This window comes from Vibrio crassostreae 9ZC13 (assembly GCF_000272045.2).
In the GTDB taxonomy this organism is placed as follows: domain Bacteria; phylum Pseudomonadota; class Gammaproteobacteria; order Enterobacterales; family Vibrionaceae; genus Vibrio; species Vibrio crassostreae_C.
On record NZ_AJYZ02000042.1, the window covers coordinates 39,368 to 79,902 of the forward strand.

The 40,535-nt window shown below is 44.4% G+C and carries 33 protein-coding genes; 20 read left to right on the forward strand and 13 right to left on the reverse strand.

Translation table 11 applies throughout. From position 1 onward, the window contains the following. From A136_RS18885 to A136_RS18895, 3 genes are all read right to left on the reverse strand, one after another. A partial coding sequence (locus A136_RS18885) for an HlyD family secretion protein (RefSeq protein ID WP_017063804.1) occupies positions 1-523 on the reverse strand: 523 nt, incomplete at its 3' end. 3 nt (positions 524-526) lie between these two features. Further along, positions 527-1,966 carry a TolC family protein gene (locus tag A136_RS18890; RefSeq protein ID WP_017063805.1) on the reverse strand — a complete coding sequence of 480 codons (1,440 nt, stop codon included), beginning with the start codon at positions 1,964-1,966 and terminating at the stop codon, positions 527-529. Between the two features lie 215 nt (positions 1,967-2,181). Next, complete coding sequence (locus A136_RS18895) at positions 2,182-2,409, reverse strand: hypothetical protein (protein WP_009846577.1); 228 nt, start codon at positions 2,407-2,409, stop codon at positions 2,182-2,184. Positions 2,410-3,027: 618 nt separating this feature from the next. Between A136_RS18895 and A136_RS18900 the strand changes: the two genes are divergently transcribed. The 6 genes from A136_RS18900 (at position 3,028) to A136_RS18925 (ending at position 10,319) form a co-directional block, all read left to right on the forward strand. Beyond that, positions 3,028-4,680 (forward strand): ATP-binding protein, encoded by a 1,653-nt coding sequence (locus tag A136_RS18900; protein WP_032546809.1) that lies wholly within the window; start codon positions 3,028-3,030, stop codon positions 4,678-4,680. 66 nt (positions 4,681-4,746) lie between these two features. Next, a complete protein-coding gene (locus A136_RS18905) occupies positions 4,747-5,442 on the forward strand; it encodes a response regulator (RefSeq protein ID WP_017063807.1) in 696 nt (231 codons plus the stop codon). Positions 5,443-5,852: 410 nt separating this feature from the next. Next, complete coding sequence (gene zwf, locus A136_RS18910; protein ID WP_017055239.1) at positions 5,853-7,355, forward strand: glucose-6-phosphate dehydrogenase; 1,503 nt, start codon at positions 5,853-5,855, stop codon at positions 7,353-7,355. After that, a complete protein-coding gene (pgl, locus tag A136_RS18915; protein WP_017063808.1) occupies positions 7,352-8,068 on the forward strand; it encodes a 6-phosphogluconolactonase in 717 nt (238 codons plus the stop codon). The genes zwf and pgl overlap by 4 nt, the downstream gene beginning before the upstream one ends. Before the next feature lie 28 nt (positions 8,069-8,096). After that, a complete protein-coding gene (gene gnd / locus A136_RS18920; RefSeq protein WP_017055241.1) occupies positions 8,097-9,545 on the forward strand; it encodes a decarboxylating NADP(+)-dependent phosphogluconate dehydrogenase in 1,449 nt (482 codons plus the stop codon). A gap of 360 nt (positions 9,546-9,905) precedes the next feature. After that, positions 9,906-10,319, forward strand: coding sequence for a VF530 family DNA-binding protein (locus A136_RS18925; RefSeq protein WP_017055242.1), 414 nt, complete (start codon positions 9,906-9,908; stop codon positions 10,317-10,319). A 94-nt stretch (positions 10,320-10,413) separates the two neighbouring features. Here the strand turns inward: A136_RS18925 and A136_RS18930 are convergent, their stop codons facing one another. The 5 genes from A136_RS18930 to A136_RS18950 form a co-directional block, all read right to left on the reverse strand. Then, positions 10,414-10,605 (reverse strand): hypothetical protein, encoded by a 192-nt coding sequence (locus A136_RS18930; RefSeq protein ID WP_017055243.1) that lies wholly within the window; start codon positions 10,603-10,605, stop codon positions 10,414-10,416. A 221-nt stretch (positions 10,606-10,826) separates the two neighbouring features. After that, entirely contained in the window at positions 10,827-11,585 is a 759-nt protein-coding gene (locus tag A136_RS18935) for a sulfite exporter TauE/SafE family protein (protein ID WP_017063809.1), read from the reverse strand. Between the two features lie 191 nt (positions 11,586-11,776). Continuing rightward, positions 11,777-13,297 (reverse strand): tripartite tricarboxylate transporter permease, encoded by a 1,521-nt coding sequence (locus A136_RS18940; RefSeq protein ID WP_017055245.1) that lies wholly within the window; start codon positions 13,295-13,297, stop codon positions 11,777-11,779. A 10-nt stretch (positions 13,298-13,307) separates the two neighbouring features. Further along, positions 13,308-13,808, reverse strand: a complete 501-nt coding sequence (locus A136_RS18945) for a tripartite tricarboxylate transporter TctB family protein (RefSeq protein WP_017055246.1) — start codon at positions 13,806-13,808, stop codon at positions 13,308-13,310. A 245-nt stretch (positions 13,809-14,053) separates the two neighbouring features. Further along, the gene (locus A136_RS18950; protein WP_017055247.1) at positions 14,054-15,025 is read right to left on the reverse strand and encodes a tripartite tricarboxylate transporter substrate binding protein; all 972 of its coding nucleotides are present in this window, start codon (positions 15,023-15,025) and stop codon (positions 14,054-14,056) included. A 497-nt stretch (positions 15,026-15,522) separates the two neighbouring features. On the opposite strand from A136_RS18950, the gene A136_RS18955 reads away from it, so the two are divergent. From A136_RS18955 to A136_RS19005, 11 genes are all read left to right on the forward strand, one after another. After that, complete coding sequence (locus A136_RS18955; protein ID WP_017063810.1) at positions 15,523-18,696, forward strand: HD domain-containing phosphohydrolase; 3,174 nt, start codon at positions 15,523-15,525, stop codon at positions 18,694-18,696. Positions 18,697-19,086: 390 nt separating this feature from the next. After that, positions 19,087-19,806 (forward strand): GntR family transcriptional regulator, encoded by a 720-nt coding sequence (locus tag A136_RS18960; RefSeq protein WP_017063811.1) that lies wholly within the window; start codon positions 19,087-19,089, stop codon positions 19,804-19,806. 96 nt (positions 19,807-19,902) lie between these two features. Beyond that, a complete protein-coding gene (gene prpB / locus A136_RS18965; protein WP_017063812.1) occupies positions 19,903-20,799 on the forward strand; it encodes a methylisocitrate lyase in 897 nt (298 codons plus the stop codon). A 146-nt stretch (positions 20,800-20,945) separates the two neighbouring features. After that, positions 20,946-22,157: a bifunctional 2-methylcitrate synthase/citrate synthase gene (gene prpC, locus A136_RS18970; RefSeq protein WP_017063813.1), complete on the forward strand. Its 1,212-nt coding sequence runs from the start codon at positions 20,946-20,948 to the stop codon at positions 22,155-22,157. A 101-nt stretch (positions 22,158-22,258) separates the two neighbouring features. Continuing rightward, positions 22,259-24,877 (forward strand): Fe/S-dependent 2-methylisocitrate dehydratase AcnD, encoded by a 2,619-nt coding sequence (gene acnD / locus A136_RS18975; protein ID WP_017063814.1) that lies wholly within the window; start codon positions 22,259-22,261, stop codon positions 24,875-24,877. Between the two features lie 9 nt (positions 24,878-24,886). Beyond that, positions 24,887-26,059, forward strand: a complete 1,173-nt coding sequence (gene prpF, locus A136_RS18980) for a 2-methylaconitate cis-trans isomerase PrpF (protein ID WP_017063815.1) — start codon at positions 24,887-24,889, stop codon at positions 26,057-26,059. 118 nt (positions 26,060-26,177) lie between these two features. Continuing rightward, positions 26,178-28,082 (forward strand): propionyl-CoA synthetase, encoded by a 1,905-nt coding sequence (locus A136_RS18985; protein WP_017063816.1) that lies wholly within the window; start codon positions 26,178-26,180, stop codon positions 28,080-28,082. A 147-nt stretch (positions 28,083-28,229) separates the two neighbouring features. After that, entirely contained in the window at positions 28,230-28,676 is a 447-nt protein-coding gene (locus tag A136_RS18990; RefSeq protein ID WP_017063817.1) for a hypothetical protein, read from the forward strand. A gap of 236 nt (positions 28,677-28,912) precedes the next feature. Then, the gene (locus tag A136_RS18995; RefSeq protein WP_017063819.1) at positions 28,913-29,314 is read left to right on the forward strand and encodes a glycine zipper domain-containing protein; all 402 of its coding nucleotides are present in this window, start codon (positions 28,913-28,915) and stop codon (positions 29,312-29,314) included. Positions 29,315-29,529: 215 nt separating this feature from the next. Further along, on the forward strand, positions 29,530-30,009 hold the full coding sequence (locus A136_RS19000) for a GNAT family N-acetyltransferase (RefSeq protein ID WP_009846623.1): 480 nt from the start codon (positions 29,530-29,532) through the stop codon (positions 30,007-30,009). An 86-nt stretch (positions 30,010-30,095) separates the two neighbouring features. After that, positions 30,096-31,508, forward strand: a complete 1,413-nt coding sequence (locus A136_RS19005) for a bifunctional NUDIX hydrolase/phosphatase PAP2 family protein (protein WP_029235162.1) — start codon at positions 30,096-30,098, stop codon at positions 31,506-31,508. A 100-nt stretch (positions 31,509-31,608) separates the two neighbouring features. On the opposite strand, the gene A136_RS19010 is transcribed toward A136_RS19005, so the two are convergent. Further along, a complete protein-coding gene (locus tag A136_RS19010) occupies positions 31,609-32,418 on the reverse strand; it encodes a Cof-type HAD-IIB family hydrolase (RefSeq protein ID WP_017063821.1) in 810 nt (269 codons plus the stop codon). Positions 32,419-32,602: 184 nt separating this feature from the next. Between A136_RS19010 and queE the strand changes: the two genes are divergently transcribed. Both queE and queC read left to right on the forward strand, forming a co-directional pair. Beyond that, positions 32,603-33,271, forward strand: coding sequence for a 7-carboxy-7-deazaguanine synthase QueE (gene queE, locus A136_RS19015; RefSeq protein WP_346762947.1), 669 nt, complete (start codon positions 32,603-32,605; stop codon positions 33,269-33,271). Between the two features lie 58 nt (positions 33,272-33,329). Next, positions 33,330-34,025 carry a 7-cyano-7-deazaguanine synthase QueC gene (gene queC, locus A136_RS19020; RefSeq protein WP_017063822.1) on the forward strand — a complete coding sequence of 232 codons (696 nt, stop codon included), beginning with the start codon at positions 33,330-33,332 and terminating at the stop codon, positions 34,023-34,025. On the opposite strand, the gene A136_RS19025 is transcribed toward queC, so the two are convergent. From A136_RS19025 to A136_RS19040, 4 genes are all read right to left on the reverse strand, one after another. Further along, the gene (locus tag A136_RS19025) at positions 33,985-36,012 is read right to left on the reverse strand and encodes a diguanylate cyclase (RefSeq protein ID WP_017063823.1); all 2,028 of its coding nucleotides are present in this window, start codon (positions 36,010-36,012) and stop codon (positions 33,985-33,987) included. The genes queC and A136_RS19025 overlap by 41 nt on opposite strands. A gap of 162 nt (positions 36,013-36,174) precedes the next feature. Next, entirely contained in the window at positions 36,175-36,525 is a 351-nt protein-coding gene (locus A136_RS19030) for a DUF2750 domain-containing protein (protein WP_017062305.1), read from the reverse strand. A 135-nt stretch (positions 36,526-36,660) separates the two neighbouring features. Next, positions 36,661-37,278, reverse strand: coding sequence for an OmpA family protein (locus tag A136_RS19035; RefSeq protein ID WP_017062306.1), 618 nt, complete (start codon positions 37,276-37,278; stop codon positions 36,661-36,663). Next, positions 37,278-38,585 carry a TolC family outer membrane protein gene (locus tag A136_RS19040; protein ID WP_017063824.1) on the reverse strand — a complete coding sequence of 436 codons (1,308 nt, stop codon included), beginning with the start codon at positions 38,583-38,585 and terminating at the stop codon, positions 37,278-37,280. The genes A136_RS19035 and A136_RS19040 overlap by 1 nt, the downstream gene beginning before the upstream one ends. A 402-nt stretch (positions 38,586-38,987) precedes the next feature. Between A136_RS19040 and A136_RS19045 the strand changes: the two genes are divergently transcribed. Further along, positions 38,988-40,535: Ig-like domain-containing protein (locus A136_RS19045; RefSeq protein WP_017063825.1), on the forward strand; the 1,548-nt coding region annotated here is incomplete at its 3' end.

Below are 40,535 nucleotides of genomic sequence, written 5' to 3' on the forward strand. Positions count from 1 at the left end.
CACCTTCTTGCGCTAATTGATACATTTGGAATGCAGCGCTTTCGGTGTACTTCGCCGCTTGCCACTGTGTTTTGGCTTCATCACGCTTCTGCTCGGCAACCACACCATCGTTGTAAAGGTTGTTTACACGTTGGTAGGTTTTGTCCATCAGATCGGCAGCTGCTTTGGCTTTCAACCATTGGTCTTTAGCCGCTTGGATCTGTTGAGTACGCGCGCCATTCTCTGCTTCTTGTGCTAATGCACCAGCGGCTTTCTGACCAGCTTTTGCTTGCTCTAGCTTCGCATCAATCTCAGGGCTTAGTAGAGAGAAGATCAATTCGCCTTTTTCAACCGAATCGCCTTTGCGCACGAATATTTCATCAATTCTGCCAGGTACTTTCGATGAGATGCTGTATTGCTGCGCATCGATTTGACCTTGAAGCTTAACCGGCTGAGGTTGATAAGCTTGATAGAAACTGTATCCGACCCAGCCAATAACGCCGATACCAACTAAAGATAGAAGAAGGGGCTTAATAGGTTTCATGAATTATCCTTTTGACTGGCTAACGGTGTCTGTTTTTGAGTCGAAATCAGACGGAACAGAGGAGGTTAAGTAACTGGAGTAAGCATTCATTTCGCTGGTTAGCGCTAACAGCTTGTTGAGAGAGATTAGGTATTTGAAGCGAGCAGCAGATTGCTGGGTTTTAATGCTCGCAAGATAAAGCTCGGCATCAACCACTTCTAATGAGTTAGATAACCCTTGTGTGAAGGCTTTTTTACGAAGTAATAGGTTTTCCTGAGCTAAAGACAAGCTCGAGTTTAGGCCTTGAACCTCTTCAATCGCTTGGTTTGCTTCAAGGTAAGTCTTTTGTACCAACACGGTTAAGTCTTGCTTAGCTTGTGACTTAAGGAATTGAACCTGTGATACGGCACTGTGAGCCGCAGCGACTTTGTCGGAACGGCCAGAGGTATCAAGCAGTGGCACATTCACACCAATGCCAACCAACCAATCGGGTTTCATTTCACTGGCTAGAGAGTCATCTTCATACAGGCTGTAATCACCATAAAGGTAAACCTCTGGGTAGTATTTACCTTTCTCGGCTTTAATTAAGCTGCTTGCTTGTTTCTCTTTTGCATCAAGAATCTTAAGGCCGGGGTAGGTCATGAGTGTCTGGTCAATGAACACGTCCATATGAGGCAGGTTCTTATTGATAAACAGTTGTTCAGAGGGTTCTACACTTTCATTTTGACCAAGGATTTGGGTCAACGCCAATTGCGCAATTTTAAGATCGTTCTGAGCTTTCGTGCGCTCTACAATCGCTTTATCTAAAGAAGCATCGGCTTGTAGGCGTTCTACTCGGGCGATTTGTCCTTGCTGTTCAAGCTTGATGGCGAAATCACGATGCTGAGTTAAGCCTGCTTCAACGGCTTGACGCGTTCTCACCACGTCTTCCGCTAAGATCACCGAGAAGTAATACTTACTTAAGTCTTCGTAGCGAGCTTGTTTCTCCATCAACAGTTGGCTTTGCGCTTCTTCGCTTTTACCTTCAGCCGCATTTTGCGCAGCGGTTATTCGACCACCAGTGAAGATAGGCCACACAGCACGAATGGAAGAGCTAAAGATGTCTTGTTCGGTAATCGTTGAGGTAACGCCACCAACTAGAGGGCGCAAAATCGCGGATATAGCAGGGTTTACTCCACTCAAGCTATCTGAAAACTGTTCACCATTAATCGTCACATCACTATCAAGGTGCGTGTAGTTAGCCCCTAAGGTAATAGAAGGAAGATTGAGGCTACTTGTTGAGTTCTGAAGGTGTTGATAACGTTCAACGTTGGCTTGTTGAGCCGCAAGAGAGTTGTTGTTCTCTTGGAGAATTTGCCACGCTTCAGAAAAAGTGAGCGGAGCTGCATAGCCTGGCGAAGCCATAGTGCCGAGAAGCATACTGGCGATCGCAAGGTATCGGAATTTTGGTTTGGTCATCTGCATTAAATACCAATTAGAGTATTAACTCTAATGTTAACAGGGCGATAGTCATTTGTCTTGAATAGATTGTCTCATATGAATAGAAATTTTCATAACTCGTTAATCAAGTGTAAATAAGATTGAGTGACGTGAATATCAAAGATAAATGAAACTTAAAAAGCACGCATAAGCGTGCTCTTTAAGTTCAGTATAGAAGTGTTTTTACAAAATGAAGTGGCTTATTTAAAGCTAGGACAATGGTGATCGGCGCGCCATACCAATTGTCTTGAACCTTGCATTGTTTGTAATAAATCTCTCCCTGACATTTGCGGGAATGCTAACAATACCTTGAGATCGAGTGGGGAGGTGCCATCTTTCTCATAGGCTCTTACGTGAGTAAAAGTCGATTGTAAGTGTTTGAACAGCATAGTCTTAGTAAGACAAATTCCAAAGTTATCGCGTTTCATTGCCTTGTTTCCTTTTCAACAATGTTTATACGTTATGTTTGTTATCCTGTTTCTATTGGACGTTGCCACTGATCGATACTTCCTGCTCATCAATGTTTTATTATTGGGCGCTGATTTGATCAGGCGCCTCTTGATTGTCATGCTGGCCAGTAGTGTAAATAAGGATGTGTGAATGAGGTTAGATAGATAACCTGTTTGTTCAGCAACCGTAGCGGCGAGCGTGCAATTTTTAGTTATAGATACGTCCAGCGAGCGAAGGGTTGTTGCTATTTTGTTAATCGAAGTTTCGATTCAAAGCGCGGTCTGAAAATCATGACCTATGGCTTAGCAACAATAAACTTCTTCATATGCAACCATTATAATTGTATTTATTTTAAACAACCTAAAAAACACCTAAAAGCTTAGTGATCTAGCTCAATATTTATTCGTTTATTTTGGTTTTTAAGCTAATCAGTCCTAAAAATGAACGATTAATCGAGATGAACAACGTAAAGGATTATCAATTAACAATCTGCTCAATTATTTAGTTGAGTAGCAGTCACAAATTCACGTCCCTAGAAAGGTCATGCGATTAACTTGGTGTTAACATTGATCGTCTAACACTAGGGACGGTGGAATATGAAATGGAGCAGTATCAGTTTCCGTAAAAGGTTACTGATTATCATGACGGTCACTGGCCTCGTTGAACTTTTGATTCTTGCAGCGGCTGGTTTTTACTACATCAAACAATCTCAAGAACAAGAGATGGGTTTGAAAGCGTTAGGTGTTGCTGAATTTCTATCTGAATCGCCACTTGTCACCAGCATTATTCAAGAAAATGGAACGTTGGACCCTAATGGCGCTCCCTACGTTTTGTCTGAAAAAACCCAAGTTAAATTTCGTAACCTTACTCAGCTCATTGGCGCGGCGTTTATCGTTGTTGGAGATGATAAAGGTATCCGCCTGATTCACCCTTACGATGACAGGCTCGGCAAACCCATGCGTGGTGGCGATAACCAAAAAGCATTGGTATTGGGCGAGTCTTATGTGTCGACAGCCAAAGGATCGCTGGGTTTTTCAGTTCGTGGTAAATCCGCGGTAAAAGACACCCAAGGTACCGTTATTGGTGTGGTGTCAGTTGGTTACTTATTGGATTCGTTGCAAGATCGAATCGAACCTTACTTAGCCTTTTTGATTGTGATGGCGTTGCTGGTGGTTGCGGTCAACGCTTTGATTTCGAGTTATGTATCTCGCCGTTTTCAACGCGCTATTTTGGGCTTTGAGCCTGAAGAGATAGGCCGGTTGTATGTTGAGCTAGATGTAACCATGAGTACCGTGAAAGAGGGCATTCTGAGCATCGATAAGCACGGCATTTTACGTTCAATTAATAAGAGTGCCTGCGATATTTTATCGATAGACAGGGATAAAGCACTCAATCAACAGCGCCTTTCTGATGTATTGCCAGGCAGTGATTTAGAACAACTGCTATCAACCGGCGACACCGACCACGATGTTGAGTTGTATTTAAACAATAAGCGAATCATTGCTAACCGAAGCCCGATTATAGTGGCAGGTGAGGTGGTCGGGGCGGTATCGAGTTTCCGATTACGAGATGAAATCAACGATTTAACAGACCAGCTCTCACAAACCAAAGAATATGCTGATCTACTGCGTTCACAAACCCACGAGCATCAAAACAAGCTTAACACTATTAGTGGCTTGATTCAGATGGGCGAGTTGGATTCTGTTCAACAATTGATTGGTCAAGAAACCGCTCATTACCAGAGCTTAATTGAGTTCTTAAGAGAGACGGTGAAAGACCCTCTTATTGCAGGCATGCTTTTAGGCAAAACAGAGCGAGCTCGAGAGATTGGGTTAGAGCTTAAAGTGGAAGAGGGATCAAGGCTTGAAGCTCTGCCTAGCTGGTTAAACGCGGGTGACGTTGTCACAATTCTTGGCAACCTGATTGATAACGCCTTTGACGCCACCATGACGGCGATTAAGCAAGAGGGTCAAATTGCGCCAGCGCGTCGGGTTATTGAAGTTTCAATCAGTGATTTTGGTAATGAAATTATCGTAGAAGTAGAAGACAAAGGGTGCGGTTTGCCGAAAGAGTTGGCGACCAAAGCACTCACCGAAAAAGGCGTATCGAGCAAAGCGAAGCAAAATCGTGGTGTGGGTTTGTATCTGATAAAGCAGCTGGCAGACCGATATCAAGGGCAGCTTGAAATGGTCGACAACCACGATTTTGGCACGCGAATGACGGTTTATCTGCCAAAAGAAGAACAATAATTAAGCACGAAACGATCTTGCGAAGATCATCGTGACGGAAAAAGCATGGTTAAAGGAAGAACATAAATGAACGCAATCACGAGAGTCATGGTCATTGAAGATGATATTGCGATTGCAGAGCTACACCATCGTTATTTAGAACAGATGGGTGGCTTTGACGTGGTCGGCATTGCCACCACACAGTCTGAAGCGCTCATGCAACTGGACATCTTAAAACCTGATTTGGTGTTATTGGATGTGTATCTGCCGGACGGGTGTGGGCTCGATATTCTTAATCACGTAAGAGGGAGCAATCAAGGCTGCGACGTTATCTTGATTACTGCTGCTCGGGATGTCGATACGCTGCAGCAAGCAATGCGTGGTGGGGTGGTCGATTATCTATTGAAACCAGTAATGTTCCCTCGTTTGGAAGCGGCACTGAAAAAGTATCAATCTCAACAACAAGAGTTTGAAAGTGTGTCGGATTTGAATCAAGGTTTGGTTGATAAGATGCTGCAAGCCAATGCCAAAGCGGACTCTGGAAAAGTATCCACCTTACCCAAAGGCATTGATGGCGTAACGTTGGATAAGATCAGAGCCATTTTTCAGCAAGCTGATGCCGTTAATATTACCGCCGATGAAGCCGGAGAACGAATTGGTGCTAGCCGAACCACCGCCAGACGCTATTTAGAATTTTTGATTACCACTGGTGAGTTAGTCGCAGACTTAAATTACGGTACCGTAGGTCGCCCGGAGCGCTGCTACAACAAAGCGCAAAGATAAACACGACACCATCAAAATAAATATAAAGCCAGTTGAATAAGCTGGTTTTACCTTTTTCTCCCTTTCCTATTGCTCACTCCACCGACCAGATACCGTTCTTTCTTGACTACACTGTTTGAGAATGCCGATTTGCTTCTCCCTCGGGTCAAATGAACGGAACTATCGATTAGAATTTGTTCGAAATGAGTCAATATTTAATCGATTGCTTTCACAGTGGTTGATGTAAATCAAATAGTCATAGACAATACTGTCCCGAATAGAGGTGATAGCTTTCACCCTCGTTTACCAAACGCATTCTCAAATTTAATAGGCGCTTACTATTGATGTAATAGTTAAGACCTATTATCTATTTTTGTATGTCGCTGATACCTTTGGCGAATACTAAAAACCTTGTTTTTATAGGAAAGATGATGGTAATACCTGAAAACAGCAGCATCGTTATTTTTGGTGCGTCGGGAGATCTAACTTATCGTAAGTTAATTCCTGCTTTATACCACCTGTATGCTAGCAATCAACTTCCTGAATCCTTTGCGATTCTTGGAGTGAGCCGTACTGAGTACAGCGACGAGTCTTACCGTGAGAAGCTGAAGAAGTCTCTTCAGGAAATGGAAAAAACTGAACCAGAGACGCTAAATGCATTCATTGAGCATTTGCATTACCAGGCGATCAACACTTCAGATGTAGACGACTACGCTCGTTTAGCACAACGTCTAGATAATCTTGAGCAAGACTACCAATTCGAAAACCATAACACACTGTTCTATTTGGCAACGCCGCCAAGTTTATATGGTGTGATCCCAGCAAACCTTGCTGCGCATGGCCTGAACGATGAGAAGAACGGCTGGCGTCGTCTTATCATTGAGAAGCCATTTGGTTACGACCTAGCATCTGCTCAGGCGTTGGATGAAGAGATCCATCATCACTTCCAAGAACACCAGATCTACCGTATCGACCATTACCTTGGTAAAGAAACGGTACAAAACCTTCTAGTGCTTCGTTTCTCAAACGCGATGTTTGAACCACTGTGGAATCGTAATTTCATTGATTACGTTGAAATCACGGGTGCTGAGTTCCTAGGCGTTGAAGAACGTGGCGGATACTACGACAGCTCTGGGGCTGTGCGCGACATGTTCCAAAACCATCTGCTACAAGTACTAGCAATGGTAGGCATGGAGCCGCCAGCTCAAATCAATGCGGATTCTATTCGTGACGAAGTGGTTAAAGTCCTTCAGTGTCTAAAACCACTAGAAGAAGATGATCTGCGTAAAGACTTGGTCCTAGGTCAATACACAGCATCAGACGTTCGCGGCCAGCAATTGTTAGGTTATCGTGAAGAACCAGGTGTTGCGGATGACTCTCGTACTGAAACTTACATCGGCTTGAAAGCTCACATCAATAACTGGCGTTGGAATGGTGTTCCTTTCTACGTACGTACTGGTAAACGTTTACCTACACGTGTAACTGAAATCGTGATTCACTTTAAGAACACACCACATCCAGTATTTGGCCAAGATGCACCAGAGAACAAACTGATTATCCGTATCCAACCGGATGAAGGTATCCAGATGAGCTTTGGTTTGAAAGAACCTGGTGCAGGCTTTAAGGCAAAAGAAGTCAAGATGAACTTCTCTTACTCTGACTTGCCTGAAACTCAAATGCTAACGGCTTATGAGCGTCTGCTTCTTGATGCGTTAAACGGTGACGCAACTCTGTTTGCACGTACTGATGCGGTAGAAGCATGTTGGAAATACGTTCAACCAATCTTAGACTTCAAACAAGATCCTCAAGCACTGTTTGGCTATGCTTGTGGTACTTGGGGCCCACAGGAGGCGGATGAGCTTCTGCAACGTGATGGCCGAGCATGGCGTTTCCCATGCAAAAACTTAACAGACACGGATTACTGCGAATTATGATCAATCACAAGATCTTTGCAACGCCAGAATTGGTCGTTGAAAACCTAGCAAACGAAATGAAAGCTTACAGTGAACAGGGCAGACCTGTTCATATTTCATTGTCGGGCGGCAGCACGCCAAAAATGCTCTTTAAGCTGTTAGCTCAAGCACCATACGCAGAAGGTATTCAATGGAATAACCTTCATTTTTGGTGGGGCGATGAACGTTGCGTGGCACCAGATGACGCTGAAAGCAACTTCGGTGAAGCGAATGCGTTACTGTTTTCGAACGTGAACCTTCCGGCAGAGAATATCCACCGCATCCGTGGTGAAGATGAGCCTAACGCTGAAGCCGAGCGCTTTGCTAAAGAAATGGCTGATGTGATTCCTTGTGAAAACGGCACGCCTATTTTCGATTGGATTCTGTTAGGTGTTGGTGCCGATGGCCACACAGCTTCGCTATTTCCGGGTGTAACTGATTACCAAGACGAGAGACTCTCTCTATTAGCTTCTCATCCTGAGTCCGGTCAAACCCGAGTTTCTAAAACGGCAAAAGTTTTAGAAGCAGCAAAACGAATCAGTTTCCTAGTACTGGGTGCAGGTAAAGTTGAGATCGTTAAAGAAATTCATACAACTCCTGCTTCAGAATTGCCTTATCCGGCAGCGAAAATCCAGTCTAAAGCTGGCGAAACAGAGTGGTTCCTAGATTCAAGTGCAGCAAGTGCTATCGCATAAGTGCGAATAGCCGCAAGGAGATAAAATAATGAAAGGTGATATCGGTGTAATTGGCCTAGCAGTAATGGGTCAGAACCTTATCCTAAACATGAACGACCACGGCTTCAAAGTTGTGGCTCATAACCGTACTGCTGCTAAAGTAGACGAGTTCCTAGAAGGCCCAGCAAAAGGTACTAACATTGTTGGTGCTTACTCTCTAGAAGAGCTAGTTGAGAAGCTAGAAGCGCCACGTAAAGTGATGCTTATGGTTCGTGCTGGTGACGTTGTAGATACGTTCATCGACAAGCTTGTACCACTTCTAGACAAAGGCGACATCATCATTGATGGCGGTAACACTAACTTCCCAGACACTAACCGTCGTGTTGCTGCTCTTCGTGAGAAAGGCATCCACTTCATCGGTACTGGCGTTTCTGGTGGTGAAGAAGGTGCTCGTTTCGGTCCTTCAATTATGCCAGGCGGCTCTCCTGAAGCTTGGGAAGCGGTTAAGCCTATCTTCCAAGGTATTTCCGCGAAAACTGACGCGGGTGAGCCTTGTTGTGATTGGGTTGGTAACGACGGTGCTGGTCACTTCGTTAAGATGGTTCACAATGGCATCGAATACGGTGACATGCAGCTTATCACTGAAGCATACCAGTTCATGAAAGACGGCCTAGGTATGAACCACGACGAAATGCAGGCTGTATTTGCTGACTGGAACAAAACTGAGCTAGACAGCTACCTAGTAGAAATCACTGCTGACATCCTTGGCTATAAAGATGAAGACGGTGAAGCGCTAGTTGAGAAGATCCTAGACACTGCTGGCCAAAAAGGCACAGGTAAATGGACAGGTATCAATGCACTAGACATGGGTATCCCACTGACTCTAATCACTGAGTCTGTATTCTCTCGTTGCCTGTCTGCACTTAAAGACCAACGTGTTGAAGCTGAGAAACTGTTCGGCAAGACGGTTGCTCCAGTTGAAGGTGACAAGCAAGAGTGGGTTGATGCAATTCGTCAGGCTCTACTGGCTTCTAAGATCATCTCTTACGCTCAAGGTTTCATGCTAATGCGTGAGGCGTCGAACGAAAACGGCTGGGATTTAAACTACGGTAACGTTGCACTTATGTGGCGTGGCGGTTGTATCATCCGTTCTGCATTCCTAGGCAACATTCGTGATGCTTACGAAGCGAACCCAGAGATCGCTTTCCTAGGTTCAGATGCCTACTTCAAAGGTATCCTAGACAACTGCATGAGCGCTTGGCGTAAAGTTGCAGCTAAGTCTATGGAATCTGGCATCCCAATGCCATGTATGACTTCTGCACTAACGTTCCTAGATGGCTACACTACAGCCCGTCTTCCTGCGAACCTTCTACAAGCTCAACGTGACTACTTCGGTGCTCACACTTACGAGCGTACTGACCGTCCACGTGGTGAATTCTTCCACACAAACTGGACTGGTACAGGCGGCGATACTGCTTCTACAACTTACGACGTATAATCGTTAGTTAGATTCAGTTAAGAACAATATTGTTCTTATCAGCGATACAGAGAAAACAAAAGGATGCTAATCGGCATCCTTTTTTGTTGCTTGAGCATTTTTGTTAATTTGAATGGTGAGGTTTCGGAACCGAAGAAGACACCCGAGATGCAGGGCCGTTGATGATACCCCGAATGTTAAATGACCAATTCGAAATTAATTTTAAAGATAAATAGGATAACGAGCATGCTTTATGCCATCATAAAGGCATAAATAAGGGCAATGGATGTAATGCCCAAGTGATTGAGCTAGAAATGGTCAGTGATGACGGTGTTCTAGAGTAAATTCAAGGCCTTTAGTTGCCTTGAAAAAGGTAATGTTATGACTGAAGAAGAAAGAATCGAACTGCAACAAAATAACCCATTGCACGGCTTAAAGCTTGAAACCATGATCACTGAATTAGTCGATCATTATGGTTGGGAAATTTTAGATGCGGCAATGCGCATGAACTGCTTTAACACTAAACCAACGGTAGCAAGTGCTGTTAAATATTTAAAGAAGACAGAATGGGCTCGTGAGAAGGTAGAAAACTTTTACCTGTACCGTTTTAAGCGTATGCCTAAAGCGTCTGATATCGAATATCAGATGCCACCACGTTCACGTACGTTCCGTCACGGTTTAGAACCTCGTGAACCAATGGAGTTGACGGTTGAGTCTATTCAAGCGTCACAAGCTAAAGCCGCGTCTGCTTTCAAAGAGCGCCGAGGTGGCAACGGTCGTAACTTTCGCCGTTAGAGCGGACGTCGCTAGTTCGACGACGTGATGAGCACAGAATATATTAGGAGCCTAAGTGCTCCTTTTTTATGAGTTAAATTTGAAACCGTGAAGATTACCGATCGCGTCTCTTCTTTTTATTCTTGCAAAGATCGGCGATATAAACGATCGCACTGATAATCAAAAATAGTGCTGACACGGAAAACAGAGCTGGCATATTTAAGATCCATGCGAATGTTGCTGTGAGAAAAGCGACAAAGCAGATGAGGCGACTTGATGACATGACATGACCGAGTTTAATGTTCATAACGTCTCCTATGAAGTATCACGTACCACATAAGAATTATCCCATTCTCAGTAAAATAAAGGCTAAAAAGAGTCTAAATTATTCTCAAATTTGCTAATTGGCAGACTCTCTTCACATATTATTGCGTGGTTGTTTTATGAGCTATAAAGTAGTGAAAGATAAACTCAGATGTCATTTTTACCGGTGACCTCTGTTTAGTCTATGTAATGTTTGAACCCCAATTAACTTGAATAAAAGAAATATGCGGTGATTAAGAAACTCGCGATGATCACTGTGTTACGAACATATTGTTGTGGGATGCGGCGAGAGATTTTTGCTGAGTAATAGCCACCAACCAAGGTCCCCATCAAAACGGCCATGCCTGACGGCCAATCAATAGAGCCATTCACGATAAAAAATACGATCGCTGCGAGGGAAGCACACGCGGACACGAGCAGTTTGATGCCATTCATGACGTTGATATTGGTGTAACCAGCCAGCGCCAAGTAGCTCAATGTCACAATGCCCAAACCTGCATTAAAATAACCACCGTAGATACAAACAATCAAAAGCAATAAAGCGGAAAAGAATGCACCTGCGCTGGTGGCATGCTTATGTTTTGCTGTGGCTTGCTTTAACCATTTATTGAGCGTGCCGCCAAACGTGAATAGCAAAGCTGCAAACAGCAACAGCCAAGGAACGGATTGAGTGAACAGAGCTTCTGGTGTGTGAAGTAGCAAGAAAGCCCCGATACCACCGCCAATGACACATAAAGCAATGGTCAGTTTTAGCTGCTTGGTACCAGATTGAATTTCGTGGCGCAGAGCGTAGGCTCCGCTAATGTATCCGGCACACGAAGCAAAGGTATTGGTCGCGTTGGCTGCTATTGGTGGAACGCCAGCAAACAATAGAGCAGGGAAGGTGATAAAGCTGCCGCCACCCGCAATGGAGTTAAGCACACCGCCAATCACGCCTGACAAGAATAGAATCAACCAATCCATAGTTTAGAATCCAATACGTTAACTAATTGGTTACCTTACTTGAATTTGTTATGAATATCAGCGCCATGTGTGTTGTAAAGATAGGTTTGTGAGTTTGCTACCATCTTTAACCGTTGGTTCGAATTGAGGCTCTAAATGAAAAAAGGAGCCAATGGCTCCTTTCGTTGAGGTTTAGTTGATTCGGTAAAGCTTTACACTTCTACTGGTTTTGTTCTAAAGCTCTTGAACAGCTTAACCAGAATCGGACTAGCAAGAACCAATACAGCCAAGATAGTGAATGTCATGGTGATAGGACGCTCCCAAAGGAAGCTTAGCTCACCATCGCTGATCATCAGTGCGCGTCTTAAGTTTTCTTCCATCAAACCACCTAAGATAAAGCCAAGTAGTAATGGCGCCAGTGGGAAGTTGGCTAGCCTCAACGCTATCGCTGCCATCGCCACAATTAGCATCACAAACACATCCATCGTGTTGAATGACACCAAGTACACACCAGTGATTGAAAAGAAGATAATCATTGGCAGTAGAACCGTTCTAGGTACCGCTAGCAGTTTAGAAATATAAGGGATTAAAGGCAGGTTCAGAATAACCAATACAATGTTGCCAAAGTACATAGAGATAATCACCGACCAGAATACGTCTGGGTGTTCAACGAACAGGCGAGGGCCCGGTTGGATGCCGTAAGCGATCAATGCACCTAGCATGATTGCAGTGGTACCAGATCCCGGAATACCTAGCGTCAGTAGCGGAACGAATGAGCCACTTGAAGCTGCGTTGTTTGCTGATTCAGGAGCAACAAGACCACGGATACTGCCTTTACCGAACTCTTTCTGCTTGTCTTTTGGCGCTAGACTACGCTCCATGCCGTAGCTTAAGAAAGCTGCGATAGTCGCGCCTGCGCCCGGTAGAACACCGGTAAAGAAACCGAGAATAGAAGAGCGGATCGAAACTGGCGCTACTTCTTTGAACTCTTCTTTGGTGACCTTCATGCTACCAATATCGGCCATCTTTTGGCTTTCTTCTGCGCTGGTGTCTTGTTCTGGTTTTAGAATACCCATCAAGGTTTCACCCAGTGCGAATGTTGCCATCGCTAATAATAGGAAGCTGAAGCCATCCATCAGATCCGTTAGGCCAAAAGTGAAACGTTCAACGCCAACGCCTTTGTCGATACCAACAGTTGATAGCATTAAACCAAGAATGGTCATCATCCACGCTTTGATTACCTGACCTGGGCCTGCAAACGCCGCTACAGCGGATAAGCCTAATAGCATCAATGCAAAGTAGTCTGAAGATTGGAAGCTCAATGACACGCTTGCTAGAGCCGGTGCGGCAATCAAAAGCATGATTGCTGAAAGCGTACCGCCTGTGAAAGAAGAGTAAGCCGCGAGTGCAAGAGCTTTACCCGCTTGGCCTTTTTGAGCCATCGGGTAGCCGTCAAACGCGGTTACTACCGTTGAAGAACAACCCGGAGCATTAATTAAGATTGATGATGTTGAACCACCAAATACCGCACCGTAGTAAACACCGGCCATCAAAATAAGACCAGAAGATGGGTCTAGGCCGTAAGTGATAGGGATCATCAGAGCAATGGCTGAGATTGGACCTAACCCCGGAAGCATCCCGATGAAGGTACCTACGAAACAGCCCACGATTACCATCATGATGTTCATTGGCATCACAGCGGTAGAAAGTCCTTGTAAAATTCCGTCTAACATAATGCTATCCCTACCAAAGAGTGAAGATTAAACCAGGCTCTAGGTAGATATCTAAGCCTTGAGTTAAAAGAAGAAAGAACGCGATAACGAAAGGAAACGACGCGCCAAACAAGATAGATTTACGACGCTCACCCAATAGGTAGAAGCCCGCTAATAAGAAGAAGCTTGTAGCTAAAACAAAGCCAAGATACGTTAATCCAACACCGTACAGTGCCATTAACACCAAGAAGCCAATCAGCAGTTTCCAGTTCAGCGGCGTTGTTTCACATTTGACTTTCTTGTTTGGTTCTCCAGTGACAAGCAAAATCAACGATAACCCGATACCGATGAAAGCCAGCAGGGTAGGCAGTGTTCTCGCGGTAAAGGGTTCATATTCATCACCGGGAAACAGCGGAATGAGGGTGGTTTGATAGCCGTAGCACAAGCACGCCAGCATAAAGATCAAAGCTCCGAGACGATCGCCTGAAAGCAAAGATTCCTTACTGAAAAATTTGGTTGGTAAGTCCGACATATCCAACTCCATTTGGGTGGTGTAGAAAAGTAAAAAAGCCGTACATGAGCGAGTCAATGAAATGTCTGGGATCACTAACCAAAGGTAAGCGAATTACGGTACTGGTTTATCAGCCACTTGCGTTTACAACGAATCGGCAAGCGTTAGTAATACGTCTACGAATAAACAAAGGAGTTTGAAGTTAACTCATGTACGGCGAAACAAGGAAAGAGTAAGAGGGCACATAGACCCTCTCTGGTTGTTGGTTACTTCAAGAAACCAAGCTCACGCATTAGATCGCCCATCTGTTTTTCTTGGTCTTCTAGGAAGGCGTAGAAATCTTTATCTGCTTTGTAGTTGTCGATCCAACCGTTACGGTCACGAACCACTTGCCACTCATCGGTTTTGTACATTTTGCCAAGAGCTTCGTTCCACTCGTCGATTTTCGCTTGGCTTGTACCCGGTGCCGCAAAGAAACCACGCCAGTTAGCAAATACTGTCTCGTTGCCGTACTCAGTCAGTGTTGGGATGTTAGGCGCAGCGTCAAGACGCTTTGGCGCCGTCACAGCAAGCACTTTTACTTGGCCAGATTTAGACATCTCTAGCACTTCACCAAGGCCCGTTGAAAGAAGCTGTGTTTCGCCAGAAAGCAGTGCCGCCATCGCTTTACCACCAGCATCGTAGGCAATATAACGCACTTTCTTCGCATCAAAACCTTCGCCTTTGAACGCTGCAGCAACCACAAGGTGGTCCATGCTGCCACGAGCTGAACCGCCAGCAATTTTTACTTTACGAGGGTTTGTTTCGAATTCTTTTACTACGTCTTCCCACGTGTTGTACTTAGAATCTGCAGACGCAACGATTGCGCCGTAATCGGCAATGGTTGCAGCTACAGGAGTTAGGTCACGGAAAGATTGTGGGAAGATCCCCGTTAGTGAACGAACAACGATAGGCGTTGAGTTCACCATTAGCGTGTCTTCTTGGCGTTGAGCCGTTTCGATTAGGTGAGCAATCGCTTTACCGCCACCACCACCAGAAAGGTTTTGGAAAGAGACATTTTCTACGATGTCTGATTTCACCAATACATCACCCGTACCACGAGCTGTCATATCCCAACCGCCACCAGCGCCGCCAGGGATTAGGAAGTGGATTTTTTCTACGTCAGCAGCAAAAGTGTTGAAAGAAAAGGTTGCTGCGATGATAGAAGCCGCAAGAGTAGGTTTCAGTGCCTTGAACATGGTTCACGTTCCTTATGTAGGGGATCTCTTCAATGGAGAGAAACTTATGTTTTATTTCCAGCTACTAAACAGATGAGTAGGATATTGCTTAGCAGATGAAGCTAAAGTTAACGGTGTGTTAATGAAATGTCTGTAATGCGGCGATATTGAGAATAAGGAACATTGGATTAATATTGTTCATAAAGTTCACGGTAACGTGTTTTTGTCCATTTACTGTTGAATGATATCTGGATTCTAAAATCGTAGTTATTGTCTCAGAATGATTGAATTCATTGACAAAGGTTGGATTTAACTAGCGTTTTCTACTCGAGTGCATTGGTTGTTGGTCTATATTGTTAGATGTGACTACGATAACTATTTCTGCAAAAGAGTCAGGTGTATAGAGGTGTTAGATTTTAGATGTGGAATAGAGTTACTATAGTTGATATGCAACTTAAGCGGTATTGATTGCGCTAGGCTGTTAACTTTGGAGTTGGCGATTATTCAAGGATGAAATAATGGCATTAAAAAAAATTTCGTTACGATTTACTGTTGGAGGAATGTTTTTACTCGCGACATTTCTTACCGCTGTTGTTGCGGTTTCACTGCAATATTACTTCAGTAAAAAAATGGCGACTGAGAATACCCTATCAAAGTTGACGATGGTGTCCCAAGAGCTGAGTAACTATATCGGCGCGGTTGATTCTGACGCAGCCAATACGGCGCGTTTACTTTCTTCAGTGAAACGTTCTATAAGTAACAAAATATCGAAAGAAGAGTCGCGTAGTATTCTTTCAGAAGCAATTAAAGATAACCCTCTCTTTTATAGTATTTACATTGGCTCATCTAATGAAAACTTCTTCCAAATTATTAATCTAGAATCTGCCCCTGTCGTTAGAGAAAAAATCGGTGCACAACAAAAAGACCGTTGGGTTGTGGTTGAGATTCATAATATAGGGGAGGAGCGCGTCCGTACGACGAAATATTTTGACCAAGAGTTTACGCTAAGAAACTCAACTACGGAGCAGAGCAACTACCTTCCAACAACCAGGCCTTGGTATGTTTCTGCCAATGTTCAGTCGGTCGAAAAAACTCAGCCATATCTTTTCCAGCATTTACAAATTACCGGGCAAACTTATTCTTTAGCGTTTGATTCGAAAATCGAATCTGAAGTTCAACATGTGATTGGTATTGATATTGTGTTGTCTTCTTTAGCTAGCAAACTATCAGGTACGGCGCTTGGCTTAGCAGAAGACAGTAAGGTTGAGTCTTTCTTATATTCGAAATCGGGTAATATTATTGCGTCTAACCTCAAGGTTAACAATCAGGAATCGGAGTTTGATGTATCAACATTGATGCTATCGTCTGAGCAGCAAGCCTTGATTAACGATACCCCTCCGCTGTTAGTGTCTAATCAAAATGATTGGGGGCCGATGGACTTTTCAGTGGCGGGAAAACCAAACGGCTATGCGATAGACCTTCTTAAAATGATTGGTGAGATGACAGGGATCAGGTTTGAATTTGTTAATGGTTTCTCTTGGGGCGAACTTGTCAGTAAGTTTCAAGAAGGAAGTATTGATGGCCTGCAATCGGTTCAACATTATAAAAATAATGGCATAGATGGCCTATACACGACTCCAATTTATGAATTGCCATTTTCTATCGTGACAAGGGTCGGCGCGAAGGTTGTCACTAATTATGCCGAGCTTGAGGGTAAAAAAGTTGCCATTTTATCTGGGTGGTCAATTATTCCTAAGTTGAGAGAGGATTTTCCGAACATTGATTTAGTTGAATTTGAAAACCTAGAGTCTGCATTTAATTCAATTGAAAGCGAAGAGAACTTTGCTTTCTTAGAAGCAGAACCCGTACTCTCGTTTGCATTAGATAGGTTTTTCCAGCCAGGCCTTGTTGTCAATGGGACTCTAGAAGATCTAAAACAGAACTACTCAAACCAATTCCATTTGGTGCTGCAGAGCAAGCATAAACAATTGCTCCCAATCATTGATCAAGCTATCAGTAAGTTAAGTGGTGAACAACTTGATGCCTTAGCGAAAAAGTGGCTGCATGATACCGGCTTTAATACGAATACGACGGTTCCTTATACTGAACTTTATGATTTGACTAAGGAAGCAACGGTTGAAGGCAGTATGGTAAGGGTAGAGTTGAATGGCGAGATCAAGCATCTCTATTTAAAGAAAATAGACACGGGCGAACACTACTCTGAGTATTTTGCGGTATTGATTCCCGAATCTGAAGTCTTCAGTACAGTCAATAAGCGTCTAGCAACCTCTGTTGGTGTAACGATTTTACTGATGAGTTTAACCTTGCCTGTGGCTTGGGTCTTTGGTACACCGATAGTACGTCCTATTCGCCAATTAGAGAAAGAGACTCACAAGGTTAAGTTGCGTGACTATGACAACGTAGCTGTGCTTAATACTCGTATTAAAGAAGTGTGGGAGTTATCTGTTGCTGTAAAAGAAATGGCAATGGAGCTTAAACGACATGAACAGAGGCAAGAGGCGTTTGTAGAGTCGTTTATCAAGCTTATCGCCCAAGCTATCGATGACAAGTCCCCTTATACGGCTGGGCACTGTAACCGTGTACCAGAGCTAGGTTTGATGCTAGCTGACGTGGCTGAGAAATCACAATCTGATCATTTTAAAAATTTTGAGTTTAAAAATGATGATGAGCGCCGTGAGTTTAGAATTGCGGCTTGGTTGCATGACTGCGGAAAAATAACAACGCCGGAACACATCGTCGATAAAGGTACGAAGCTTGAGGCCAACTACAACCGAATTCACGAGGTGAGAACTCGATTTGAGGTATTGTGGCGTGATGCTGAAATAATAGCATTAACGAAACAGCTTGAAGGCAAGCTAGCGAGCGAACAAATCCAAACAGAGTTGGCTGAAGCGCAACAGAAGCTACAAGATGATTTTGAGTTTATCGCGACGTCTAATGTTGGTGGTGAATTCATGAGTGATGACAAAGTTGCTCGTATTCGCTTGATAGCTGAAACGACTTGGACGCGTAACTTTGATGATCAACTTGGTCTATCACCGATAGAGGCAATGAATCGAGAGCCGAGTTCAAGTTTACCAGCCACAGAACCACTTTTGAGTGATAAGCCAGAGCACATAGTGAAAAGAGATAGGCCGTTAGAATTTGACCCGAAACATCAAATTAAAATGGATGTGCCTGAGCACTTATACAACCTAGGCGAAGTCTACAATCTGAGTATTGCACGCGGTACATTGACTGCTGAAGATAGATTTAAGATAAACGAGCACATGCTTGGCACGATTAAGATGCTTGAGAACCTGCCATTCCCGAAAGAGCTAAGTCGTGTTCCTCGCTACGCTTCAACTCACCATGAAACACTTAAAGGTACAGGGTATCCAAGGAAGCTGACTGGTGATGACCTCTCAATCCCAGAACGTATTCTGGTGATCTCTGATATTTTTGAGGCATTAACCGCTGCAGATAGGCCTTATAAGAAGGCTAAGCCAATCAGTGTTGCTGTCGACATCATGTATAAAATGGCATTGGACGAGCATCTCGATATCGAACTGTTTAGATTGTTCTTAACCAGCGGCACTCACCTGCGTTATGCAGAAGAGTATCTGAAGCCGGAACAAATTGATTTCGTTGATATCGGCAAATACCTAGATGTTACTCGTCAGATTGCTTGAGTAAAGGTGGCTTGTTAGAACGGGGTCTATGAATGAAAGGCGCACATGAGTGCGCCTTTTTTATATCTGTTTATCGGTGAACAGGTAGATCGACACAAAGTGCTCTGCGTTTGTCAAGTCTGTCTATAAGTTGTCGACACATTGGTTTCGAGTGATTTCAGGGGAGGGAAGGGTTTAGCGGCTCTTTCTTTGCTTAAATCGATAAATAACAGATGGTTGAGTTGTTTGTAGTGTCCTTTTGGATTAGTTTTAATCGTCTATGAAAAATACTACCTTAGTCTAAATTGTCGACAATTGGCTTGATTGTCGACAATTCAATCGTGTATTTTATGTTCATGTTATGAAATTGTTGACAGTTAGGGTCGGCAATCAGAAGTGAGCAGCGTGAATATGAATACTGTGATAAAAGATCTCAGCTTAAATGCAAACACGAAAACACGTGTTAGCGATAAAGAGAACACTAAATCAGAAAATCTCACTGAGTATCTCGTTGAGGCGATTGTTAGCGGTGAATTACTACCGGGCAGTAAGATTTCGGAACCTGAATTGGCTAAACGCTTCGAAGTAAGCCGAGGCCCATTACGTGAAGCGATAATGCGAGTTGAAGGGCTTGGCCTAATAGAACGCATTCCACATGTTGGCGCGCGAGTGATTACTTTTTCGGCAGACAAACTACTCGAGTTGTACGCGGTGCGAGAGGCATTGGAAGGCATGGCGGCTCGCTTAGCAGCAAGACATATCACACAAGAAGAGCTTGTCGGGCTTGAAGGATTATTGTCGACACACTCAAAATACATCGATGAAGTCGAAGGTTCTTCTTACTTTCATCAACATGGGGATTTCGATTTCCATTACCGCATTATTAAAGCGAGTCGTAACAGCAAACTCATTTCGTTGTTGTGTGATGAGCTTTATCACCTATTACGCATGTACCGCTATCAATCGCCTAGGGCTCAGTCTCGGCCCAAAGAGGCGCTCGATGAACACAAATACATCCTACAAGCGATTCGCAACCGTGATGAAGAGCTAGCAGAAATGCTAATGCGAAGACACATCTCGGGAAGCCGATTACTTATAGAGCAACAAATTCAATCCAAAGATCTTGATTAATTGGCGACTGGTATTTGCTAGCGGTTCTTCGCTGGCGAGAGCTAAACATCAGTAGTCATAAAGATTAGAAATTAACAATTAACAGGGAGCGTCATTATGAAGTTATCAGCAGGAGCTAAGTTCCGACAAGCTGTGCAAGACAACGACCCATTGCAGATCGTCGGTACGGTGAATCCGTATTGCGCGATGATGGCAAAGAACTTGGGGCATCAGGCGATCTATTTGTCTGGCGGAGGCATCGCCAATGCGTCTTATGGGTTGCCTGATTTAGGCATCACCACATTGAACGATGTGTTGGTAGATGTTGAACGTATTACCAACGCGTGTGATCTGCCATTGCTGGTGGATATCGATACGGGATTTGGTGGCGCATTCAATATTGCACGTACGATTCGCGCTATGGAGAAGGCAGGCGCAGCAGCAATCCATATGGAAGACCAAGTGGCCCAGAAACGCTGTGGTCATCGACCAAATAAAGCGATTGTAAGTCAGCAAGAGATGGTCGATAGAGTCAAAGCGGCAACCGATGCTAGAACCGATGAAAGCTTTGTGATTATGGCACGTACGGATGCATTGGCGGTTGAAGGCATTGATAGCGCAATTGAGCGAGCGATAGCTTGTGTTGAAGCGGGCGCAGACATGATCTTCCCTGAGGCGATGAATCAACTCGATCAATACGTGAAGTTCTCGGCAGCGCTGAAATCAGCAACGGGCAAGCACGTGCCTATTATTGCGAACATCACTGAATTTGGCCAAACACCACTCTACAGCTGTAACGAGTTAGCCCAATCAAGTGTCGACATGGTGCTTTATCCATTGAGTGCGTTCCGTGCGATGAACAAAGCGGCGGAGAATGTTTACAAGCACTTGCTAGTTGAAGGCAATCAAGAAGCTCTGTTGGATTCAATGCAAACCCGTAAGGAGCTTTACGAACACCTTAATTACCACGACTACGAGAACAAGCTTGATCAGTTGTTTTCAAGCGAAGGGTAAACCAGTTTCAATTAATCAAAAATCAACTTAATCCAATAACGTGAAATGGTTAGTCGCCAAATCCAGTACCGATGATAAAGATCATCGGGCATATAAATAGGCAGCACCAAAGAGTGCAGGCGGCTAACACAGAAAAGGAGTTCACCATGTCTGTATCTTTGAGTGATAAAGCCGCTGTCGAAAATGCTTCAAAAGTAGAGCAAAAAAGTGAAAAAACAGCAAACAAACCAGCCAGCGCACCGGCAATCGGTGGTGCTGGTCTACGTGGTCAAAGTGCAGGGTCGACTGCGCTATGTACGGTAGGAAAATCAGGAACGGGTTTAACTTACCGTGGCTATGACATTACCGATCTTGCTAACCACGCTCAGTTTGAAGAAGTGGCACATCTGCTATTAAGAGGCCATTTGCCCAATGAAAAAGAGCTAGACGATTACAAAACATTGTTGGTTGGTTTACGTGGTTTACCTCAACCTTTGAAAGCATTGTTGGAGCTTATTCCTGCAGACGCTCACCCAATGGATGTGATGAGAACGGGTTGTTCGATGCTAGGTAATCTAGAGCAAGAATCTGATTTTTCAGAACAATTGCCTGCGACTGAACGAATGCTCGCGCTTTTCCCTGCGATTATTTGTTACTGGTATCGCTTTAGCCATGATGGCGTGCGCATTGATACGGAAGATCAAAGCGAAGCATGTTTGGGTGGCTATTTCTTGAAGATGTTGACTGACAAAACGCCTAGTGAACTTCATAAGAAGGTGATGCACTGCTCGCTAACCCTTTACGCGGAACATGAGTTTAATGCCTCTACCTTTGCCGCTCGTGTTTGTGCGTCAACACTGTCGGATATTCATTCTTGTGTAACGGCTGCGATTGGCACACTAAGAGGCCCACTGCACGGTGGTGCGAATGAAGCGGCAATGGAAATGATCCAAGATTGGCAAACCGCCGATGAAGCCGAAACCAACATCATGCAGATGCTTGCTAACAAAGACAAAATAATGGGCTTCGGTCATGCTATTTATCGTGAAAGCGATCCTCGAAATGCCTTAATCAAGCGTTGGTCAAAAGAGCTTGCTCAAGAGGTGGGAGATGAACAGCTTTACGCCGTTTCAGAGCGTGTTGAAGCAGTCATGAAGCGTGAGAAAGGCTTGTTCTGTAATGCGGATTTCTTCCATGCCTCTGCCTATCACTTCATGGACATCCCAACCAAACTGTTCACGCCAATCTTTGTGATGAGTCGCCTTACAGGCTGGACAGCACACGTGTTCGAGCAAAGAGAAAATAATCGCATCATTCGCCCAAGTGCAGACTACACCGGGCCAGAGCATCAAGACTGGCTGCCAATCCATTTACGTTAGTTCTCTATATCGAGCCGACTTATATCTCGAGGTGACTTTTATCTTCATGTGATAAGACCTCGAGAACCAACGAATAGAATTTAACAGATAATGGTGGATGTATGTCTGATGTGAAATTTGAACCAAAGCAGTACCGTAAGCCTTTACCCGGTACCCATTTAGAATATTTCGACGCTCGTGAAGCGGTAGATGCGATATCTCCGAGCAGCTATAAAACCTTGCCTTATACGTCGAGAGTGCTGGCGGAACAATTGGTAAGACGTTGTGATCCAGCTGCACTTGAAGATAGCTTAAAACAGATCATCGAGCGTAAGAGCGACTTAGATTTTCCTTGGTATCCAGCACGTGTCGTGTGTCATGACATTTTGGGTCAAACCGCTTTAGTAGATTTAGCTGGCTTACGAGATGCGATTGCTGACCAAGGTGGAGACCCTGCCAAGGTTAATCCAGTGGTCGAAACTCAACTGATTGTTGATCACTCTTTAGCCGTGGAACATGCAGGTTTTGATAGCGAAGCCTTTGATAAAAACCGAGCGATTGAAGAGCGAAGAAACGAAGACCGTTTTCACTTTATCGAATGGTGTAAAACCGCGTTTAAAAACGTGAGTGTGATTCCCGCAGGTAACGGGATCATGCACCAGATTAACTTGGAAAAAATGTCTCCAGTCATTCAATCTAAAGAAGGCATCGCGTTTCCGGATACTTGTGTCGGCACAGACAGCCATACACCGCACGTAGATGCGCTGGGCGTTATTGCGATCGGTGTGGGCGGCTTGGAAGCTGAGACAGTGATGCTCGGTCGCCCGTCAATGATGCGTTTGCCTGATATTGTGGGCGTTAAACTGACTGGTCAACGACAAGAAGGGATAACCGCAACGGATATTGTGCTCGCAATAACGGAGTTCCTTCGCAATGAGAGAGTGGTCTCAAGCTATTTGGAATTCTTCGGTGAAGGGGCTCGTGCGCTGACCATTGGTGACCGCGCAACCATCTCCAACATGACGCCAGAGTACGGTGCAACAGCGGGGATGTTCTACATCGATGAGCAGACCATTCAATACCTGAAACTCACTGGTCGAGAGCCTGAGCAGGTTGAATTAGTCGAACGCTACGCTAAACAAACTGGGCTATGGGCTGACGATCTCGATTCTGCTCAATACGAACGGGTATTAGAGTTTGATCTGTCTAAGGTTGAACGCAATCTTGCAGGGCCGTCTAACCCACATCGTCGTTTGCCAACCAGAGAGCTGGCTGAACAAGGTATCAGTCAAACATCTTGGAAAGAGCAGCATGCTAAGCAGTACAGCGATGAACAGATGCCTGATGGTGCCGTAATCATCGCAGCGATTACCTCTTGTACTAACACCAGTAATCCAAGAAATGTGGTCGCCGCAGCATTGGTGGCTAAGAAAGCCAATCAGCTTGGATTAGTTCGTAAACCGTGGGTGAAAACGTCATTTGCTCCAGGTTCTAAAGTTGCCAAGCTCTATCTCGAGTCGGCGGGTTTGCTTCCTGAGCTGGAAAAACTAGGCTTTGGTATCGTCGGTTATGCGTGTACTACCTGTAATGGTATGAGCGGAGCCCTAGATCCTGCTATCCAACAAGAGATCATCGACCGCGACCTGTACTCAACCGCTGTGTTGTCAGGGAATCGAAATTTCGATGGTCGAATCCATCCCTATGCAAAACAAGCGTTTTTAGCCTCACCGCCATTAGTGGTTGCTTATGCCTTGGCGGGTACGATTCGCTTTGATATCGAAAAAGACAGCTTAGGTACAGACAGCAACGGAAAATCGATCTATTTAAGTGACTTGTGGCCGAGTGATGCAGAGATCGATGCAGTGGTCGGTGAACATGTTAAGCCTCAGCAATTCCAACAAATCTACGTGAAAATGTTCCAGCCAGACGAGGAACAGGTGACTACTGAACCGCTTTATGACTGGCGACCTCAAAGTACCTATATTCGCAGACCACCTTATTGGGAAGGAGCTCTGGCGGGAGAGCGAAGCCTATCTGGTATGAGACCTTTAGCGATTTTGGGTGACAACATCACCACAGATCACTTATCCCCTTCAAATGCGATTCTCGCTTCGAGCGCTGCGGGGGAATACCTCACCAAAATGGAAGTGCCGGAAGAGGACTTTAACTCTTACGCGACCCATCGAGGCGATCACTTAACCGCGCAACGAGCAACATTCGCCAACCCTAAGCTGTTTAACGAAATGGTGAAGGACGCTGGAGAAGTCGTGCAAGGTTCATTAGCAAGAGTTGAACCTGAAGGTCAAGTTACGCGAATGTGGGAAGCGATAGAAACCTACATGAATCGCAAGCAACCTTTGATTGTCGTTGCTGGCGCAGACTATGGGCAAGGCTCTTCACGGGACTGGGCAGCCAAAGGTGTGCGTTTAGCGGGTGTTGAAGTGATTGTTGCTGAAGGGTTTGAACGAATTCACAGAACCAACTTGGTTGGCATGGGCGTGTTGCCTCTGCAATTCAAAGCGGGGACCAATCGCAATACCTTAGAATTGGACGGTACCGAGCTTTACGACGTTTACGGCGACATTGAAGCGGGTTCTGATTTGGCTCTAGTCATCACTCGTAAAAACGGTGAAAAGCTTGATGTTCCTGTGACCTGCCGACTAGACACGGCAGACGAAGTGAATGTTTATAGCGCTGGTGGCGTGTTGCAACGTTTCGCCAAAGACTTTCTTGCAAATTAGGAGCTAGTTATGAACATCAAACAGTTAAAAGTACCTGCTACCTATATGCGGGGCGGAACAAGCAAAGGTGTTTTCTTCAACTTAAGTGACTTACCTGAAGCTGCGCAAGTTGCCGGAGAAGCTCGAGACGCATTACTTCTGCGCGTGATTGGTAGTCCAGATCCTTATGGCAAACAAACCGATGGCATGGGTGGCGCAACATCCAGCACCAGTAAAACCGTGATTGTTTCGAAAAGTAGTAAAGCCGATCACGATGTTGATTACCTATTCGGCCAAGTAGCAATAGACAAGCCGTTCGTTGATTGGAGCGGTAACTGCGGCAATCTGTCTGCTGCAGTGGGCCCATTTGCTATTCATAGTGGCCTAGTCGACTCGAATCGTATTCCAGAAAACGGCGTGGTCGAGGTGCGAGTATGGCAAGTGAACATAGAGAAAACCATTATTGTTCATGTACCTATCGCTGGTGGTGAAGTCCAAGAGTTGGGTGACTTTGAGCTCGATGGTGTCACTTTCCCCGCCGCTGAGATCCAAGTTGATTTTCTAGACCCAGCCGATGCGAGTGGTTCAATGTTTCCGACAGGGAATGTTGTCGATTTTTTAGATGTTCCAGATCTGGGTTGCATCAAAGCGACATATATCGATGCAGGGATACCAACCATTTTTGTTGATGCTGAAGCTGTGGGCTATCAAGGCACAGAGCTTCAATCGGATATTAACAGTGATACCAATGCCTTGGCTCTGTTTGAATCCATTCGAGCACATGGTGCAGTCGCGATGCGCCTTATCGATTCCCTAGAGCAAGCAGAATCACGCCAACATACACCTAAAGTTGCGTTTGTTGCTAAGCCTCAAGCGTACCAAGCCTCAAGTGGTAAATCGGTTGCTGTTGAAGATACTGACCTTCTTGTGCGTGCTTTGTCTATGGGGCAACTGCACCATGCCATGATGGGTACGGCTGCGGTTGCTATTGCTTCAGCGGCAAGTGTTCCTGGCACCTTAGTGAACTTGGCAGCCGGTGAGGGAAGTCGTGATTTCGTGACCTTTGGACACCCGTCAGGAACCTTAAAGGTAGGTGCGAAAGCGCTGCAGGCCGAAAGTGGGTGGAAAATAGAGAGGGCGATTATGAGTCGTAGTGCCCGAGTGATCATGGAAGGTGCCATTCGTGTGCCTTTTCCCAAGTAAAGCGATTGTCGTGAACGGTTAAATGTTCACGAATACAACGCTGAGAAAAGAGTGCACCCAAGTGAAACTGTTAAAAGCTAGTCGCTTGGACTAATGGATAAATCATGGAGGAGGCACTATGTCTGCTACGAATCGAATGACTAGAAAAACAGATTACATCACCGAGTATCAATGGGCGAGGGAAGACCCAAATTCGTTTTGGGAAACACAATCACAAGCGATAGATTGGTTTGAACCACCAAAAACGATATTACAAACTGACGATAACGGAATTGAGCGTTGGTTTCCTGATGGGGTGATGAACACCTGCTGGCTCGCGCTGGATTATCATTGTGAAAATGGGCGAGGTGACAATACCGCACTGATTTACGACTCTCCAGTTACAGGAACTCAATCCTCGTACACTTACAATCAATTGCGTAACCAAGTGGCTAAAGTCGCTGGTATGTTAGCCACGCAAGGCGTTACCAAAGGTGATCGTGTGGTGATCTACATGCCAATGATTCCTGAAGCGGCGATGGCAATGTTGGCCTGTGCACGACTAGGTGCGGTGCATTCGGTGGTGTTTGGTGGTTTTGCCCCTCATGAGCTTGCCGTTCGAATTGAAGATGCCGAGCCCAAGGTGTTGATTACTGCATCCTGCGGTGTCGAGATAAATAAAGTCCTGCCATATAAGCCGATGGTCGATCGCGCGATCATGGACAGCCGATGGAAGCCTGAGAAAGTGGTGGTATTCCAAAGAGAGCAGTCTCTAGCCGAATTGAACAACGAACGTGATGTACTTTGGCAGCAAGCTGTTGAGGATGCTTTGCCTCACGTATGTGTGCCTGTTCTAGCGACTGACCCACTATATATCTTGTATACATCAGGGACGACGGGTAAGCCAAAAGGCGTGGTGCGCGATAATGGTGGTCATGCGGTCGCGATGAAATACTCGATGAGCACTATCTACGATATGCCGCAAGATGGTGTGTTTTGGGCGGCTTCTGATGTCGGCTGGGTAGTGGGGCATTCCTATATTGTGTATGCGCCATTGATTCATGGTTGCACAACCATCTTGTTTGAAGGAAAGCCAGTTAGAACGCCAGATCCGGGGGCATTCTGGCGTGTGTGTGAAGAGTACAACGTCGATGTGTTATTTTCTGCGCCAACGGCATTTAGAGCTATCAAGAAAGAAGATCCTGAAGGCGAGTTACTCACCAAGTATGACTTATCATCGCTCAAGTCGATTTTTATGGCGGGAGAGCGTTTGGACCCGCCAACATTGGATTGGGTTGAGTCTCATACCAATAAACCGGTTATTGACCACTGGTGGCAAACCGAAACGGGTTGGGCTATTTCTGCCAATCCGACAGGGCTGGAATCTTTGCCAGTGAAAGCAGGTTCTTCAACTAAGCCTGTGCCCGGTTACCAAGTCGAGATTCTTAATGAATTGGGTGAAACGGCACAGCCTAATCAGCAAGGCTTTGTTGCACTCAAACGTCCACTACCACCCGGTTGTCTGCCAACGGTTTGGCGTAATCATGATCGATTTGAATCTGGCTATCTGAGCCAATTCCCAGGCTATTATGTTTCTGGGGACGGTGGCTATCTCGATGAAGATGGGTATCTATTTATTATGGGCCGTATCGACGATGTGATAAACGTAGCGGGACACCGTCTGTCGACTGGAGAAATGGAAGAGATCGTGGGTGGTCACCCAGCCATTGCAGAATGTGCGGTAGTCGGGATTCACGATGACTTGAAAGGACAACTTCCTTTAGGTCTAGTTGTGTTAAAAGATGGCGTAAAAGTCGATGGCATTGAGTTGCAAAGGGAATTGGTTGGCAAGGTTCGTAATGAGATCGGCGCGGTAGCTTGTTTTAAGCAAGCCTTGGTTGTTGAGAGGTTACCTAAGACACGCTCAGGTAAGATCTTACGTAGAACGATCCGGCAGATCGCAGAAGGTGAACAATATGTGGTGCCTTCAACTATTGACGACCCTACCAGCTTAACTGAAATTGCTGAAAAGCTCGGCAAATAGACGTCGCAGTTTAGGTAATCTCACCTTCGGCTTGTTGATTTATACATAATCCGGCGTGATGGTTTACCTAAACTCTACTTTATTCATCCGCTTATCCATTGCGTTTACTATGACCTCATTATGAGTCCCACATATTGAGGTCTTTTTATGCGAGCTTACTTTTTGTTGATTGCTTTATTGGTCAGTGGTGTTGCTAGTGCCAGTATTTCAAAGGATGAAGCGAGTAGAGCGTTGTTAGAGCCATTGAGTCATCCCAAGATATTTAAATGTGTGTCCAAGACTGGCGTCGATCTCTATCAAGCAGTTTTTGATATGGGCGTGGGGTATGAAGCCGATCCGATTAACTCGAAGATGATCGTTAATTCAAGGAAAGGTCGCTACGAATATCAAATCTTAGGCGCGGTAAGGTCTGAAAGAGCCGGTGAAATTGTTGTGTTAACTCGTCATGTGGGAGACGGTGTCAAAGTAGCCGCTATGATTGATGACGAAAATGGCAAGATACTGGGGATCGGCGATAAAAATCATTATCGAGATTGCGGTGTTAGGCCACCACCTAGCGCAGAAAACGTGCAAAACTTTTGGTCTAAAGGCTAAGAGATATGTGAAAGGCAAGAATTATAGAGAAAGCGCGATTGAGGCGACCTTATTGGTCGCCTTTTTTGTTGGTGAGGATAAAGCGAGCTCAAAGCTATATATCATTAATCAGTTATGCGATGGCTGAATAATACATAGCTGAACATGATGTATCGTCTAAACGTGGCTTTATTTATCTTATTAACGGCTCTGCTTAAGATGGTTCTACTCAAAACGAAGAACTAAGCGAGACTCCTATGAAATTCACTAAACCTTTTCTTTTAGCGACACTGATTGTGACTCTTTCTGGTTGCGCATCACCAGCAATGGATAACGAAAATGAGAATGCTGCACGTAATCGTGGTGCTGTGGGTGGTGCTTTATTAGGAGCGACAGCAGGCGCTCTAACTGGAGATGCGAGCTTAGCCGCGAAGGGTGCTGCATTGGGTGGTGTGACTGGTGGTGTTGCTGGTTCAATGAAAGATACGGATGATGCAAGAAACGCACAACGAACCCAAGTTACTGCCGATGGTCTAGCGCAAGACAATCGCACCGATGCAGAAAAGCGAGTTGCTGAAGTAGAGGCTGAAATTAAGCTTATTGAACTAGAACAACAGCTTGCTGAACTCAAAGAAGAGAAAGAAGATAACGGTGCATAAAGCTGAAGCTACAGCAAAAACCACAGCAAAAACCATAGCTTCGATATTCGTTTAATTCAAAATCATTCAAACAGAATGGCCACGTAATGTGGCCGTTTTTGTATCTAAAATACACACTTCAAACAATGAATTAATTCAATAACTTGTATAGATACTCACGCCAAGTAAACTAGACTCAGTTTAGATATTAATTTGGTTTGAGAAGCGCAATAGTCATGAATGTCACCTTAAGGGCCGCAAAGCACGCGGATTTAGAACAACTTAACGAGTTAATGTTCGATCTCCACCATCACCACCACCTTGCTAGCCCAGAGCACTTTAAAACGGCAGAAGAGATTGAGCAGGAAAAAAGCATTGCACGATACTTGGATGACCCTGAATGTTTGGTTTATGTGGCATTAAAAGGAGAGCTCATTGTTGGCTTTATCTCTGGGCATTTTTGTGAGCTTATCTCAACGGTCAGCAAACCAGTGCCGATGGGAAGTGTCGATGAACTGTTTGTCTTGCCTGATTATCGAAAAGAATCGATTGCTGAAAAGTTGTTTAACAAAGTTGAAAGTACTTTTGATGATTATGGGGTTGAACAAGTCTTTGTAGAAGTTTGGGACTTTAACTCGCCTGCCAAGGACTTCTATCAAAAAATGGGGTTCACACCTCACATTCAATGGATGAGGAAGGCTTTGCACAAAACGTAGACAGCGATTTTGTGTGGCTTTGATTACAATAGTTCAACTGCAACAGCAGTCTTCAATATTCTTCTATTATTTTTTAGGTAAACTCGTTGGTTATTCGATATTTATTAGTTTTCATACTGTCTCTTTTGAGTACTACTTCCGCTTGGGCAAACGACACTTTGCCCGATCATATCGCGGGCGCCTTGTGTGTAGTACGTGCTGATAACCAAATCGTGTTGGTTGATGAGTTGATCACCGGTCAATTGTCTCTACCGGGAGGCACTGTTGTTTCAGGTGAGCCGCCAGCCGTCGCGGCGCAACGTGAAACGTGGGAAGAGGCTGGTTTGTCGGTAACGGTCGGTGATGTGCTAGGTTATACCGACAGTGCCGTCGTGTTTGATTGTATTTCTGACTCTGAAGTGATCAGTTACAAGGCTCGAAATGAGTTAGGTGGCTTTGAGCTGCCGATTTGGTTTGCTCCTCATTATGGCGTGGAAGTCAGCCGAGCGATGTTACTTCCTCCTACTGAATTGCAAGATCACCAATACCGCTACCCAGAACAGTGGTCTGAGATTAACGAGCTGTTTTTATCTGCGACAGATCAACCGGTGACGTATGTGACTGAGCTGGTGGGCGCGGCACCCAAAGTCCATCAAGTTGAATTAAATTGGATTGTGTCACTTCAAAACACGTTCGATAAGATGCCAAGCGTATTTGCGAATACTGTGCTTTTGACTGACTTGTTGGCCAAGCCATGGGTCTTCATTGTGATATTGCCGTTAATTGCTTGGTACTTTGGCCGTAACTTCGCGTTGAAGTTTGGCTTCACTTTGATCTCGGTGACACTACTTACTTTAATCGCGCACCAAGGTTTTGGTTTTCCACGTCCACACGCTTACTTGCCAACATTGAAACTGGTGATGAGCAGTGGGTATAGTTTTCCAAGTCTGTTGGCTGCCTTGTGGGTCAGTTTAACCTTGTTAGTCTTTTGGAAACTAAAGCGCCTCTTGGAGCAAAAAGCCATTCTGGTAGTGCTCGCTGGCCTGCTGTGGATCATGCTATTTAAGTCTTATTCAGGTAGTGCGTTTTTTAGTGATGTATTAATGGGTGGCGTATTAGGCGCTTTAACGACGTGGCATATCGTGAGATTAGACGCGAAACCGGATGTTGATATTAGCGCCTTATTGAGTTCTAAAGGTGTTTGGTGGGCATTGTGCTTACTGTCGATTGTTCTGACGGTGATATGGCCACTGCCAACATTCTCATTCTGGGTGGCGATTTTGATGACGATTGCATGCCTAGTGACGTTAACAGACTCGAAACCTTTGGTTGGTCAGTTCTCATTCAAGATCGTTCTTGGAGTGATGGCGATGTTGTTAGCGGGAAATCTGCTGATTAGCTGGGCTGGAAGCTTTGTCTCTTTCAGCGGTATTGCTTCATTTATTGTTGAAACGTTACGTTTCCCAATCTTGATTCTGTTTGGTGTGGTGGCATTTCGTCTGCCATGGAAAAGAGAGTAAGCGACTCGACTAACACAAAATCAAAAAGGCTGTGCAGTGCACAGCCTTTGTCATTTCTGAAACAAGCAAAAAGTAATTCTTATTAGAACCTGTTGAGCGTTTATGAGTTGAAGATAAACTTCTCAATCGCGACCGCTACACCATGGTCGTCGTTGCTAGCTGTGATGTGATCCGCCAGTTTCTTGGTTTCTTCCATTGCGTTTTCCATTGCAATGCCAAGGCCTGCGTATTCAAGCATATGGTGATCGTTTTCAGCATCACCCATGCAGATGACTTCTTCCGCTTTAATGCCTAAGTGTTTCGCTATCGCTTCAATACCGACACCCTTGTTTGATTTCGGGTTTAGGAACTCTAAGAAGAATGGTGCACTTTGTACGATAGTAAACTGAGTCTTAAGCTCCTGTGGCAACTTACCGATGATTTCAGTCAGCTTGCTTGGTTCAGCGACAATCATAGTTTTGATGATTTCGTGGTCATCTTCTAGTTGAGAAAAGTCGAACTCGGTTATATCTAAGCAATTAATACGCGCTTCAATACCAGTGTACTCATTGTTCTCAGGTGTGATTAAGCCGTGGATCTTGCTGAAAGCATGGACATAACCACCAAGCTGTCCAGCGAGGGCAGCAATCTCTTTTGCGGCTTTACCGTTGCTGATCTCACTGTGAATGATCTCTTTTGTCGATACGTTCTGAACCATAGAGCCGTTGTAGAAGAGTACAAAGTCATCTTCGCCGTCAATCGAAAGCTCATCTAATTTGCTTTGCATGCCTTCTAAAGGGCGACCAGAAGCGAGAACTACTTTCACACCTGCAGCTCGTGCTTTGGCGATTGCGTCTTTGTTCTCTTGAGAAATCACTTTTTCACTGTTGAGTAGTGTGCCATCCATATCAAGAGCAATCAGTTTGTACATGTTGTTCCTTACTAAAAAATTAAAAGCTAACGAAATCTATGGGCGAAAGGATAAGGGAACTTGAAAGTTCAGGCTAGGGCTTTGAACAACTCATTTATCAGTACTCATTTGTTTGACCAAAAGGGGGAAGTGCTTTAAGGTCTGCGGTTGATTAATTTCATCAAATGATTGAGCTGAGGGAAAGTTGTACAAGATTAATGAAATGTTTGAAACCATTCAGGGTGAGGGCGTGTTTACTGGCGTTCCCGCTGTTTTTGTTCGTCTGCAAATTTGCCCAGTGGGCTGTTCTTGGTGTGATACCAAGCAGACCTGGGAAGCGTTGCCAGAAGAGGAAACCAGCCTTGGCGATATTATGGTTAAGACAGAAGATTCACCTACTTGGTCAGCAATCGATGCACAAGGAATCGTGAATGAATATATCAAGCAAGGTTACACTGCTAAGCACATTGTGATTACTGGTGGTGAGCCATGCATTTATGATCTTGTTCCTCTTACTGAAGCGTTTGAGCAGCACGGTTGTCGCTGTCAGATTGAGACTAGCGGAACATCAGAAGTTAAAGCCACACCGGACACTTGGGTTACGGTGTCACCGAAAGTGGCGATGAAAGCGAAACTGGAAATCTTAGATAGCGCCTTGCAACGTGCTAACGAAATTAAGCATCCAGTAGGTACAAGCAAAGACATCGAACAACTTGACGGTTTATTGGAGCGAGCAGCAGTTCCTAACGACACTGTTATCGCTCTGCAACCAATCAGCCAAAAAGACCGCGCTACTCAGCTTTGTATTGATACCTGCATTGAGCGCAATTGGCGCTTATCAATACAAACTCACAAATATTTGAGCATCGCATAGGTTGTATTTTTACTGGGCAAGATAAGTCGCTAGTAGAAGGTTCTCGTAAGGATTTAAGATGAAAAAAGCAGTGGTAGTATTCAGTGGTGGTCAAGACTCAACAACGTGTCTTGTTCAAGCATTAAAAGAGTATGATGAAGTTCATGCGATTACGTTTGATTATGGTCAGCGCCATAGACTCGAGATTGAAGTTGCTGAGTCATTGTCGAAAGAGCTTGGTGTGAAAGCGCACAAAGTGATGGATGTGACTCTGTTGAATGAACTGGCTATCAGCTCTTTGACTCGTGACGATATTCCTGTGTCTCATGAGCTGCAAGAGAATGGGCTGCCGAATTCATTCGTTCCTGGTCGTAATATTCTATTTCTGACTCTAGCGGGTATTTACGCTTACCAAATCGGTGCTGAAACCGTGATTACAGGTGTGTGTGAAACAGACTTTTCTGGTTACCCTGATTGTCGTAATGACTTTGTGAAGGCGATGAACTCTGCACTTGTACAAGGTATGGATAAGCAGCTTGATATCAAAACACCGCTAATGTGGTTAAACAAGGCTGAGACATGGGCGCTAGCAGACCAGTACTCAGCACTTGAACTTGTTAGAAACAAAACACTGACTTGTTACAACGGCATTGTTGGTGATGGCTGTGGCGATTGTCCGGCATGTGAACTGCGTAAAGTTGGCCTTAACGATTACCTCGGTGATCGCGAAAGCATCATGGCTGAGTTGGTTCGCAAACAGGCTGAGAATAAATAATTTCAGGTAAATCAATCGGTTCGTTATATGCATCAATAATGCAGTTTCGGCCGTTGCTTTTGGCTTGATAGAGTGCTTGGTCGAGCACTGAATACAAGTCATCAAAGTCACTTAATGCGTTTGAGGTTGCTAGATAAGCAAAACTCGCGGTCACATTAAGTGACTTTTTGCTTTCTGATAAAAAGACAGTGCTTGAAATGGCGTAGTGCAACTCTTCAACGCGTTCTCGTACCTCTGCTGGTGGGGTATCGGTTAACATGATGACAAATTCTTCACCCCCTAAGCGACCAAACAATTCACCATTCACTAAGTGTTTTTTAATTTGATCACTAATATGGACCAGTGCCCGATCACCAGTAGGGTGCCCATGCTCATCATTAATCTTCTTAAACCTATCTAGATCGAGCAGCACGAGCACATGCTGTTTGTCCGTCCCTTTACAGCGTTTCACTCTTTTGATTCTTCGAATTATCTCAGTTCGGCTATATGCTTTCGTTAAGCCATCAATTGCTGCTTTTGCGCGAACCGTTTTGTTTATCAATACCGTGAAGCTTGCAGCGCAAAGCAACAGAATAACAACGATGTTGTACATCCATCTTTGATGTTCCATTTTTTCAATTTGAACGCGGTCGAGTTTCGTCTGATGTGTCAGGAAAGAGCTTTCTAGTTCTTGTTCATATTTGGCGTGCGTCAGGCCGAGCGCTTCGAGTGCGAGTCGATTGTCGATATCTCTAGCTTCCATTTGTATTGACGAGTATCGCTGGTAGAAATAGAAAGCTTGTTGGTAATCGCTGAGTGATTGATGAATATCAGAAAGCTGAAGAAGTGACTGCGCGATGTATTTATGCCTTGTGACTTGTTCAGCTAATTCTAGCGCTTGTTGAGCATAGTTGAGTGCTTCCGTTGGCAGTTTCTGTTCTTCGAACATATCGCTGATCGCCAAGTAAGCATTGATGCGAATGACATCATTGCTCAGTTCGCTCGAAGCTGAAAGAGACTCAATTAGGTAGGTTCTCGCCACATCATAGTTTTTCGTTTGAGTGTACGCTTTTCCTAAGCCAAGACTTGTGAGTGCAATACCGTAGCTATGCGACGTTGAGCTCAGCAGTGTTCTTGCTGTCTGAAAGTGGTGAATTGCTAGTTCACTTTGCTCTTGGTTAAGGTAGAGATCCGCAAGGCTGTGATGCACTTGTGCTTTCATTAAATCTGAAGCGTTTACTCTGAGAATGAGAGCTTGCTCTAGATACTCCGCCGATTTTTCATATTGCTTTAATTCTTTGAGCAAGTTACCCACATCGTTGTAAACCCCTGAAATATCATGCCCTTGTGGAAACACGTTTATTAGTGATAGGTAGGTGTCTAGTGCAGCTTGATAGTCACTGCGGAAATGATGATTGTTCGCGATGACTCGATAAGTCCCGAATTTTGGTAATACAGGGTCAGCGATGTCATGTAAATCTGACTGAAGGGCAGAGCAGTAATAGTTCGCTTGATGGTATTTAGCTTGCTCGTTAAGCGATCGGCATAGCTGGTACTTTAGTAAGGCTTTACCAGTTAAATCACTGCGAGATTGCATTTTCGCCAAAAGTGTTAGAAAGCCTTGTTGTGCTTGTTCATATTGGCCTTTGCCGTCTTTCCTCAGAGCAGAAATAAACGCTGTTTCTATCGCTTGGTAGTCATTGTCGTTTGAAGCGATTCCGTAGAACGGCTGATCTCGGTGGCTCATGTATTGATACAGAAGAGACGCAAGGTAAAGCTTATCTCCATAAACCGTTGAGCCGATGTAGCGTGTTTGCAGCATGTTTAATGCGCGCTCAGGAGAGTGGTTTAAAGTAGAGAGATAAAGCGCGTTCCAATCAGCATTTGGAGTAGAGCTTAGATTGGAGGTATAGACTGGTGAATTGTGGTCACGATCTGATGTTGATACTTGGCTATAAGAACAAAAGCTAATGAATAGTAGAAAGGTAACAAAAACGAAGTGATTCACAAGAGACGATCAATCAGATAAAGAACGATATTCTATTATTAGTTTGATGTTGCTTCAAATTTTGAATGGTGCGACTACGTGGTTATGCGAGGTAGGTCTCTAATTTATTGATACTAATCAGAGGTATATCGGTCGCGCGAATCGTGCGACCGATATCGGAAATTAGATGTATAATTTCGCTAGGTCAGAAGGCTCAAGTTCTTTGCCTTCTAATGTTGCATTCCAGTTAGTACCAACAAGAACGCCGTCTTCAGCAAGAGTCAGTAACCAATCTTCTACAAAGATATCTAGTGGAATTTCTAATACTTCGAAGTCAGCCCACTCTTCAACGTTGTGAGTTTGAGCATCTTCTTTTGAAGACCAGAATGGCATCACTTCGCTGTTTTCGAATTCACTTGAGTCACATGCTAGCCAACCTTCTTCGTTGCGAAGGCCCCATACCAGTTTAGTTTCTTGTGTTTCAGAAACGAAAAGTTCTAGATTTGCTTGAGTATCAGCTGTTAGTTTGCTCATGGATTAATTCTCTATGTTGATAACGTGGCAAGATTAACATTATAGACGGCTTAGGTATATGCTATTCAAGGAATTATCACCATACTGAAACGTTAACTTAAGATAACGTTTCAGTATGGTAAAAGCTGGGTACGCCTACTTTTTAATTTTGGTGAAGATGTGCCATTCTTCTTTGATATTACCCTTAAATCCAACAACGGAAGCAACAACTTTTCGATGTAGTGCGTGATTGATTTGGGTGTCATCACTGCTGAATTCAGAATCACCATGACCTACGATGCTGACTCTAGATGGCTGAATACCGTTGCTAATTAGCGCTCGTCTTACATGTGATGCACGTTCTTTCGAAAGCTTTAGGTTATGTTCCGCGTTACCTACTTTGCTGGCATAACCTTGCAATTCAATGCTGGTACTTTCGTAGCGCTTTAAAAATGCCGCCATTTGGCGTATCTGCCCTAGAAAGACAGGGTTTATTTCCGTTGAATTATTAGCGAAGAGTATATGCAGCTCTTTCTTTTCCGATGACTCGAAATATGATCCACAACCGTCGTTATCGATCTCGGCACCAATTTGTGTATCGGGACATAAATCTCGCGCGTTTATTACACCGTCATTGTCATCATCTTGAAGATCGTAAATTTGAGTGACCGGCGGTAGAGCGCGATATTCGAATTCATCTTCGTTGTTTTCAGCTAAAGCATTGGCAGATACAACCATGAAGCAAAGCGATAATACTGTGTTGGTAAGCTTCATTAATATTCCACCTTTTCATTCCATTCTTCTGGGATCTCAACTCGTAAACCGATGAGTAGGTTACCAGTTGCGTTCATTACGCGATATTTTGCGTATTGCTCGTCATACTTAGCATCTAAATAGCCTTTACGAGCTTCGAATAATTCATTCTCAGTGTTAAGTAAGTCGAGAAGGGTACGTTTACCGATACGGTATTGTTTCTCATATGAGATTACCGTGTCTGATGCCGAGTCTACGTGGTCAGATAGGAACTCTTTTTGCTGAACCGTTAAATCAAGTGCGCTCCATGATAGACGTAGACTCTCTTCTACATTGCGGTAAGTACTTTCGCGAAGGTCCTTGGCTTTGTTGAGTTGGTAGGCTGCACTTTCTGTGCGGTCTTGATCCGAACCACCATTGTAAAGGTTGTATCTTAAACGAACCATGGCAGAAAACTCATCGCTGCTGCCTTCTGTACCACCGGCGTCATCACGCCAAGTTTGAGCGGCTTCAAAAGAAACAGTCGGGTAGTTGGTACTCTTAGATTGTTTGTATTGGAACTTCGCTGAGTCAACATCGGCTTGTGCAATCTTAATGACTGGATGCTGGTTAAACGCTTTTGCCAACGCACCATCAACGGTATAAGGAATTGCACCCGCATCTGCGCGAGGGAAAGTTAACCCTAAAGGAGATTGACCAACAAGTCTTTTAAACTGAGTATGCGTATCAAAAAGGTTGTTTTGAGCAGCAAGCAAATTCCCGTGCGCTTTCGCAATACGAGCTTCAACTTGTGACATATCTGCGGTTGAACCAATACCTGATTCCACGCGCTTACGAATATCGTTATATATCTCTTTGTGCGTCGCTAAGTTACTTTCTGAAAGAGAAAGCACTTCATAGGCTTTCACTGCATCAAGATAAACCTTTGTTACTTCTAAAGCGATGTCTTGCGCGTTAGATAGTAGTTGATAGCGCACGGACTCTGCATCAGCCGCAGTACGGTCAATATCATTGGATGTATTAGCGCCATCCCATATTAACTGGGTCAAGGTGATTGTTGCTTCTTTTCTAGTCAGATCGGTAGTGCCAGGGTTGGTTGCAAGATCTGTATGTTCATAACCAATCCCACCATCTAGGTCTATACTTGGTCGATAAGCACCACCAGAAGCGTCGTTAAGATAACGCTTACTGATATATTCGTTATAAGCACTTTTGATTTCAGGGTTGCTTTCTAATGTAAACGCAACGGCTTGCTCTAAGGTTTGTGCTGTTGCCGGCAAACTTAGCGCTATAGCTAACCCTAATGTTGTCGTTTGAATGTAATTCAATTTCCATCTCTCCAAATTGGACTGCATCTAAACCTACGCTTTTTAATGTGCTAGATACGAAATTTAGATGAACCGCCAAAAAAATAACGTTCGCTCGAGAAGCTACCGTAAATGGTTGTAAAGTTGTTAACAGTTTGCTGTGCGTTTTATGATGATTTTGAGAACGTCAATTTTACGTTTTTAGCTCTGTTATTTTTCGCAAACACAATAACTTATATTGATAGTGTGAGCACTTTCATTATTGTGTGATGTGATCAGCGTCATTACCTTGTCACTCGGTATGTTAAATGCACGATTCATAACTAGGAATTATGTGATGTTAAATGTTATATTTCGGCTAATATTATAAATAAGATGTCACAAAGTTGACGTGACAAGCGAAAATGGTTTTTAGGGGTTGATATGGACATTACAGCATTGAATTTGACCGGTGCTCTTGCATTGGGTCAGCGCATTGTTATTTCAGTTGATGGCACGGTTAGAGTACTCGAAGAGGGAGAGCCTCTACAGGCTGGAGATGTAACTCTTGAATCTCAAAATGGACCTAATGAACCTCAGGTATCAGTTAAGCGTTTTTCACCTGAAGACGGTGAAGTTGAACTTGACCAAGATATCGCTGATATTTTTGCTGCATTAGAAGAAGGCCAAGATCCTGCTGAACTCGGTGAAGAGTTTGCGACAGCTGCCGGTCAAAATGGCTCGAGTTTAGGAATTAGCGGAACGATCGAGCGTGATGGCGAAGAAACAATCCCTGGTACTGAGTTTATCACTACGGGTTTTGAAGCGCTAGGCATGTCTCGTACTCAAAGCCTGAGCCTTCTAGAGCAATTCCGTTTCGCACAACAAGAGCCAATCTTTGTAGACCTTTCTTTTAGCGCGCTTGAAGATGCACTAAGTGCATCTGTTCCAGAAGATACTTTGTTAAGCGGCCAGTTAACTGCGACCGATGCAAATAATGACCTTCTTACCTTCTCAGTTGAATCGGGCCCTTCTAACGGTAGCCTTACCCTAAATGAAGATGGCTCTTGGCAATACACTCCAGATGCAAACTATAACGGTCCAGATAGCTTCCAAGTTATCGTGACGGATGAAACTGGTCTGACAGACACGTTAACTGTCACAATTGATGTTACGCCAGTGAATGATGCGCCAGTAGCAGAGCCTAAGGACCGTTCCTTATTAGAGGACCAGGTTATTAGCGGTAGCATCAATGCTACGGATGTAGATCAACCTGTAGGTGAACCACTAGTGTTTACTACGGACACCTTAGTTGAAGGTCTAACTTTAAACGAAGACGGTAGTTATAAATTCGATGCGTCTTCTTATGGTTATCTATCCGAAGGTGAAGAACTAAAGATTGAAGTACCAGTCACAGTAACTGATGACCAAGGTGCAACTGATACAACAACGTTAACTATCACAGTCACAGGCACTAATGACCTTCCAATTGCCAATGCAGACACTGGGGCAGTTCAAGAGAACAGCACAATAACCGTTGATGTATTGGCTAACGACACCGATTTAGATGATGGTGCTCAGTTCACTTTAGACAGTGTGAGCTCGGACAAAGGTCTGGTGACTATCGTTGATAACGAACTTGTGTTTGAAGCGACTGGCGAAGATTTTGATCACCTGCCAGCCGGTGTAACAGAGCAAGTTGTGGTGACGTACACGATGAGCGATGAAAGTGGCGAGCCGATCACATCGACCGCGACTATTACTGTCACCGGCACTAACGATCTCCCAATTGCCAATGCAGACTCTGGGGCAGTTCAAGAGAACAGCACAGTAACCGTTGATGTATTGGCTAACGACACCGATTTAGATGATGGTGCGACCTTTACCTTAGACAATGTGAGCTCAGATAAAGGTCTGGCGACCATCGTTGATAACAAACTTGTGTTTGAAGCGACTGGCGAAGATTTTGATCACCTGCCAGCCGGTGTAACA

Excerpts from the sequence above, each read along its gene's own strand:
- A136_RS18890 (WP_017063805.1), bottom strand. The coding sequence starts at position 1,966 with ATGCAGATGACCAAACCAAAATTCCGATACCTTGCGATCGCCAGTATG.
- A136_RS18945 (WP_017055246.1), bottom strand. The coding sequence starts at position 13,808 with ATGTCGGACTTACCAACCAAATTTTTCAGTAAGGAATCTTTGCTTTCA.
- A136_RS18940 (WP_017055245.1), bottom strand. The coding sequence starts at position 13,297 with ATGTTAGACGGAATTTTACAAGGACTTTCTACCGCTGTGATGCCAATG.
- A136_RS18955 (WP_017063810.1), top strand. The coding sequence starts at position 15,523 with ATGGCATTAAAAAAAATTTCGTTACGATTTACTGTTGGAGGAATGTTT.
- A136_RS18930 (WP_017055243.1), bottom strand. The coding sequence starts at position 10,605 with ATGAACATTAAACTCGGTCATGTCATGTCATCAAGTCGCCTCATCTGC.
- A136_RS18895 (WP_009846577.1), bottom strand. The coding sequence starts at position 2,409 with ATGAAACGCGATAACTTTGGAATTTGTCTTACTAAGACTATGCTGTTC.
- prpC (WP_017063813.1), top strand. The coding sequence starts at position 20,946 with ATGTCTGTATCTTTGAGTGATAAAGCCGCTGTCGAAAATGCTTCAAAA.
- prpB (WP_017063812.1), top strand. The coding sequence starts at position 19,903 with ATGAAGTTATCAGCAGGAGCTAAGTTCCGACAAGCTGTGCAAGACAAC.
- A136_RS18935 (WP_017063809.1), bottom strand. The coding sequence starts at position 11,585 with ATGGATTGGTTGATTCTATTCTTGTCAGGCGTGATTGGCGGTGTGCTT.
- A136_RS18905 (WP_017063807.1), top strand. The coding sequence starts at position 4,747 with ATGAACGCAATCACGAGAGTCATGGTCATTGAAGATGATATTGCGATT.
- A136_RS18985 (WP_017063816.1), top strand. The coding sequence starts at position 26,178 with ATGTCTGCTACGAATCGAATGACTAGAAAAACAGATTACATCACCGAG.
- prpF (WP_017063815.1), top strand. The coding sequence starts at position 24,887 with ATGAACATCAAACAGTTAAAAGTACCTGCTACCTATATGCGGGGCGGA.
- A136_RS19010 (WP_017063821.1), bottom strand. The coding sequence starts at position 32,418 with ATGTACAAACTGATTGCTCTTGATATGGATGGCACACTACTCAACAGT.
- A136_RS18990 (WP_017063817.1), top strand. The coding sequence starts at position 28,230 with ATGCGAGCTTACTTTTTGTTGATTGCTTTATTGGTCAGTGGTGTTGCT.
- zwf (WP_017055239.1), top strand. The coding sequence starts at position 5,853 with ATGGTAATACCTGAAAACAGCAGCATCGTTATTTTTGGTGCGTCGGGA.
- pgl (WP_017063808.1), top strand. The coding sequence starts at position 7,352 with ATGATCAATCACAAGATCTTTGCAACGCCAGAATTGGTCGTTGAAAAC.
- A136_RS18925 (WP_017055242.1), top strand. The coding sequence starts at position 9,906 with ATGACTGAAGAAGAAAGAATCGAACTGCAACAAAATAACCCATTGCAC.
- gnd (WP_017055241.1), top strand. The coding sequence starts at position 8,097 with ATGAAAGGTGATATCGGTGTAATTGGCCTAGCAGTAATGGGTCAGAAC.
- A136_RS19030 (WP_017062305.1), bottom strand. The coding sequence starts at position 36,525 with ATGAGCAAACTAACAGCTGATACTCAAGCAAATCTAGAACTTTTCGTT.
- A136_RS18960 (WP_017063811.1), top strand. The coding sequence starts at position 19,087 with ATGAATACTGTGATAAAAGATCTCAGCTTAAATGCAAACACGAAAACA.
- A136_RS18900 (WP_032546809.1), top strand. The coding sequence starts at position 3,028 with ATGAAATGGAGCAGTATCAGTTTCCGTAAAAGGTTACTGATTATCATG.
- A136_RS18950 (WP_017055247.1), bottom strand. The coding sequence starts at position 15,025 with ATGTTCAAGGCACTGAAACCTACTCTTGCGGCTTCTATCATCGCAGCA.
- acnD (WP_017063814.1), top strand. The coding sequence starts at position 22,259 with ATGTCTGATGTGAAATTTGAACCAAAGCAGTACCGTAAGCCTTTACCC.
- A136_RS19035 (WP_017062306.1), bottom strand. The coding sequence starts at position 37,278 with ATGAAGCTTACCAACACAGTATTATCGCTTTGCTTCATGGTTGTATCT.
- queC (WP_017063822.1), top strand. The coding sequence starts at position 33,330 with ATGAAAAAAGCAGTGGTAGTATTCAGTGGTGGTCAAGACTCAACAACG.
- A136_RS18995 (WP_017063819.1), top strand. The coding sequence starts at position 28,913 with ATGAAATTCACTAAACCTTTTCTTTTAGCGACACTGATTGTGACTCTT.
- A136_RS19000 (WP_009846623.1), top strand. The coding sequence starts at position 29,530 with ATGAATGTCACCTTAAGGGCCGCAAAGCACGCGGATTTAGAACAACTT.